Raw genomic sequence first — 57,671 nt, forward strand, 5'->3', positions numbered from 1 at the left:
TTACTTTCTCTTCTTTTGCCACTGTTTTCTCTGGTGTTCCTGAACATGCTACAAGTGATGTAGATAGAACCGCTACAGATAATAAAGTGGTAATGCCCCTCTTCATCTTCATATGTATCCTCCTTGATGTTAGAAAATCATTTTATATTATATATTAAAATATAATATTTTTATATGAACATTTGCATATTGTCTTTTGTATATGTAGTAGTATGTCCTATATTAGAAAGATGAGCAAAATAATAATAGTTGTTTTGACAAGTTTTATTGTCGTAATGACAATTATAATTGACAAAAAGAACTTTTTTATTTACAATTTTAACTAAATAGAGCAAATGATGGATTAATGACGGTGTTTACATATAAGAGGATGAAGTGTAGTGCTATATTTTTTCTTGAATAAACATAGTCTTTGAAAGAGAGTACGAATGATACTAAAGGGGAGGCTTTATACTTTGAGTTTACAAATTCAAAACTTAACGAAACAATTTGGGGAATCAAAAGCAGTTAACGGTTTGCAAATTTCGTTACCAAAAGGTGAAGTACTAGGATTACTTGGACGAAATGGTGCAGGGAAAACAACAACAATCAAAATGCTTCTCGGATTATTAACGCCTAATGAAGGTACGATTACGTGGGATGGAAAAGTATTTGGGGATAGTGGCGTAACAATTGGGTATTTACCAGAAGAAAGAGGTTTATATACAAAAAGTAGAGTAATAGATCAGTTGCGATATTTTGGTAGATTAGAAGGAATGTCGAAGAAAGAAGTAGATCAAGCTATTGATCATTGGTTAGAGCGTTTAGCGATACCAGAATATAAATTTAAAACGGCTGGAGAGCTTTCAAAAGGGAATCAGCAAAAAATCCAATTAATTGCTGCTCTTCTTCATAATCCGGAACTTCTCATTTTAGATGAACCATTCAGCGGCCTTGATCCAGTTAACGCCGGGATGTTAGCTAGTATTATTGAAGAACAAGTACAGAGCGGAAAGACGATTATTTTATCAAGTCATCGTATGGAACAAGTAGAGGCTTTTTGCCAACATGTATGTATTTTGAAAAAAGGTGAAGCAGTCGTAAAAGGACAGCTAAGTGATATTAAGAAAGAATACGGTTTCCGTAATTTAACGATTGAAGATACAGTAGAGAATGAAAAGGGATTAGAAGCTATACATGTATCGTATGAAAAACAACAAGGCCTTCTTTATGTGAAAGTACAAGATGATGCGGAAGCTCTCAAGATTTTGCAACAGTTGCAAGAGCAAGGTGTTAGCTTACGACAATTTAAAATGTTAGAGCCGACGTTAAATGAAATCTTTGTAGAGAGGGCGAAATAACGATGCGTAAATTTTCTCACGTATTTTCATTTTATTTTAGGGAAGCATTTTTATCTAAAAAATCATTAATTACGAGCGCGATTTTATTTTTAGTTGTGTTTGGGATTTTTGCATTTAATCATTTTACTTCAGGCGATGATAAAAATAAGGATAAAGATAAAATTGCAGTTGTAGTAGAGAGTTCCACATATAAAGTACAAAAAGATGAGCTAAATAAGCTATTGCCATCAGCAAAAATAACACTTGGTTCAAAGGATGATTTTGATAAACTGCATAAGCAAGTAGAAGAAGGCGATTTAGATGGTCTATTCCATGTGACGGAAAAAGGGGGGGCTCCATCGATTACATATATGTATAATGGATTTCCAAGCCAAGCAACTTCTGCAATTATGGCAGGATATTTAAAGCAACAATATACGATGGTGACAATTGCCAAAAATAATGTTTCACCAGAAATTGCACAGCAATTACAAACAGAAATTCAAGTAAAGCAAGAAGCGATAAAAGATCGTACATCTTCTTTCGGAATTGCCTATTTCTTTACATTTGCTTTATATATGTTTATTGTAGCGTTCGGAAATACAATCGCAATGAATATTGCATCTGAGAAGGCGTCACGTGTAATGGAAGTAATGCTTCCGAAAGTGAAACCTCTTACGATGATGTATGCGAAAATTTTAGCGGTTGTTTCAACGGCTTTATTGCAACTTGTCATATTGGCGTGTGGTTATCTTATTCCATATTTGTTAGGTTGGGTCGATTTAGAAAGTGCCTCACTATTTGGTATTCCAATTGACTTTACGAAATTAGATGCAAAGGTTGTAAGCATGTTTCTTGTTTATTTCATTACGGGATATTTACTTTATGCAATGATGTATGCTGCTGCTGGAGCTGTCGTGTCTAAGACGGAGGATTTACAAGCTGTATCTTTCCCGGTAATGATTTTAATTATGGCTGCATTCTTCATTAGTATTAAATCATTAAGTGATCCGAATAGTACTATCGTTGTTGTAAGTTCTTACGTTCCATTTTTTACACCGATGGTTACCTTCTCACGTATTGTAGCTGGTGAAGCAGGTATGCTAGAAATTACGATAACATTAGCAGTCTTATTGGCGACAATTGCGATATTAAATGCTGTTACAAGCCGCATTTACGTAAATGGCGTAATGAATTACTCAGATAAAGTGAAATTTAAAGATTTAGCGAAATTTATAAAGCGTCAATAATGAGAGAAAAGCATGATTTCCTATTGAAATCATGCTTTTTCTTTATGTATAAATTAAAAATAGTATATAATAATAAGAGTCGTCTTTTAATAGAATGAATAAAAAGGAGGGTGTGCAGATGGGGATTAGTAGTCGTTTTACAGTAGGTGTTCATATGCTGACATTACTTGCGATAGATCGAAACTCTCGCTGTACCTCTGAATGGATTGCCGGTAGTGTGAATACAAATCCAGTTGTGATTCGTCGCATTACAGGAATGTTGAAGAGAGCAGGACTTGTTGATGTACAAGCTGGTAAAGGTGGTACGACACTTGCTCGAGATTTAGAAGAAATTACATTACTTGATGTATATAAAGCAGTGGAAGTTGTAGAAGAAGGACAGCTATTTTCCTTCCATGAAAATCCCAACATTGAATGTCCAGTAGGAGCTAATATTCAATCAGTATTAGAAATTATTTTAATGCAAGCGCAAGAAGCGATGGAAAACGTGCTTGCAAATGTAACGGTAGATCAATTAGTTACAAATTTAAAGTCTAAAATGAAAGAATAAAAAAGCGAGCTTCCTCATAATGAGGGCTCGCTTTTTTTTATTCAGAAATATTGAAAATTCTATTTTTCAGTATTTAAAATGAATTTACCTACGATAGCTGCGAAGATACCACCAAGAATTGGTGCTACGATGAATACCCATAGTTGAGAAAGTGCTTCTCCACCAACAAATAAAGCTGGTGCGATACTACGAGCTGGGTTAACAGATGTTCCAGTTAACGGAATTCCTAATAAGTGGATTAAAACTAATGTGAAACCAATTACTAGTCCAGCTAAAGAAGAACTTCCTTTTTTACCTGTTACAGCGACGATAACTAAAATAAATACGAAAGTTAAAATGAACTCAACTAAAAATGCTCCAGATAAACCAAGAGTTCCGAAACCATTTTGTCCTAAATTATCTAAAGGTGTTTTAGCAGATTTTAAAATTGTTACTAACGTTGCAGTTCCTAATAAACCACCTAAAATTTGAGCTAATACATAATAACAAAGTTCCATAGCGTTCATGCGTTTGTTGATGAACATAGCTACTGATACTGCTGGGTTAATGTGACATCCAGAAATTGTTCCGATGCTATATGCCATAGCTACAATAGATAAGCCGAAAGCCATAGCGATTCCTAATGTTCCAATTCCTTCGATTCCGCCGCCAGTGACAGCTACTCCAGTTCCGAATAATACAAGTACAAAGGTACCAATAAATTCAGCGATTGCTTTTTTTAACATAATTTACCTCCTATTAATGCGCATGAAACGTATTATAACATACGTTTTAGTATAAACAGCCAATGAAATACTATTCTGATAAGGCAAAATAGGGGGACAATAAAAAAGAGTATGGTTCATCTCTATAGAACCATACTCTTTTTTTATGCTGATTTTTTCTGTTTAACGGCTGGAATAGATCGGTTTAAAATACTATTTGCAACCATTCCTAACATAATAATAATCATTCCAAGTAGGGAAAGCCCGCCAGGAAACGAACCATTCAAGAAAACAATTTCTCCAAGTACGGTAAAGACCATCGTTCCAGCTTGTGTTGCTTCAACAGCTCCAAGTAAAGCCAGGTTATCTTTTGCTAAGTCAGTAGCAAAGAAAAATGTCATCGTTGCAATAACGCCGGAACATAATGCTAACAAAAATCCTTGAAGCATTTGGCTAGATGTTGGAATACCCGTAGTAGAAAATCCGTATACACCAAGCAAAATTGTTATAGGAAGACTTCCAATTGCCATTCCTAATACACGTTGGAACGTATCAAGGCGTCCGCCAACAAGCTCCATCATTTTTCGGTTACCGAACGGATATAAGAAAGCGGCTAATACGACAGGTAAAAAACCTGAAATGAACTGAGTCATTGTAATATGGCCTGCGGCAGTTGCTTGCATACAAATTACACCAAGCAAAATAAATAAAGCAACATATAAGCTACGAAGTGGAATTTTTCCACGTACAAGTTTCGTACCTGATTTTGTTTCTATTTTCACAAAAAATAGTGGTGATAGTAGTAAACCAGCTAAAATCGTAACTTGCCAAGTTCCAGCAACGAGCCAAGCTGGAGAAAAGACAGCTGCGAAACTTAATAAAGAATAAAAACCAATACCGGCAACAGAACCCCATCCGATCCACGCCAATGGATGTTTTTTTAACTCTTTCCATAATCCCCTAAAGTTTTTGCGAAATAAAACGATAAGGAATAAAATAGGGAGAGCAAATAAAAAACGGAAGGAAGCTGTCCAAGCCCAGCTCGTTCCAGATACATTCATTGCTCTATTAATAATAAAGGTTGCAGAAAAAAAGGCCGATGATAAAAGACCTAATAAAATTGCGCGCATGAAGTATAGCACTCCTTTCGAAAATAAATAATTATGTATAGTATGATATACTTTAATTTAATAAAAGTAAACTATTTTATACTTTGAGGTGGTTTTATATATGAAAGAAAATGAAGATATGCAAACGAAAGAAGTCATTCAACAAGTTGGACAATTATTGAGACAAATTCGAAATGAACAGAAATTAAGTTTAGAAGAATTAGCTCATAAAACAGGAGTTAGTAAATTAACATTAGGAAAGATCGAAAGAGGGGAAACAAATCCGACGCTAGCTGTCATTTGGAAAATAACGAAAGGGTTATCAATTCCTTTATCTAGATTAATGGTTTTTGGAGAACCAGTAGCCGTTGCGCGCTGTGGAGAAGGATTTGCAGTAGATGTAGGACAAGCATGGCATTTAGAAACGATGTTCCGTTATACGAAAGAAACAGGGATGGAAATGCACCGTGCTTGTTTACGATCAAATAGTATATATGAACCAGAAGCTCATCATGAAGGTGCGATTGAGCTTGTAACGGTAATGAAAGGGAAAGTGTCTATTCAAGTGGAGAATGATGTATATGAATTAAATGAGTTTGATTCCATTCAATTTGAAGCGAATAAGAAGCATATTTATAAAAATGAAGAAGAAGAAGTGGCGGTATTACATTTAACGATGAAATATTCTTCATGAAAAAATCCCCTATAGAAAAATCTATAGGGGATTTTGTATACACTATGCTCAAATATATGAAAGAATGTTATTAGTAAGAGCGTGGCATAAGTAATAAACAAATAAAATAAACTAAAAACCCCGTCCCAAAACATAAAACTGTAATGACCCAAAGTATGCGAATGAGAGTAGAGCTAATATCAAAATATTCTCCTAAACCACCGCATATACCAAATAGCATTTTATCAGTTTCGGATTTACATAATCTTTTTGACATCTTCCAATACACTCCTTTTTATAGCAAACTCTATACTTCTATTCTATATGGAAATCTATGAGGAGACTATGAGGTTGTATGACATTTTTTTAGGGAACAGTCATATTAATTGTCTTAATTTTCAGTTGATATTAAAATTATAGTAAGAGGTACTTTTAATAAAGGGTGGGGAAATAGAGATGACGGTATATTGGTTGACTAATGTAACGCTTGAATCGGGGTATACATATGAAGAGGGGAGAATTTCAAAAACAGAAACAGAGTTATGTAGTTTACTTATTGAAGAGGGACGAATTAAAAAAATTATAGCAGGGACTGTTCAAGAGGAAGGGGTACTCATTCTTGATGCTAATCGTTTATTAATTTTGCCCGCTTTCGAAGAGATGCATATTCACATTGATAAGACATATTATAGTGGTCCTTGGAAAGCTTGTATGCCAGCAGAAAGTATTTTTACACGTTTTAATGAAGAAGAAAAAATTTTACCAAAGCAATTAGCGACTGCCCAAAATAGAGCGGAAAATATGCTAGAGTTACTACTGCAAAATGGTGCAACGAATATTAGAACGCATTGTAATGTTGATCCAATTATTGGGCTTGGTAATTTGGAGGCGACGTTAGCGGCATTAGAAACATATAAAAATCGAGTGTCTAGTAGAATTGTTGCGTTTCCGCAACATGGATTATTGCGCAGTGATTCTGTGCAACTCGTGAAAGATGCGATGCGTATGGGTGCTCATCTAGTCGGAGGCGTAGATCCAGCTACAGTGGATAATGACATTGAAAAATCATTACATACAATTATGGATATCGCAGTAGAATTTAATGCGGATGTTGATATTCATTTGCATGATGCGAATAATCTTGGAACATTTACGATGAAGAGATTGGCAAGTTTAACAGAAGAAGCAGGATGGCAAGGTCGTGTAACAATTAGTCATGCACTTGGACTTGGTGGTGTTACTGATAAAGAGGCTGAAGAAGTGGCAGAAAGACTCGCAAATGTAAATATTGATATTACTTCAACGGTACCAATTGGTAAACAAGTAATCCCAATTCCGTTATTAGATAAAAAAGGTGTTAAGGTTTCATTAGGAAATGATAGTATTACAGATCATTGGTCACCGTTTGGAACAGGTGATATGCTTCAAAAGGCGAATCGATTAGCAGAGCGTTTTGGGTGGAGTGACGAAAGGTCTTTAGGAAAAGCACTTCGCTTTATTACAGGAGGAAAAGAAACGTTAAATAATGAAGGGAAGCGAGTATGGCCGAATGTAGGGGATGAAGCGAGTTTTGTTTTGACAAATGCGACATGCGCTGCTGAAGCAGTAGCGCGTCAAACAGAAAAACGTTTAGTCGTGTATAAAGGAAATATTGTTGTTGGAAGTTTAAATGAGGTGGAATTAAATAATCTTGTGTAGAAGAATCGTTTAAATATTTTGAGGGGGGTTCTAATGGTAAGTCTAGAACTCTTCTTTTTTATTCTTACAGTATATTTTTTATAGGAAAGCTAGAAGGGATGAAAATTTTGGACAATCAACATAACCAAAATCATATTATGGGAACTTTGCAATGGTTTATATTTTTATTAGCAAATTCAATCGCACTACCAATTGTCGTTGGCGGATTATTTCATCTTACGACGGAAGAAATATTTTATTTAATGCAGCGTACGTTTTTTGTAGTTGGTATATCTTCTTTTTTACAAGGCTGGCTTGGGCATAGACTGCCAATTGCGGATGGGCCGGCTGGATCTTGGGTTGGTGTATTTACCGTACTTGCTTATGCAACGGCCGGACAGGATCAATTACATAGTACACTGCAAATTTTAGAATTAGGAATGATAATCTCCGGTGTTATTTTAATAGGATTAGGAGTAACTGGTTTTATAGGACGTATTTTATTTTTATTTACGCCGCTTGTGACAGGGACGTTTTTACTTTTATTATGTTTACAATTAAGTGGTGTATTTTTAAAAGGAATGTTAGGGATTACAGCTACTATTTCTCAAATTGACGGATTTACAGCAATGATCGCGTTTAGTATATTTTTGTTCGTTATTATACTATCTAATTTCGGAAAAGGCTTTGTCAAAAGTTATGCAGTTTTAATAGGATTAATTAGTGGGTGGATTATTTTTCTCATTGCAGGAAAAGTGACAATCCCATCTCAAGTAACTCATTTTGTGCAACTTCCACATATATTTGCTTGGGGACTTCCAAAATGGAATACAGGTATGGCTGTATCAAGTTTCGTTATGGTATGTATTTTAGTTTCGAATACGGTGGCAGCTATTATAGCAATTAATCAAGCAACTATTCATAAAGCGACTATTGAACAAAAACAGTTGAAAGATGGAACATGGGTTGGGGGGATTTCACATATCATCTCTTCTGTATTTTCAACTGTAGGTGTCGTTCCGTTACCAGCAACGGCAGGATTTATACGTTTAACAAAACAAAAGTATATACGATCGTTCTTAATGGCATGTGCGTTACTAGTCGTAATGTCTCTTTTTCCAAGTATTATTCGTTACTTAGCATCTTTACCATCTGCTGTCGCATCGGCTGTTTTAATGGCTTCGTTCGTACAGTTAATTGGAATTGGATTTAATAATATAAAACAAGTGCCGATGAGTGAAAGGAATGTAACGATTTTAGGCGTTGCAGTATTATTTGGCAGCGGCGTTATGTTTTTACCGTCTGGAGCACTCCAATCCTTACCGTCTGTTATGCAATATATATTCGGTAATGGTTTATTTGTAGGTACGGTTGTAAGTATATTGCTAGAACAAATATGGCGCGTTGGAAAGTAAGTGGATAAAAAGAGTGTACGCACTGTATAAAAGTCTAAAATAACATAGGAAATAAAGCCCATTTTCATTCACCACCTGCACATTTCGTTCATACAATATCTTGACTAAATAAACACCCAACTTACACATACACAGCTCTGGCTTAAGCAAGGAGGGTTATACCAGTTGAAGGAAAAAGCGTATCAATCTAAACCTTTACTCACAAAGAGAGAAAGAGAAGTATTTGAATTACTGGTTCAAGATAAAACAACGAAGGAAATTGCAGGTGAACTTTTTATAAGTGAAAAGACAGTTCGCAACCACATCTCAAACGCAATGCAAAAGCTAGGGGTTAAAGGACGTTCACAAGCAGTTGTGGAGCTTCTTCGTATGGGAGAGCTCGAACTATAAGAAAGCAGCCGACTTTTATACAAAGAGTCGGCTATTTTTTTGTTTGCTTCACTTGCTATATGAATGATAAGAACACTCCATACATAAATAGGTAATAAGGAGGGGATAAGTTGAAAAGGATACTGTTAGTTTCAACAAGTGCTCATGATATGAATGGACACCCGACTGGTTTGTGGCTTGAAGAGCTCGCAGCTCCTTATCATTTATTTAAAAAGGCTAAGTTTGATGTTGATATTGTGTCAATAAAAGGCGGGAGAGTACCTATAGATAGAGTGTCTATTCCGAATGGTATACCTCGTGAATTCAAGCACGTAGCTTCTTTATTGCAAAATACGAGGCCGATTTCAAATGTTCATTTTTCGGATTATGATGCGGTTTTATTTGGTGGTGGGCACGGGGCGATTGTAGATTTTCCAGGTAATCCATATGTAGCAAATTTGATTGAGAATATGTATAAGAATAACCGGATTGTAGCGGCTGTTTGTCACGGAGTAAGCTCCTTAGTCGGTGTGAAAAATAAGGATAGCTCGTTTTTTGTTGCCGGTAAGCGTATAACAGGTTATACAAACGATGAAGAAAAAGCTGTACATTTAGAAAAGCGCGTTCCGTTTTTGTTAGAAAGTAAGTTGAAAGAAGAAGGAGCTTTGTTTTATGTAGCGCCTAATTTTACGCCGCATGTGGTAGTAGATGGGCATTTAATTACAGGGCAAAATCCACAGTCTAGCGTGGAAATAGGTAAGGCTATAAAAAGGGCTGTAAATAAATTATAGAAAAAGTACCCGCTACTAACAAAGGTAGTGGGTATTTTCATCCTAAAATTCCCCCCTCAAAATTGGTTTGTAACTGTCCAGTTGGTGATAATGGATTCTAGTTCTTTATGTATAGTATATGAAAATGTAATAAACTAAAAAGGCGTAATAAGTATAATAACTTCATTTATAATCATTCGTGAATTTGCTATACTATTTTGTATGGACAAAAGGGGAGGCTCTTTTAAATGAGAAAAGTCGCATGTGCAAATACTTATATTAATAAAATAAAGCCCGTTATTAGAAAGACGAGTTTTAGCCAATTGAAAATAGATGAAATTGCGAAATATATGGATATTAGTAAAGCTACTTTATATAAACGTTTTTCTTCGAAAGATGAAATTATTGAGGCGGTAGTAGAGGATTTCATGAATTATCTACTCGAAGGTGATGTGGATAATCAAGATGAAAGCATGTCTTTTGCAGAACGTTTCCAAAAGACGTTTATCCACTCTTTAAAATGTGTGACATATATTTCGGATGTTTTTTTGCAAGATTTGAAAGAAGCATATCCGCATTTGTCAGATCAATTAGTCGCTGCACAACAAAATCGTAATCATAATTTGCAAATGTTTTTTGAAGCGGGTATGGAACAAGGTTATTTTAATAAAATGAATGCACAATTATTTATGGTACAAGATGATGTGATGTTACGACGTATTATAGATCATTCTTTTTGTATTCAGTACGATATTACTTTAAAGAAAGCGATACTTGATTTTTATCAATTAAAGAAGTATCAACTTTTTAAACCAGAGTATATAGAAGCAATTGATGATTCTGAAATTGAAAAAGAAGTTATTGCTATTTTGCAAATGATTTCGTAAAAAAGCAGATCTCCCTTAATAGAGGGAAATCTGCTTTTTTTAGTACATATTATTTTTGCAACTGTTTTAATACTAATTCGACTACTGGACCACCTGAAGCTGGGTTTTGACCAGTGATAACACGATTATCTTCTAGAGCAAAAGCTTCCCAAGGCTGTGCAGCTTTTTCGTAAAGTCCTCCATTTTTAATGAGTTCATCTTCTGTTAAAAATGGAACGAATTGATCTAATTCAGCTAATTTTTCTTCTTCATTTGAAAAGCCTGTTACCTTCTTACCGCTAATTAAACGATCCCCATTACTTAATGTAATATGAAATAAACCAGCAGCTCCATGACAAACGGAAGAAACAATACCGCCGTTTTCATAAATATTGCGGCTAATATTTTGAAGTTCTTTATTTTCTGGGAAGTCCCAAATAACCCCGTGACCACCTGCGTAATAAATAACAGCGTAGTCTTCTGGATTTACTTCACTTGGTTTCATTGTAGAACCGAGGCGATTCATAAACTCTTTCTTTTGATACCATTCCCAATCGATGCTCTCCGCCATTGCTAAACTATGTGGATCAATTGGTGTATAACCGCCTTGTGGACTGACGTAATCAACTTCGTAACCCGCTTCTTCTACTTTTTTTACGAAATGTACAGCTTCACCGAGCCAAAGTCCGGTAGCCCTATTTAAATTTGGGTATTTTTCTACGCTTGTTAATACAACTAACATTTTTTTCTTCATCATAATCCTCCTATAATGTCTCTTCTATATAAAAGTTCTGTATTCGTTTCATTTTATTAAGTTAAAAAATGCAAATTTGAATAATCATGCCAGTCCTCCTTATATCAGCTTCGAAATTAGTGTATAATAACTTTTGAACAAAGTAAACTAAAAATACTAAATTAGTTTACTTTGTATGTTTTTCGTTGACAAACTGTAATTCTGAAACTATGATAGTTCCATGAATATCGAACAATATACGTGTTTCGTTTCGAATTCAATTTATCGCACGATAAATTAGCACCATTTATACATTTAATGAAGTTGTTTAGTGGTGATACAACATTTAAATGACTTCATTTTTTTATCAATAGTTTGACAGTTTTAAAATTGTAATCAGGAGAGTGTTACACATGGGGAAAGATATAAGTAACCATTCGAAATGGTTTGTTTTTACATTATGTTTTATTGTTTTGTTAGGACCGATGAACGCTGTGTTATTTAATGTAGCGTTAGAGGATATTGCCAATGATTTATCAATTAGTCAATCGAAAGTAAGTTGGGTTGTAGTAGGGTATTCTTTAGTCGTCGGTATCGGTTCGATGATATATGGAAAACTGGCTGATCGTTACAGTGTAAAAAGGCTATTAATTATTTCTATTATCATATTTGTAGCTGGTTCTATTGTTGGGTTTGTGAATCAATCTTATGAGATTATCATTTTCGCAAGGTTAGTGCAGGCGAGCGGAGGAGCAGCGTTTATTGCGCTTAGTATGATTGCGGTGGCAAAATTAGTTGCTCCAGCTAAAAAACCGGGTGCGTTAGCAATGATTAGTTCTTCTATTGCATTAGCGGTTGGTATTGGACCTTTAGTTGGTGGGGCAATTACAAATACGTTAGGGTGGCCGTATTTATTTTTATTTATGGTTATTTCAATGGTTGGTATTTTCTTGCTCGTAAAATTTATGCCAGAAGAGGTGCAACATACCGATGAAGTGTTCCACTTTGATTTCATTGGAGCAGTTTTATTATTTGTATTGATTACGACCGTTTTATTAGGAGTGAATATTAATAGTTGGCTTTTTGTGTTATCTGTTGCTTTCCTATTTTTATTCAAGGCTCATATGAAGAGAACAGAGTCGCCGTTTATTGATATTGAGTTGTTTACAAATAAACCATTACTGCGTTTAATAGCGGTCGGATTTATCATTAATGTGGCGTTATGTGCTAGTTTATTATTATTACCATTACTGTTAGGAAGAGGGCACGGATTGTCTCCGTTCGTTATTGGAATTGTATTGTTTGTTGCATCTCTCTTTGGTATTGTATCTAGTTTTATTACCGGAAAGATTATTCCTGCGTTTGGGAATGTGAGGATGATGTATGTAGCGTCTGTAGTTATGATCATTGGCTTTTTAATTTTAGGGATTATTCCAGACGGGAACTTACTCTTTATTTTATTTGCGGTTATTTTAACATTTATGAGTTATTCGGCAATTCAAGTATCATTAAACACATTTATTCCGAAAACATTAAATCCAGCTAAAGTTGGAGTCGGCCTTGGTTTATATAATTTAATTAACTTTTTCGGTATGGCATTCGGGCCAGCTGTAGCGAGCAAAATTATGGAATCTACAAATAGTTATCGATTGAATTTTATTTTGATCGTCATTTTAATTTCTGTTCATTTCGTCTTATTAATGGGAATGTCTTCTTTTCAAAAAAAGATGGAGCAATGAATATGCACTTTATATAGAAGAAACCGACTTTCTTATAGAAGGTCGGTTATTTTTCTATCTTGCAAATTATGAAAAAAAGGAGCAAAATAAAAAAGGTCCTAGTCTATACATGGGCAAATGAAAATTTTCATACAGAAGCATTTGAAGTGAGCGAACTTAAAGTGTGTAAAATATAATGATAAACATAAAAGATGATGAATGAGAAAACGGGTGATGAAGTTGAATAGAGCAATCGGTGTTATCGATTCAGGAGTTGGCGGTTTAACAGTAGCGAAGGAATTAATTCGTCAGTTGCCGAAAGAACGTATCATATATTTAGGAGATACAGCACGTTGTCCTTATGGTCCGCGTTCTCGAGAAGAAGTGCGTCAATTTACGTGGGAAATGACGGAGCATTTACTAGATTTAAATATCAAAATGTTAGTTATTGCGTGTAATACAGCAACTGCGGTTGTATTAGAAGAGATGCAAAAACAATTACCAATTCCAGTAGTGGGAGTTATTCACCCAGGATCACGTACAGCTTTAAAAGTGACAAACACGTATCATGTTGGGATTATTGGAACGATTGGAACTGTGAAAAGTGGTGCATACGAAGAGGCGTTAAAGTCTATTAATAACCGTGTTATGGTAGAAAGTTTAGCTTGTCCACCTTTCGTTGAACTTGTAGAGAGTGGGAATTTCGAAAGTGAAATGGCGTATGAAGTTGTAAGAGAAACGCTGCAACCACTGAAAAGTACCGATATTGATACACTTATATTAGGGTGTACACACTATCCAATTTTAGGACCTGTTATTAAAAAAGTAATGGGAGATAAAGTACAACTAATTAGTTCTGGTGATGAAACAGCACGTGAAGTAAGTACAATCTTATATCATAGTAAAATGTTGAATGAAGGAGAAGAACAAAGCGATCATCTCTTCTTAACAACAGGAAAAATAGGCTTGTTTAAAGAAATTGCATCAAAATGGTTCGGTCAACCGATTGAAAATGTGAAGCATATTCATTTAGAAAAAGAATAATAGTAGAATTCATATAAGTGAGCTCCTGAGAAATCAGGAGTTTTTTTTGTTTTATCTTGCTATTTGCTGGGCAGTTAGAACCTCCACTGATTAAAGTTTCACTTTATAAGAGGCACAGCTTGTTCTAAAATGTGAAACGGCTCGTATACATAATAGTACAAACTTAGATTTTAGGGGGGAATGGCATGCCTAAATCCACTTTTAAATGGGTTGTTGGTGCTACTGTGAGCGCTGTTTTACTAACAGGGTGTGGCTTTATAAATCAGGAGAAAGCAACTGAACAAATTGATCCGCCAAAACAAGTTACGTATACAGAGGGTGGGAAGAAAGAAGTAGCTAAAAAAGATAAGCAAGGGCAAATGGTAAATAGAGAACTATACCTTGTTGATAAAAATGGTTATGTTGTACCACAAACGTTAGCTATACCTACTCCGAAAGCAAATGAGACTGTGAAGCAAACGTTAGAATACCTTGTGAAAGATGGACCGGTAACGAATTTATTACCGAATGGGTTTCGTGCAGTCATTCCGGCGAATACAACGATGACTTTAGATTTGAAAAAGGACGGGACGGCAGTTATTGATTTCTCTAAAGAAATGAAAAACTATGCGAAAGAAGAAGAGCGTCAAATCATTGAATCTATAGCGTGGACGTTGACGCAATTTACAGAGATAAAACAAGTGCAGTTCCAAATAAATGGTGAGAAATTGGCGAAGATGCCGGTTGCTGGTGCACCGCTTGGTGAAGGAGTGAGCCGTGCAAATGGTATTAACTTCGATGATGAACAAGTAGCAGATGTAACGAATACAAAACCAGTCACACTATATTTCATGGCGCAAAATAATAATAAACAGCAATACTACGTACCAGTCACACGCCGCGTTGCGGAAGGAAAAGAAAATGATTATGCAGCAATTATAGATGAACTTGTAAAAGGTCCGATTCATCAATCACTCCTGAATGATTTTAATCCAGGCGTTAAGCTTATTACGAATCCGAAATTACAAGACGGAAATCTTACATTAAACTTTAATGAAAATATATTTGTAAACCCAGATAAAAATATGATCTCAAATTACGTATTGAAGTCGTTAGTTTTATCTTTAACAGAAAAGAAAGGTGTGAAAAATATTTCTATTGAAGTGAATGGAAAAGCAAATCTTATAGATGAAAAGGGCGGAAAGTTAATAAAACCTGTAGATCGTCCAGAAAACGTGAATACAGGTAGTTTTTAATCTTGAATAATTTGATATACTTAAGTAAGAAAGGAGAATTGCTTTTTGGGTTCTCCTTCTTTTATTGTATACATATCATACATTTAAATTTGGCTATACTAACGAGTAGTAATTAAGAGGAGGTTATTTTTATGCGAGTAGATGGTAGAGAGAAAACAGAATTACGCCATATACATATTCACACGAATTATTTAAAACATCCAGAGGGATCTGTATTAATTGAAGTTGGGGATACAAAGGTGATTTGCTCAGCAACAATTGAAGAGCGTGTACCACCGTTTATGCGTGGAGAAGGAAAAGGATGGGTAACAGCTGAATACGCGATGATTCCGCGTGCAACAGAACAACGTACAATTAGGGAGTCAAGCAAAGGGAAAGTAACAGGACGTACAATGGAAATTCAACGTCTAATTGGACGAGCATTACGTGCGGTAGTTGATTTAGAAGCGCTTGGCGAGAGAACAGTTTGGATTGACTGTGATGTTATCCAAGCAGATGGTGGAACGAGAACAGCTTCTATTACAGGTGCATATGTAGCGATGGTATTAGCTTTCGAGAAATTATTACAAGCAGAAAAAGTATCTAAAATTCCAGTAAAAGATTATTTAGCAGCAACGTCAGTAGGAATTGTTGAAGAGCAAGGTGTTGTTTTAGATTTAAACTATGCAGAAGATTCTAAAGCAGACGTTGATATGAACGTAATTATGACTGGAAAAGGCCAATTTGTTGAAGTGCAAGGAACTGGAGAAGAAGCGACGTTTAGTAGAGCGCAGTTAAATGAACTACTTGATGCTGCGGAAAAAGGTATTTTCCAACTGATTGATATACAAAAAGAAGCTTTAGGTGACATCGTATCTCATATAGAGTAGAGGTGGAAAGTATGAAACAAGTTGTTGTAGCGACAAAAAATATGGGAAAAGTACGTGAGTTTGCTGAGTTATTTGAGCGATTTGATTTAGAAGTGAAATCATTACACGATTTTCCTCATATTGAAGAAGTCGAAGAAACTGGTGAAACATTTGAAGAAAATGCGATCTTAAAAGCGGATAGTTTGAGTAGACAGTTGAATTCTATCGTAATTGCGGATGATTCGGGTCTTATTGTAGATGCTTTAAATGGAAAACCAGGAGTGTATTCAGCGCGTTTTGCTGGTGAACCGAAAAATGACCAAGCAAATATCGATAAAGTGTTACAAGAATTAAATGGCGTTGACTTTGAAAAGCGTAAAGCTCGTTTCTATTGTGCATTAGCAGTTGCTTTCCCTGAAGGTGATAAAAAGCCTGTCATTGTAAATGGGACATGTGAAGGATTTATCTTAGAACAACGTCGCGGAGAAAATGGCTTTGGATACGATCCGATTTTTTATGTGGAAGAATACAAAAAAGCAATGGCGGAATTAAGTTCAGATGAAAAAAATGCTATTAGCCATCGTGGCCGTGCTCTTCGTAAGTTAGAAGAAAAAATCCCGGAATGGTTTTTAGGAGAATAAGGGAGAGAGAATGATGAAAGCTTTAATCGTAAGCGATAGTCATAGCTCTGTGAAGGAATTACAGCAGTTGAAAGAGAAATATGAAGGGAAAGTAGATATCATGATTCATTGCGGTGATTCAGAGCTAACGCCTGCTCATGAAGAACTGCAAGGTTTCCATGTTGTAAAAGGAAACTGTGATTATGCTAACTTTCAAGATGAAATTGTAACTGATGTAGATGGAATTCGCTTCTTAGTAGTGCATGGACATCGCCATAATGTGAAAATGACATTACAAACGCTAGCGTACCATGCTGAAGAAGTGGGAGCGCAAGTTGCATGCTTCGGACATTCTCACGTATTAGGTGCGGAATTAATCGAGGGCGTTTTATTTATTAATCCAGGCAGTATTTTATTACCACGTCAGCGTGTAGAAAAGACATTTGCTTTATTAGAAATGGATGAAAATCAAATGGAAGTTCGTTTTGAAACGTTAGACGGACAACTAGTTGAACAAGCAGTTTTTAAAAGAGGATAAGAAAATTTATCCTCTTTTAAAAAAGGTGTTGACTTTATGTGTGGTTATACATATAATAAATATTGTCGATAGGGCAACGGCGCTAACGAAGAAAAGAAAATAAAATATGCGGGTGTAGTTTAGTGGTAAAACAAGAGCCTTCCAAGCTCTGGTCGAGAGTTCGATTCTCTTCACCCGCTCCATGTCCCAGTAGCTCAGCCGGATAGAGCATACGCCTTCTAAGCGTACGGTCGGGAGTTCGAATCTCTCCTGGGACGCTAAAAAAACCTTGTTATCTTTTGATAACAAGGTTTTTTGTTTGTCTATAAATTGATGTATGTGCAAGAAGTGTAAAATATAACGCAATATATGATAATTATTATTTATTATGGATTGAAGTACATTAAGAAAAGAGCGCCATTTATGCGCCCTATTCCTCTTATTTAATTTAAAGAATCAATAGGTTTATGATGGAACTCAAATCCATATCCAGATTCTCCTAATTGTTCACTTACCATATTATAAAACTTTTTCCCGTAAAAACTAGGTTCATTCTGCGAATACACTTGTATAATGAAATGTGTTCTTCCTATTGTACTTGGAACTTTTTCGTAGATTTCATCACTTTCAATGAATCCTAAATATGTATTGATTTTGTCTTGTAAAAGTAAAATGTGTTCATCGTCAAGTTCCTCGCTTTTATTCCACTCTAAAGCATCAAAGATTGTTAAGTATACATTATCTTTATTATCCTCATCTATTAAAACTAAATCGACTTGATCCGTATCATGTAATGCCATATAAAAGCCTCCTTATTCTTCTTTTCTTATTACATTTATTTTCGTTGGTGGAATCTCTTCTAAATGTTCAAATGGTGGTTTGTTCCTACTTTTAACTATTGCACCTGATTCCGCAATTTCAGGGAAGGCTTTTTTCTGATTTTTAGTAAGAGGTGCAGTAGGTGAAGATTTTAACTCTACTAAGTCAATCTTGCCATTTGCGTCCTTGCCTCCTATATCTATACGAGTGCGTACGCCCGATTTTGTTTGTACGGTTATTTGTTCATTCAATTCAGATTTAGGTTTTTGTTGTTTTATAACTTCGAACATTTTTGTTTCGTATTCTTTACCTGCTAAGCTATTAGCTTTTAAAGTTTTCCGTTGTTTTTCTAGTGTGGCTGCTGCATCTATTGCATTGGAAACTTTTTTTGCGCCTTTGACTACTTTTATTCCCTTACCAACAGGCGTAAGCCCCGCAAAAACCATGATACCAGCACCAGTGCGTTCCCACCATGAAAGTTTTTCGCCAGTATCGGGATCAACACCTTCTATAACACGTCGTACATCGTATTCTCCCGATAACTCGCCCACTAGGTCTCTAGTAACTTTCTCTAAACTTTCACCATCTTTTTTCGAAGAAGATGCACCAGGTGATGTGTTGTTATTTTCTGAAGAAGGGGTATTAGCTATAATCTCACTTTCAACTAGATTGCCGTCGTACTCAGCATCTGCCGTGCGGAACTTTTCCGCAACTCTTTCTAATTCGGTAGCTATTTTATCGAATTCCGTTAAAACTGTGAACATTTTTGGTTTAGCTTCGTTAAACATTTGATAGAAATGTTGGCTAGTTGCTCCTGCCCAGTTTGCGGCAATATGTTCTGTTTGATTGTATAAACCATTATGTATTTGTTCTAAGGTGTACCGTACGTTCTTTACCGTCTTGGCTACTTGCTCTAGACGTTCAGGTGTTACTTTTATTTGTACCATACCATCCCTGCTTCTCCTATAATATTTTCACAAGAAGTGATTACTTATAAGTTTCGCGTCTAGTTTGGGTTATAATTGTAGCTCATTCTTAATATCTGTAACCGTTCCTTCGATATTAAGCAGTTATATGTAATTCTTTTTCTTAAATAAAAGGAGCGCCGTTTATGCGCCCTGTTCCTCATAGTATTTAATTTAAAGAATCAATAGGCTTATGATGGAACTCAAATCCATATCCGTATTATCCTAATTTTTTACTTAGAATGTTCTAAAACTCTTTACCATTCTAGTACGATTGAGCAGCAGTTATCGGAACTTATCCCCGGCAGTGTGTTACAATTAATAGAAGCGGAAAACGAGAATCTCCAATTGACTGGACCTGTGATTGGTTAGAGGGTTTAAGAAGGTCGTATAAAAAAGGGAGATGGCGCAAAGATGGCGAGATCAAACGAGAATAATTTAACGGAGAAATTGGCAGAAGGTCACCGAAAATATGGTGACGGCAACTTTACAGTACAGAACATCGGTGATGAAACTAACCCGAATTGGACTGTTGTAAAAAATGTGAGGAAGGGATCAGCAGGCATTCGCGAGGGCGAAGATATATTAAGACTGCGATCAAAATATATAAAATAGTACGGAAATGGCCGGAGTGGGAGTTCTCATCTCTCCTAGGACGCTAAAAAAACCTTGTTATCTTTTGATAACAAGGTTTTTTGTTTAATTATTAATAAACTTTTCAAATACAAAACCATAATCTTTCACATTATATTGTTTCTTCGTATCAACAAGCCAGTTAAAGGCAATCTCGTTCATTTCTTTAAATTGCTCTGCTAAATTTACTTGTGCGTTTGAAATACGGCTAAAGGCATTAGATGCCATATCTAAACTTTTATGTGCATATTGTAATGTAATATCGTTGTCGTATGAAATTTCTTCGATTTTAAGTAAAGCCTTATATAAATCTTTTAATTCTTCAATATGTTTTTTATGAACATCAATTGAGTAATGTTCATCGCCCATTTGAAACTTAATTTCTACATCTAAATCAATCGTTCCTGCAGTTTCAAGTGCTACGTTTTTAATTTGATATTTGCTATAACTAAAGCGGCGTAGTGTACGTTTTTTACTTGTTGCGCTTGTACCGTCTAAGTGAATTAAACCTTTGTTTGTGAAGCAATATTCATCTGATTTGGATTTAATTAGAAAGTAAATTTTCTCCCCATCTTCATGCATCACATAATCATCAGCATCGACCTTATCATAGTCTTTAGGTGTAATGACAGAACCTACATCGCTTAGTCCTAATACATCTGCCGCCATTTTTTTAAACATATATAATCCCCCTTGTAAATTAAATTCTTAATTGTACAAAAATATATTAACACGATTTTCACCAGTTGTTTTCTTGTAATACGAAAATATCTGAAAGTAAGTTAAGAAAAGTAACGAATAATTATTTTGATTCTAAATTATTTAGTAAATCTATTAGCTTAAGAGTCGATTCGTTCAAAAATAACTAAAAGAAAAAAGTTGATTTTACAAGTAATTATAGAGAAATTCCGTGAAAGCACCTCAAGCGATATGAGGTGTTTTTCAATCTCTCTTTGAAATCTTACAATTCTGTAAGGTAACTGTAAGGTAGTTCGATGGTAAGAAATTGCTAATCTTTTATAATGAAGATAACAACGATAAAACGAGGAGGAAGAAATGATGAAAGGATTAGTTGTAACGGGCTTAACGGTTGCTTTTGGATTTGTAGCGTATGAGAAATTAACGTATGTAGTTGATGTTGTGAAACATTTGATCGCTTAGAGAAAACAGCCATGAGAGGGAAAGGGAATGAGTGAATGAATGGAATGGTTATTTGGAATTATAGGTACTTGTAGTGTAGTGTTATTGTTCTTTGTCCCAAGTGGTATACTTAGTTCGACAACAAGTTTGTTCTTCTTAAGTTTGTTTGCTTGTACGATGCTTATTATTATGTTTTTAATGAAGCGAAGTAAACCAATCTTCTATTTTAGCATGATTGTTATGGCAATTATTGTTCTCCAAATTATTACCCTTGTAATATACCCCACAATTATAAAAGCTTTCCATTAATGATGAATCCTCTGCGCTTGTTGCTGGGGATTTTTATTTGTACAATTTTAATTTTTAGTAGAAATTTATTCGTATTGGAATGTAAAAATTAAATATTTTTATATTTCAAACAAATAGTTTAGGGATGTTGTGTTCTCATTACGCATTTGATATATTTACTTTGAACATAATTAAAATCAAGAAAAAGAGGCGGACGTATGGATAAAAAAGAAAATACGGTCGTATTGTTTCCACAACTATCAGAGCGCTATATTGATGAAGGTTTTTTAGCGCTGAAAGAGCGGGAATTCGAAGATGCATTGCGTTGCTTTGAAATATTACGTCAGTATAATGCGGAAACGGAACAAACGGAATTAGCTTCAGTTATTTGTTTACTCGAATTAAAACGTATGGAAGAAGCGAAAGACAAATGTGAACAGTTGCTTAAAACAGGAGTTGTCTTATTTGGTGATATTCTTGAAACGTACGTAACTATTTTAGTTCAAACAAATGATTATGAAGGTGTTATTGAAACTGTTGAAAAGGTTTTACAAACGAAAGATATAATGCCTGATCAAAAGGAAAAATTAGCGCAGCTTGCTTTATTTGCAGAAGGTATGCTAAATGAGGGAGACGCATCGCTAGTGGATTCAAATTTTGAATTGGATGAGTTTACTAATGAAATTTTTGGAGAAAACTTTGGACAGAAGCTAAGAGCGATTCAGCGACTTTCGTTAAAAGACTTAGATCTTGCATTACCTGTTTTAAAGAAATTTTTAATAGACGAAGAGCAGCACCCCTATTTGAAAACTTCTATTTTGTATAAAATGATAGAAAGTCAGGTAGAAGAAGAAATAGAGGTAGAAAAGTTTGGAAATACGATTAAGGTGATTCCAGCATTTACAGGTCATAATGAGGAGCAATCCAATAACATTATACATAAATTATCAAGCCGATTAGAGCAAAATTATCCCGATATATTTGAAGCAATGGTTACATATTGGAAAGAGTTGCAAATTAGCGTTTTCCCATTCGCTCTATTAATGGATAAAGAAGAGATTTGGTCAGCTGTTTTAGAGAGAATTGGAAGAAAGCGTTTCGGATTGGCTATAGATGAAGAAGAGCTTATGGCAGCATATAATATCGAATTGGAAGAGTTTCATATTGCCTATCAATGGTTATTACGTGTTGAAAGAGAAGGATATTTGCCCGTATAATTATGAAAAAGAATCGTTCAGTTCTTGAAACGAGCATATTCTATGTTATAATGTAAGGGTTGCAAAAGGCAGAAATCTGCCTGTTTGTAAGAGAAGAGAAGTGTAATTCTCTTACTTAATATGTTTCATATTATTCTCGAACAAAATATACCGTAGTTGTCTTCTGGGCAATTAGTAGATTGGAACATTATATCTGAAAGCTTTTGCTAGAGGATTATTTGTGTATTTGTTATTTCAAAAAAGAGATAATGAAGATCTTAATCTATAGAGGTATGTGCATACATTATTATAGTTGGAGGGAAAGAATAAATGTCTACAAAATGGGAAAAATTAGAAGGTAACGTTGGCGTTTTAACAATCGAAGTTGATGCTAAAGAAGTAAACAACTCTATCGACGCTGCGTTCAAAAAAGTAGTAAAAACAATTAACGTACCAGGTTTCCGTAAAGGAAAAATGCCTCGTCCATTATTCGAACAACGCTTTGGTATTGAATCTTTATACCAAGATGCTTTAGATATCATTTTACCAAAAGCATACGGTGAAGCGATCGAAGAAGCTGGTATCTTCCCAGTTGATCATCCTGAAATCGACATCGAGAAGTTCGAAAAAAATGCTAACCTTATCTTCACTGCAAAAGTTACAGTGAAACCTGAAGTTAAATTAGGTGAGTACAAAGGTTTAGCAGTAGAAAAAGTTGAAACAACTGTAACTGACGAAGATGTAGAGAACGAATTAAAATCTTTACAAGAGCGTCAAGCTGAACTAGTTGTTAAAGAAGAAGGAACTGTTGAAAACGGTGATACAGCTGTAATCGACTTCGAAGGTTTCGTTGATGGCGAAGCATTTGAAGGCGGAAAAGGCGAAAACTACTCTCTAGCAATCGGTTCTGGTACATTCATCCCAGGTTTCGAAGAGCAAGTAATCGGTCTTAAATCTGGTGAGTCTAAAGACGTTGAAGTATCATTCCCAGAAGAGTACCATGCTGCTGAATTAGCTGGCAAACCAGCAACATTCAAAGTAACAATTCACGAAATCAAAACAAAAGAACTTCCTGAGTTAAACGACGAGTTCGCTAAAGAAGCAGACGAAGCGGTTGCAACTCTTGATGAATTAAAAGCAAAACTTCGCACAAACTTAGAAGAAGGCAAAAAGCACGAAGCTGAGCACAAAGTACGTGACGAAGTAGTAGAATTAGCTGCTGCTAACGCTGAAATCGAAATTCCAGAAGCTATGATCAACACTGAGTTAGATCGTATGGTTCGTGAATTCGAGCAACGTTTAAGCCAACAAGGTATGAACCTTGAGCTTTACTACCAATTCACAGGTACTGACGCTGACAAATTAAAAGAGCAAATGAAAGAAGATGCACAAAAACGTGTAAGAATCAATCTTGTTCTTGAAGCTATCATTGAAGCTGAAAACATCGAAGTTACTGAAGAAGAAGTAACTGCAGAAGTTGAAAAAATGGCTGAAATGTACGGTATGCCAGTAGACGCTATCAAGCAAGCTCTTGGAAGCGTAGACGCTTTAGCTGAAGATCTTAAAGTGCGTAAAGCTGTAGACTTCTTAGTAGAAAACGCTGCATAATAAAATAACAAGGCACGATTTTAATCGTGCCTTGTTTTATAAATATAGAAATATATTTATAAAACTTTTCGATGGAGAAGGAAAAGTTCCTTTACAAGTCGAATATACATATTTCAAAAGTTTTAAAATTTTTTTATTTGTACATAACTAGTCATATTATTTGTATTTCTCGCCACGTAGTGACATAATATGTATTTACATACGATACATTTATCGTGTACATACGAAGGCAAGAGGTTAGCACTTTGTAAGGGGTGTGAAAATATGTTTAAATTTAATGATGAAAAAGGGCAATTAAAATGTTCTTTCTGTGGTAAAACACAAACGCAAGTTCGAAAGTTAGTGGCAGGTCCAGGTGTTTACATTTGTGACGAGTGTATCGAACTTTGTACTGAAATTGTACAAGAGGAGCTTGCGAAGGACGAAGAAGTAGAATTCAAAGATGTACCGAAACCGGTAGAAATTCGTGAAATCTTAGATGAGTATGTCATCGGGCAAGATAGCGCGAAAAAAGCACTAGCGGTAGCGGTATATAACCATTACAAACGCATTAATTCTAACAGCAAAATTGATGATGTAGAATTAGCGAAGAGTAATATCGCACTTATCGGGCCAACAGGTAGTGGTAAAACATTACTTGCACAAACGTTAGCGCGTATTCTAAATGTTCCATTTGCAATCGCGGACGCAACATCTTTAACAGAAGCTGGATATGTTGGGGAAGATGTAGAAAATATCTTACTAAAATTAATTCAAGCAGCTGATTATGATGTAGAGAAAGCGGAAAAAGGAATCATTTATATTGATGAGATTGATAAAGTGGCACGTAAGTCCGAAAATCCATCAATTACACGTGATGTATCTGGTGAAGGTGTGCAGCAGGCACTTCTGAAAATTTTAGAAGGTACTGTAGCAAGCGTTCCACCTCAAGGTGGTCGTAAGCATCCGCACCAAGAGTTTATTCAAATTGATACAACGAACATCTTATTCATTTGTGGTGGAGCGTTTGATGGCATTGAGCCGATTATTAAACGTCGCCTTGGTGAGAAAGTAATTGGATTTGGTTCTGAGAAGAAAAATGCTGATGTAAATGAGAAGCATGTTTTATCTCACGTATTACCAGAGGATCTTTTAAGATTTGGTTTAATTCCAGAGTTTATCGGTCGTCTTCCAGTTATTGCGAACCTAGAGCCACTTGATGAAGATGCTCTTGTTGATATTTTAACGAAACCGAAAAATGCACTTGTTAAGCAATTCCAAAAACTATTGGAGCTTGACGATGTTGAGTTAGAGTTTGAAGAAGGTGCACTAATCGAAATTGCGAAAAAAGCAATTGAACGTAAAACGGGTGCTCGTGGACTTCGTTCTATTATTGAAGGCTTAATGCTTGATGTAATGTTCGAACTTCCATCTCGTAAAGATATCGAGAAGTGTATTCTTACAAAAGAAACAGTAGCTGATAATGAACCGCCAAAATTGGTGTTACAAGACGGTACTGTACTTGATACAAAAACATCTGCATAATGCGAAAGGGAAACAGCAATTTTTATAATTGCTGTTTTTCTTTATGTTTAGCTACGTTCCTCCGCGGAAATACTAAGAGATAAAATATTGCGGGAGGAAATAAATAATGAGCTGGACAAATATATTTTTAGTTGTTCAACTTGTTTTTGGTGTAATTGTCGGATTATATTTCTGGCATTTACTTCGAAATCAACGAACACAAAAAGTTTCAATTGATCGAGAATCGAAAAAAGAATTAGAACAGCTTCGTAAAATGCGTGAGATTTCTTTAACAGAGCCGCTAGCAGAAAAGGTGCGTCCTACAACCTTTTTAGATATTGTAGGGCAAGAGGACGGGATTAAGTCCTTAAAAGCGGCTCTTTGTGGTCCGAATCCGCAACATGTAATCATATATGGCCCGCCAGGTGTTGGGAAAACAGCGGCAGCACGTCTTGTATTAGAAGAAGCGAAACGAAATCCTAAATCTCCATTTCGTACGAATGCAACATTTATTGAACTTGATGCGACGACAGCTCGGTTTGATGAACGTGGTATCGCAGACCCTTTAATTGGTTCGGTGCATGATCCGATTTATCAAGGTGCTGGGGCGATGGGGCAAGCAGGTATTCCGCAACCGAAAAAAGGTGCTGTAACAGATGCGCATGGTGGTATTTTGTTTATTGATGAGATTGGCGAACTCCATCCGATTCAAATGAACAAAATGTTAAAGGTGTTAGAAGATCGAAAAGTATTTTTAGAAAGTGCGTACTATAGTGAAGAAAATACGATGATCCCAACATATATACATGATATTTTCCAAAAAGGCTTACCGGCAGATTTTCGCTTAGTTGGAGCAACGACACGTTCGCCAGAGGAAATTCCTCCTGCTATTCGGTCACGTTGCTTAGAAGTATTTTTCCGTGAATTAGATACGGAAGAGATTCAAAAAGTAGCGAAAAACGCCGCGGAAAAAGTGGAAATGCAAATAGGTGAAAATGGTATTGAAATGATTGGGATGTATGCAAGAAATGGACGAGAGGCGATTAATCTCGTACAAATTTCTGCTGGTATGGCGATAAATGAAGAACGTTCTTTCATTAAAGATGAAGATATAGAGTGGGTTGTTCACTCAAGTCAGCTTACGCCGAAATACGAAAAGCACATTTATCCGATTCCAAGGATTGGTCTTGTAAATGGTCTTGCTGTATACGGACCAAATACAGGTGCGTTATTAGAAATTGAAGTAACAGCAATTCCGGCGAAAGATAAAGGATCGGTAAATGTTACCGGAATTGTAGAAGAAGAAAGTATTGGTAGTCAAACGAAATCGATTCGCCGTAAAAGTATGGCAAAAGGCTCTGTTGATAATGTATTAACAGTACTTCGTTCTTTAGATGTGTTGCCAGAAGGATACGATATACATATTAATTTTCCAGGTGGTATCCCAATTGATGGACCTTCTGCAGGAATCGCTATGGCAACAGGTGTATATTCTGCGGTGCATCGTACATATGTAAATAATGAAGTAGCGATGACAGGTGAAATAAGTATACACGGAGAAGTAAAGCCTATTGGTGGCGTGTACGCAAAAATAAAAGCTGCGAAAAAAGCGGGAGCTAAGAAAGTCATTATTCCTGCTGAAAATATGCAACCATTTTTGTATACGATAAAGGGAATCGAAATTATTCCTGTCCGTAAATTAAAAGAAGTATTTGAGTTAACGTTTATGCAAGAAAATATGCATAGAGAGCTAGATGTACATACTAACGTAGACGAAACAGATGCACAATCTATGTAAAAATAAACAATAATAAAATTTGCCAGACTTCGTTTAAGTTTGTATGCTTAATCGGAGTCTTTTTTCTTTTCGTGAGGTAGAAAAACAAGCTATTTACAATTGCGAGGAATCTCAGCAATTGCATCTAGGTGTATTGTAATATAAAATAGTTGAACAGGAGTTTAATTTATTATGGAGGTGCTATGTCTAGTATGAATACGAACGAAAGAATCGTGCCCCTCCTACCATTAAGAGGCGTTCTCGTATATCCAACGATGGTTTTGCATCTTGATGTAGGACGTGATAAATCGATACAAGCACTAGAGCAGGCGGCAATGGATGAAAATATCATCTTTTTAGCAATGCAAAAAGAAATGAATATCGATGATCCGAAAGAAGATGACATATATAGTGTAGGTACAGTGGCGAAAGTAAAGCAAATGCTAAAATTGCCGAACGGTACGCTTCGTGTCCTTGTGGAAGGTTTACATAGAGCAGAAGTAATAGAGTTTATCGAAGAAGAAAATGTAGTACAAGTGTCTATTAAAACGGTAACTGAAGAAGTAGAAGATGATTTAGAAGAGAAAGCTCTTATGCGTACGTTACTGGAGCATTTCGAACAATATATTAAAGTTTCGAAAAAAGTTTCAAATGAAACATTTGCAACGGTAGCTGATGTAGAGGAACCAGGGAGATTAGCTGATTTAATTGCTTCTCACTTGCCGATTAAAACGAAGCAGAAACAAGAGATTCTAGAGATTGTATCTGTAAAAGAACGATTACATACACTTATTTCAATTATTCAAGATGAACAAGAGTTACTTAGCCTAGAAAAGAAAATTGGGCAACAAGTGAAACGTTCAATGGAGCGCACGCAAAAAGAATATTTCTTACGTGAGCAAATGAAGGCGATTCAAACTGAACTTGGCGACAAAGAAGGTAAGGGCGGAGAAGTAGAAGAACTTCGTGAAAAAATTGAACAGTCAGGAATGCCTGAAGAAACAATGAAGGCTGCGCTGAAAGAATTAGATCGTTATGAAAAGTTACCAGCAAGTTCTGCGGAGAGTGGTGTTATTCGCAATTATATTGATTGGTTATTAGCGCTTCCGTGGACAGAGGCAACAGAAGATATAATTGATCTTGCTCATTCGGAAGAGATTTTAAATAACGATCATTACGGTCTTGAAAAAGTGAAAGAGCGTGTACTTGAATATTTAGCTGTACAGAAGTTAACGAATTCATTAAAAGGACCTATCCTTTGTTTAGTAGGCCCTCCTGGGGTCGGAAAAACTTCGTTAGCGCGTTCAATTGCAACATCATTGAATCGTAACTTTGTCCGTGTATCTCTTGGTGGTGTGCGTGATGAATCTGAAATTCGTGGTCACCGCCGTACATATGTTGGAGCAATGCCAGGACGCATTATTCAAGGTATGAAAAAGGCGAAAACAGTTAATCCAGTCTTCTTATTAGATGAGATTGATAAAATGTCTAACGATTTCCGTGGAGATCCATCAGCAGCATTACTTGAAGTATTAGATCCAGAACAAAACCATAACTTCAGTGATCATTACATTGAAGAACCATATGATCTATCGAAAGTTATGTTTGTAGCAACTGCTAATACACTTTCAAGTATTCCAGGTCCGTTACTTGACCGTATGGAAATCATTTCGATTGCTGGCTATACAGAACTTGAAAAAGTACACATTGCTCGTGAGCATTTATTGCCGAAACAATTAAAAGAGCATGGCTTACGAAAAGGTAATTTACAAGTACGTGATGAAGCGCTTCTTGAAATTATTCGTTATTATACACGTGAGGCTGGTGTTCGTACGCTAGAACGCCAAATTGCAAAAGTTTGCCGTAAAGTAGCGAAAATTATCGTTACAGCAGAACGTAAACGTATCGTTGTGACAGAGAAAAAGATTGTTGATTTACTTGGTAAACACATATTCCGTTATGGGCAAGCTGAAAAAACAGACCAAGTTGGTATGGCAACAGGTCTAGCTTACACAGCAGCAGGCGGCGATACACTTGCAATTGAAGTTTCTGTAGCGCCAGGAAAAGGGAAACTAATTTTAACAGGGAAACTTGGGGATGTTATGAAAGAATCCGCACAAGCTGCGTTTAGTTATATACGTTCTCGTGCAGAAGAGCTTCAGATTGATCCGAATTTCCATGAGAAAAATGATATTCATATTCATGTTCCAGAAGGAGCAGTTCCGAAAGATGGACCGTCAGCAGGTATTACGATGGCAACGGCACTTATTTCTGCACTAACAGGTATTCCTGTAAGTAAAGAAGTAGGTATGACAGGTGAAATTACACTTCGTGGTCGTGTATTACCAATTGGTGGCTTAAAAGAAAAAACATTAAGTGCTCACCGCGCAGGCTTAACAAAAATTATTTTGCCAGCAGAAAACGAGAAAGATTTAGATGATATTCCAGAGAGCGTAAAAGAAAACCTTACGTTTGTGCTTGCATCTCATTTAGATGAAGTATTGGAGCACGCATTAGTAGGAGTGAAACAATGAAAGTAACAAAAGCAGATATTGTAATTAGTGCTGTTAAACCAGAACAATATCCAGACAGTGATTTACCAGAAATTGCATTAGCAGGTCGTTCAAATGTCGGGAAGTCTTCCTTTATTAATAAAATTTTAAATCGTAAAAAGTTAGTGCGTATTTCTTCTAAACCAGGAAAAACGCAAACGCTGAACTTTTTCTTGATCAATGAGATGATGCATTTTGTTGACGTTCCAGGTTATGGATATGCGAAAGTGTCTAAATCGGAGCGCGCGGCATGGGGGAAAATGATTGAAACGTACTTTACAACGCGTAAGCAATTAGACGCAGCTGTATTAGTAGTTGATTTACGTCACCAACCGACAAGTGATGACGTGATGATGTATGATTTCTTAAAGCATTATGAAATCCCAACAATTATTATTGCGACGAAAGCTGATAAAATCCCGAAAGGGAAATGGCAAAAGCATTTAAAAGTTGTAAAAGAAACGCTTGCTGTTGAAATTGGCGATGAAATCGTTCTATTCTCTTCTGAAACAGGACTTGGAAAAGAAGAAGCGTGGAAGGCAATTCATAAAATGACAAAAACAAAAAACGCGTGACGAATGTCGCGCGTTTTTTTCTTTATATAAGCTGTTAACGTACGTTTAATGTAACTTCAATATTACCTCGTGTTGCTTTAGAGTAAGGACATACACCGTGAGCCGCTTCTACAAGTTCTTGTGCTTCGCTATGTGAAACGCCAGCGACATGTACATCAAGCACGGCAGATAGGCCAAAACCACCATCTGTATCTTTTCCGATAGAAACGTGAGCGGTTACTTCTGTACTTTCTACTTTCATACGTTTTGTACGAATGACAAGTTGTAATGCACTATCGAAACAAGCTGCATAACCAGCTGCAAATAGTTGTTCTGGATTTGTTGCTTCTCCACCTGCACCACCTAGTGCTTTCGGCATTTTCACATCAAGATTTAATATGCCATCATCTGAAACTACTTTCCCATTTCTTCCACCTGTTGCTGTTACTGAAGCAGTATATAATTTATCCATATTTATTCCCCTTTTCCATCATTAATTGTTTTCATTGTTTCAATTAGTTTATTTAGTTGAATTAATAAAGAGCGATATTCTTGCTCTGTAATTCCTAAGTTTGTAGCCATTGTTGTCGGTAATGAACAAGCCTTTTCCTTTAAATTTTTACCTTGTTCTGTTAATTCAATACAAACTTTTCGCTCGTCTTCTTTGGAACGAACACGTTTTACAAGTGTTAATGATTCCATTCGTTTTAACATAGGTGTTAACGTACCGGAATCTAAAAATAGACGTTCTCCAATTTCTTTTACTGTTAGTCCATCTTGCTCCCATAGTACGAGTAAAGTAATGTACTGGGGATACGTAATACCCATCTCTTCTAAATAAGGTCGATAAAAACGAGTAACCTCTCTAGAACAGGCATAAATAGAAAAACAAAGTTGGTTATCTAGATGCAAAGAGTCCTCTGTCATACATAACTCCCTTCTCATTAAGTTGTGCACAATTTAATTTTGTAAAATCAATATAACGAAAAAGAAATAAAATGTCAAATACATTGTATTGAGAAAGTGTTTGCTACATTTTGGAACAATCATACATATTTTCCTTCATGATGAAAGAAGATAGGAAAGATGATGTTATAATTTATATGGAATAGTTTCCATCACTTGATTATGAGGACTTTTTTTGGTAACGTACAAATAGAGTTATTAATTTATAATCATTATAAAGTAGAAGTTTTTTTATTAGTTTGCTGAATCTCCTTTATTACATACGGAGAATAATTAAAAAATAATCGGTTGTTCACACGATTGTCAGATTCATAAGAGGAAAGTTGTATTATGATAGTAGATAAAGTGATAAAACGGGTGAAGGGGGACATGCTGCGTGCATATTCTTGTTGTTAGTGTAAATTATCGAACAGCCCCTGTAGAATTTCGTGAGAAACTCACATTTCAGGCAGCAGAGCTAGAGCGAGCGATGACTACATTACAAAATCAAAAGAGCGTGTTAGAGAATGTCATTGTATCAACTTGTAATCGCACTGAGATTTATGCTGTTGTCGATCAATTACACACGGGACGGTATTATATTAAGAAATTTTTAGCTGATTGGTTTCAGCTTGAAATAGAAGAAGTCGCACCATATTTAACTATTTTTGAACAAGATGGTGCAATAGACCATTTATTCCGCGTAACGTGCGGTTTAGATTCTATGGTAGTGGGAGAAACACAGATTTTAGGCCAAATAAAAGATAGCTTTTTAGAAGCACAACAAGTTAAAGCAACAGGCACAATTTTTAATGAATTGTTTAAGCAAGTCATTACATTAGCAAAACGTGCCCACTCAGAAACAACAATTGGTGAAAGTGCGATGTCTGTTAGTTATGCTGCTGTTGAGCTTGGAAAGAAAATATTTGGCGAGTTAACGGATTGTCACGTGCTTATTCTTGGTGCTGGTAAAATGGGCGAACTTGCATTGCAAAACTTATATGGAAGTGGTGCTCGTAAAGTAACAGTTATGAATAGGACGCTTTCGAAAGCAGAAGTAATGGCTGAGAAATATATGGGACATGCAAAATCATTAAGCGAATTACAATGTGCATTATTAGAAGCAGATATTTTAATTAGTTCAACTGGTGCATCTGATTATGTCATTACGAAAGAGATGATGACAAAGGTGGAGAAAATGCGCTCTGGTCGTCCTTTGTTTATGGTTGACATTGCAGTGCCACGTGATATTGATCCAGCGATTGATGAGCTAGAAGGTTCTTTCTTGTATGACATTGATGATCTGCAAGGAGTAGTGGAGGCAAACCGTGCTGAGCGTTTGAAAGAAGCAGAGAAAATTCAATTTATGATTGAAGAGGAAATTGTTCTATTTAAAACGTGGTTAAGTACACTTGGTGTTGTTCCGTTAATAGCAGCTCTTCGTGATAAGGCACTTGCAATCCAAAGTGAAACGATGGTAAGCCTAGAGCGAAAAATACCAAACCTTAGTGATCGTGAGAAAAAAGTTATTAGTAAGCATACGAAAAGTATTATTAATCAATTATTAAAAGACCCAATTTTAGTAGCAAAAGAAATAGCTGCTGAAGAGGGAGCGAGCGAAAAACTAGCGTTATTTGCAAAGATTTTTGATTTAGAAACGGAAGAAGTAGAGAGTCGTGCGGAAGAAGTAGAACATAAAAGAGTGTGGACACCATCCGTTCCATCTTTATAATTTGGAAGGATGATCGGATGAGTTTTTTAAATAACAGTATTATTTATCATATTGCAATTATTTTATATGCTTGTAGCATTAGTTTATATTTTATAGATTATTTCCAAAGTAACCGAAAGGCGAACCGATTTGCTTTTTGGTTACTTTCGATTGTATGGGTATTGCAGTCTATTTTTATGTTGCTTAGGGCGACAGATTCAGAAACGAATCCCATTTTAACTTTATTATCAGGGATTTATTTTTATGTTTGGTTATTGATTACGATGTCGTTAGTCATAAATCGATTTATGCGCGTTGACTTTTTAGTCTTCTTTACAAATGTTGTTGCATTTGGCGTAAGCGCTTTTTCTATTTTTACACCGCTCGGAAAGATGTCGCCAGTACTTGCAGAGCAATTAGTTTCAGAACTTGTATACGTGCATGTTGGAATGGCGATTATTTCTTATGCAACGTTTACGGTATCGTTTATTTTTTCTATTATGTATTTACTGCAATATCGCCTATTAAAAAAGAAAAAGTGGAATGCGAGATTAAGAAGGTTAGGGAATTTACCGAAGCTTGAATCTACGTCTTACGGATTAAATTTATTTTCTGTTCCATTTTTCTTACTAGCAATTTTATTGGGGTGTATATGGGGATATACAAAATTGGACAATTTCCATTGGTATGATACGAAAGTAATCGGATCTTTTGTCGTTCTATTTGTGTATTGCACAGGTTTATATTTACGAGCGGCAGATGTGTTGCAAGGTAAGAAAATTGTACAGTGGAATATCGGATCGTTTCTCGTAATGCTAGTAAACATTTTTCTATTAAGCAGTTTATCCAATTTCCACTTTTGGTATTTATAATGAGGAGAGAGAATTATGCGCAAAATTATTGTAGGGTCACGAAAGAGTAAACTAGCATTAACGCAAACAAACTGGTTTATTGATCAGTTAAAAGCGCTAGGTCTACCATATGAATTTGAAGTGAAAGAAATTGTCACAAAAGGTGATGTTATTTTAGATGTTACTCTTTCAAAAGTAGGCGGAAAAGGCTTGTTCGTTAAAGAAATTGAGCATGCGTTACTTACGAAAGAAATCGATATGGCTGTACATAGTATGAAAGATATGCCGGCCGTACTTCCAGAAGGTTTAATGATTGGCTGTACACCAAAGCGTGTTGACCCTCGGGATGCTTTTATCTCAAAAAATGGAGCATCGTTTAAAGAGTTAGCGGAAGGTGCTATTTTAGGTACGAGTAGTTTAAGACGTAGTGCACAGCTACTCGCTGCGAGACCAGATTTACAAGTGAAGTGGATTCGCGGGAATATCGATACACGTTTACGTAAATTAAAAGAAGAAGATTACGATGCGATTATTTTAGCGACAGCTGGATTACAAAGAATGGGCTGGGATGATGAAGTTATTACAGAACATTTAGATGAAACGTTATGTGTACCTGCTGTAGGACAAGGTGCATTAGCGATTGAATGTCGTGAGGATGATAAGGATTTATTGCAATTGTTAGCGCATATTAATGATGCGATAACAGAAAGAACAGTGGCAGCGGAGCGAGTATTTCTTCATAAACTTGAAGGTGGATGCCAAGTTCCAATCGCTGGATATGCAACCCTTACAGAAAACGATGCAATCGAATTAACAGCTCTTGTTGGCTCTATGGATGGCTCTGTTTTATTAAAAGAGACAGTAGTGGGTACTAATCCTGAAGAAGTAGGATTAGAGGCCGCGGACCGTTTAATTAAACAAGGCGCCAAAGAACTCATTCTTGCTGCAAATAAGGAGCAACAATAAATATGAACGCTCTCGCTGGAAAAACGGTATTGATTACACGTGCCCAGCATCAAGCGAAACAAATGAGTGTAGCAGTGAAAGAAAAGAGCGGAATTCCATTGGAAATTCCGCTTTTGCGTATGGAAGGTATGTCTCATAGGCAAATTCAACATATTGAAGAGCAGCTACATTCATACGACTGGGTTATTTTTACGAGCAGAAATGGTGTAGCTTTTTTTCTAGATAGTTTAAAAAAGAACCTACCACTAACCATTAAAATCGCTGCGGTAGGTGTGAAAACAAAATTAGAGTTAGAAAAAAGGGGCTATCAAGTTCATTTTGTCCCGAATTCATTTGTTGCAGAAGCATTTGCCGAAGAGTTTCTAAAAGAATTAAATGGAAACGAACGTATTTTATTTCCAAAAGGCAATTTAGCAAGAGATGTAATACCAGTTAAACTGCGTGAAATTGGTGTTTCTCTAGATGAGTTGATCGTATACGGTACGAAAGTGAATGTAGAAAAAAAGCAAGAGCTTATAGCAGCGTTGAAGTTAGGAGAAGTAGACATTATTACATTTACGAGTCCTTCAACTGTTACTAGTTTTGTTCGTTTACTTGAGGGTGCAAACTGGAGAGAATGGACAAAAAAATGTACAATTGCTTGTATAGGACCTATTACGGAAAAAGAGGCAAGTCGTTATTTTCCGTCTGTTATTGTGCCGAAAGAGTACACTGTAGAAGCATTACTACAATGTGTTTGTGAATCTATAAAATGAAAGAATGGGGATAGAAATCTATGAACTCTTTACAATTTAATCGTCATCGTCGTTTAAGACAAAGCGGGGGCATGCGTGCGCTTGTGCGTGAAACGTTTTTACATACGGAAGATTTTATTTACCCTATTTTTGTATTAGAAGGTGAAAATGTTCGTAATGAAGTTCCTTCTATGCCAGGCGTATATCAAATTTCTTTAGATTTATTGCAAGCTGAAATGCAAGAAGTTGTTGATTTAGGTATTCGTTCTGTTATTGTATTTGGTTTACCTGCTGAAAAGGATGAAGTTGGATCATCAGCATATTGTGATCATGGAATTGTACAACGTGCTATTCAGCAAATTAAAGGTGATTTCCCTGAGCTAGTAGTAGTCGCAGACACATGTTTATGTCAATTTACAAGCCATGGTCATTGCGGTGTAATTGAAGATGGTATTATTTTAAATGACGAGTCTCTTGCAGTTCTTGCGAAAACAGCTGTAAGTCAAGCGAAAGCAGGAGCGGACATTATTGCGCCATCAAACATGATGGACGGCTTCGTAACAGCAATTCGCCATGCATTAGACGAAAGTGGTTTTGGACACGTGCCAGTTATGTCGTACGCTGTGAAATATTCATCAGCATTTTATGGACCATTCCGTGATGCTGCGCACGGTGCACCGCAATTTGGTGACCGTAAAACATATCAAATGGATCCGGCAAACCGTATGGAAGCATTCCGTGAAGCAGAATCAGATGTAATGGAAGGTGCAGATTTCTTAATCGTAAAACCAGCTCTTTCTTACTTAGATATCGTTCGTGATGTGAAAAATAACTTTAATTTACCAGTTGTCGCTTATAATGTAAGTGGTGAATATTCGATGATTAAAGCGGCAGCGCAAAATGGCTGGATTAATGAAAAAGAAGTTGTTCTTGAAAAATTAATTAGTATGAAACGTGCAGGAGCAGACTTAATTATTACGTATCATGCGAAAGATGCAGCAAAATGGTTACAAGAAGGAGGCGCTAAATAATGAAAAAGTTTGATAAATCGATTGCGGCGTTTGAAGAGGCACAAGACTTAATGCCTGGTGGCGTAAATAGCCCGGTTCGTGCTTTTAAATCTGTTGGGATGAATCCGTTGTTTATGGAGCGTGGAAAAGGCTCTAAAGTATATGATATTGATGGGAATGAATACATCGACTACGTATTATCATGGGGGCCTTTAATTCATGGTCATGCAAATGATCGTGTTGTAGAAGCGTTAAAATCTGTTGCTGAAAGAGGTACAAGCTTCGGTGCACCAACAGAAATTGAAAATAAATTAGCAAAACTTGTTATTGAGCGCGTGCCATCAATTGAGATTGTGCGTATGGTTAACTCTGGAACGGAAGCAACAATGAGTGCACTACGTTTAGCTCGTGGTTATACAGGTCGTAATAAAATCTTGAAATTTATTGGTTGTTACCACGGTCATGGTGATTCGCTATTAATTAAAGCTGGTTCTGGTGTGGCGACTTTAGGTTTACCAGATAGTCCTGGTGTACCAGAAGGTGTAGCGAAAAATACGATTACAGTAGCTTATAACGATTTAGAAAGCGTAAAATACGCGTTTGAACAATTCGGTGATGATATTGCTTGTGTAATTGTAGAACCAGTAGCAGGAAATATGGGGGTTGTTCCTCCGCAGCCTGGATTTTTAGAAGGTCTTCGTGAAGTAACAGAACAAAACGGTGCATTGCTTATTTTTGATGAAGTAATGACAGGGTTCCGAGTAGCTTATAATTGTGGCCAAGGTTATTATGGCGTAACACCTGATTTAACATGCTTAGGTAAAGTAATCGGTGGTGGTTTACCAGTAGGAGCATACGGTGGTAAAGCAGAAATTATGCGCCAAGTTGCACCAAGCGGACCGATTTACCAAGCTGGTACTTTATCAGGTAATCCACTTGCAATGGCAGCAGGTTATGAAACGTTAGTACAGTTAACGCCAGAATCATATGTAGAATTTGAGCGTAAAGCTGAAATGTTAGAAGCTGGATTACGTAAAGCAGCTGAAAAACATGGCATTCCACATCATATTAACCGTGCAGGTTCTATGATTGGTATTTTCTTTACAGATGAGCCCGTTATTAATTACGATGCAGCAAAATCTTCAAACTTAGAATTCTTTGCGGCTTACTATCGTGAAATGGTAGAACAAGGTGTATTCTTACCGCCATCTCAATTCGAAGGTTTATTCTTATCGACAGCACATAGTGACGCAGATATTGAGGCGACGATTGCAGCAGCTGAAATTGCAATGTCAAAATTAAAATAATGTATTAGAGAAAAATCGCTCTCCATAAGGGGAGCGATTTTTTTTTATTCATAAAGTAAGCTTTCCCTACATAAATCTGTAATGACATATAGTTTGGGAGGGGGAAAAGAAGTGGCTGCAGATCATTCGTTACGATTTTCATTAAAAGAATCTGTTTGGTTCCAAAAGGGACAGGAAGTCGATGAACTTTTGTCAATTTCGTTAGATCCAGACGTTGAGATAGAAGAGCTTGATCATGAAGTAATCGTGAGAGGGCAATTAGATTTAACGGGAGAGTATGTTGCACGAAAAGATGATTCGGCGTATTCATTAAGAGAACTATCGCCAGCAAAGTCAATTGATTATGTAGAAACAAGGGAAGATGGGGTTAATGAACTTGTTCATTCCTTTCCGCTTGAAATATCAATTCCGAGAAATCGAGTGAAAGTAATTGAAGAGCTATATGTATCGATTGAGGAATTTGATTATGAATTAAAGGAAAATGGTTGCTTACAATTATTAGCGGATATATCTATTACCGGTTTGTGTGATGAAGAGAGAAACGAGGATGAAGCTGAAGAGGAAGAAACGGTGTATGCTGAGTTAGAAGAAGATTCAGCGCAAGAGGATGAAAATAGACCGGCGCCGCATGTAGAAGAACCAGCATATAAGGAATCAGATGAGTGGGAAGATTACGCATTTGAACCGTTCCAATTAGAGGAAAGAAAAGAGCAGGACTTAGAAGAAGAGAAGATAGAGGAACATGAATTTGTGGAGCGTGAAGAGGAGCAAGAAACAACGCCGCAATTTGAATTGTTTGGGCGAAAAGATTTCAAGAAAGAAAAAGCGAAAAAGCAGGAAGAACAAGAAGAAGAGTACTCACAGCGAGATGAAAATGCGCTTTATTTAACAAAACTATTTACGAAAGAACCAGAAGAAGAATTTACAAAGTTAAGAATGTATTTCGTGCAAGAAGGGGATACAATTGAATCTATTGCAGAACGTTATGAAACGTCTGTGCAAAATGTGTGCCGTGTCAATCAAACAGAAGATATATTTTTAAATACGGGGCAAATTATTTATATTCCCGTTTCAAGGGTAAAGGCGAAATAAGGAAGTGAGTGTTTTCACTCGCTTCTTTTCTTAGAGGCTATGTTTTGAATAGAAAGGGTTATTCGTATGGATATTGAATTACGAAATCACTATGAACCTATCGTGAGGCAATATAGATTGGATACGCAGCATATGGAAGAGCACGGAAGCGTAATGAAAATTTATACGAATCAAGGTCCATATGCACTCAAGAAAATAGAAGGCAGAAAGTTAGAGCGGAATAATTTTCTGCATCATATTCAATATTTGAAGGAGAAAGGTTTTTCAAATTATGTACCTATATACCACGCGACGGATGGAAATTATATTTTAAGTGACGGGACGTATAATTATTATTTAATGCCTTGGTTAGAACGTGCAGAAGGAAACGGCGAGGATAATGATCAATACCATAAAATGTTTCAGACACTTGGAACGTTGCATCAAAAAACTGTGAAGGAAGAAACATATACGGAAGAAGATTTAGAAAAACATTATACAACTATATCCGATCGCTGGGAAAATGATGGTGAGATGTTAGAAGAGTTTCTCGTAGAATCTGAATCCAAATGGTATATGTCCCCGTTTGAATTACAATATTGTACGTACTATCATCATGTAATGAGAGCGCGTGAATTTGCAACGAAGCAATTAAATGAGTGGAACGATGCGATGAAAGAAAAAGAGAAAACACGTATTACTTTTGTGCATGGTAACGTGTCACTTAATCATTTTTTATTTGACTATGAGCGAAATGGCTATTTTATTAGTTTGGAAAAATCGAAGTTTGCAACGCCTGTGCAAGATATAGTAGGTTTTTATTCACGGTCTTTAAACACATATCCAATCGCAAGAAGTGATCGGTTTGAATGGTTTCAAATGTATCAAAAAAATTTCCCTTTTACGAAAGAAGAGCAACTACTTATGTTTGCGTATATGACGTATCCATCGCAATTTATTCGGCAAATCCAGTCTTATAAGAAAAGAAGAGATAATCGCAACGAGGAAAATGAACTGCGCGGAGTAAAGAGTTTGCAACAATCGCATTGGCTCGTTAGCAATATAGAATATTTCCTGTCACAATTACAAGCTGCCCAGCAAGGGAACGGGTAAAGTAAAACTTTAATCAGCGGGTGGCTCCAACCTAACTTCTTTGCTTCAGCTGAATTTTGAGGTGGGGTCTTATTGCCCGCAAATAGCGGGATAAAGAAGATAAGTAGAGAATGCTACTTATCTTCTTTATATTCACCCGAAAAGTCATAGTTTTAAATTTATCTTGACGAATAAGGTTTCGTTTTTTACACTATTGTATATAATAATTAACAATCATATAAATGCCTTGAAGGGGAAGAGTATAACATGAAACGTCTTCAGAGAGGAGAATCAGTAGCTGGGAGATTCTCTAGATAGTTATGTTAGAAGGTAGCCCTGGAGCATCTTTTCTGAACAGAATAGTTCTCATTAGGAAAAGACGGATTTGTCCGTTATCAAATTAAGAGTATAAGCAAATTATGAATTTGTTTGTAAATAAAGGTGGTACCGCGATGTCCCTCGTCCTTTTTGGATGAGGGACATTTTTTATTTTAAGGAGGGAAAATAATGTCAAACACGGAAAAGAATTTACCAACTAAATATGATCATATGTCCGTTGAAGAAGGCCTTTATCAATGGTGGCTTGAAGGCAAATATTTTGAAGCAACAGGAGACGAGAAGAAACAACCGTATACAATTGTAATTCCACCTCCGAACGTAACTGGTAAGTTACACTTAGGTCATGCTTGGGATACAACTCTTCAAGATATTTTAACTCGTACGAAGCGTATGCAAGGTTACGATGTGCTATGGCTTCCAGGAATGGACCATGCTGGTATCGCAACACAAGCGAAAGTAGAAGGAAAACTTCGTGAAGAAGGTATTTCACGTTACGATCTTGGCCGTGAGAAATTCCTTGAAAAAGCTTGGGAGTGGAAAGAAGAGTACGCTTCTCACATTCGTCAACAATGGGGGAAAGTCGGTTTAGGACTAGACTATTCTCGCGAACGTTTCACATTAGACGAAGGTTTATCTGATGCGGTTAATAAAGTATTCGTTCAATTATACGAAAAAGGCTTAATTTACCGCGGTGAATATATTATCAACTGGGATCCAGCAACACGCACAGCTCTTTCTGATATTGAAGTAATTCATAAAGAAGTTCAAGGTGCATTCTACCATATGAACTATCCGTTAACAGACGGTTCAGGTCACATTCGCCTTGCTACTACTCGTCCAGAAACGATGCTTGGTGATACAGCGGTAGCAGTTCATCCAGAAGATGATCGTTACAAACATTTAATCGGAAAAACAGTTACACTTCCAATCGTAGGTCGTGAGATTCCGATTATTGCTGATGAGTACGTAGAAAAAGACTTCGGAACAGGCGTTGTAAAAATTACACCAGCTCATGACCCGAACGACTTTGAAGTAGGTAACCGTCATGACTTACCACGCATCTTAGTAATGAACGAAGATGGATCGATGAACGAAAAAGCTGGTAAATATAACGGTATGGATCGTTTCGAATGCCGTAAAGAATTAGTGAAAGACTTACAAGAAGCTGGCGTATTAGTAGAAATCGAGCCACATATGCATTCAGTAGGTCATAGTGAGCGTAGCGGTGCAGTTGTTGAGCCTTACTTATCAACACAATGGTTCGTAAAAATGGCTCCACTTGCTGAAAAAGCAGTAGCGCTTCAACAAAAAGAAGAAGAAAAAGTAACGTTCGTACCAGAGCGTTTTGAAAACACATATTTACGATGGATGGAAAATATTCATGACTGGTGTATTTCTCGTCAATTATGGTGGGGACACCGTATTCCAGCTTGGTACCATAAAGAAACTGGTGAAGTATACGTAGGTACAGAAGCACCAGCAGATATTGAAAACTGGAATCAAGATAACGACGTACTTGATACATGGTTCAGTTCAGCGCTATGGCCATTCTCAACACTTGGTTGGCCAAATGAAGATTCAGCAGACTTCAAACGTTACTATTCAACAGATGCACTAGTAACGGGTTATGACATCATCTTCTTCTGGGTATCTCGTATGATTTTCCAAGGTTTAGAGTTTACAGGCGAGCGTCCATTTAAAGATGTATTAATTCACGGTTTAGTTCGTGATGAGCAAGGTCGTAAGATGAGTAAATCTCTTGGTAACGGTATTGACCCAATGGATGTTATCGAGAAGTACGGTGCAGATGCAATGCGCTATTTCTTATCAACAGGAAGTGCACCAGGTCAAGATTTACGTTTCAGCATGGAAAAAGTAGAATCTACTTGGAACTTCATTAATAAAATTTGGAACGCATCACGTTTCGTATTAATGAACATGGATGATATGAAGTATGAAGAAATCGATTTAACTGGTGAAAAATCAGTTGCAGATAAGTGGATCTTAACTCGCTTAAACGAAACAATCGAGAGTGTAACACGTAACATGGATAAATATGAGTTCGGTGAAGCTGGTCGTTCATTATACAACTTCATTTGGGATGATTTCTGTGACTGGTACATTGAAATGGCGAAACTTCCACTATACGGTGAAGATGAAGCAGCTAAGAAAACGACTCGTTCTATTTTAGCTTACGTATTAGATCAAACAATGCGTCTATTACACCCATTCATGCCATTCGTAACAGAGAAAATTTGGCAACATTTACCGCATGAAGGCGAATCTATTACAGTAGCTGCGTGGCCAACAGTTCGCGAAGATTTACAAGATACGGAAGCTGCGGCAGAAATGCACCTTCTAGTTGATATCATTCGCTCTGTTCGTAATATTCGTGCAGAAGTAAATACGCCAATGAGCAAAAAAGTTCAAATGCAAATTAAAGCAAAAGATGAGGCTGTACTTGCTCAACTTACGAAAAATAGCTCTTACATTGAGCGTTTCTGTAACCCAAGCGAATTAACAATTCAAACGGACTTACAAGCGCCAGAAAAAGCAATGACTGCAATCGTATCAGGTGCAGAGTTATTCTTACCGTTAGCTGATCTTATCAATCTTGATGAAGAGAGAGCTCGTCTTGAGAAAGAACTTGAGAAGTTCGATAAAGAAGTAGAACGTGTACAGAAGAAACTTTCTAACCAAGGTTTCGTAGCGAAAGCTCCTGCAGCGGTTATTGAAGGAGAGCGTGCGAAAGAGCAAGATTACCTAGAAAAACGCGAAGCAGTTCGTCAACGTCTAGCAGATCTTGAAAAGTAAAAATATTTTTAGAGACTCACTATATTGGTGAGTCTCTTTTCTTTGCGTATAATAGAACTATGAAAGTTGTCTTTTGAAAGGGGAAAAGCATACGTGATACATACATACGAAGAAGCGATAGGGTGGATTCATAGCCGATTGAAATTTGGTATTAAACCAGGATTAGAAAGAATGAATTGGATGCTAGAAGAGCTCGGAAATCCAGAGCGTCATATAAAATGTATTCATCTTGCTGGTACAAATGGAAAAGGTTCAACGTTAACATATATGCGTTACATGTTAGAAGGCGCGAAATATAAGGTAGGAACGTTTACCTCTCCTTACATCGAAACATTTAATGAACGCATTAGTGTGAATGGAACACCAATTGCAGATGAAGAGATTACTGAACTCGTAAAGATGGTAAAACCAGTCGTGGAAAAACTAGATGAAACGGATTTAGGGGAAGCGACTGAGTTTGAAATTATTACTGTTATGGCAATTTGCTATTTCGGTAAAGTCAATTTCTGTGATGTTGTTTTATTTGAAACAGGGCTCGGTGGACGTTTTGATTCTACCAATGTTATACACCCTGTTCTCACGATTATTACGAATATCGGTCACGATCATATGCATATTTTAGGGAATACACTAGGAGAAATTGCATATGAAAAGGCGGGGATTATTAAGTCTGGTGTGCCGGTAATTACTGGTGTAAAAGATGAAGAAGCTTTGCAAGTCATTCAAAATGTTGCACAGGAAAACCATGCAAACTTATACGAACTTGGCAAGCATTTTACAGCGTTACATAAACAGTCTAACGAAGATGGGGAACAGTTTGATTTTACTTGTCCTTTTACCGCATTTGAAGATTTGCAAATCTCAATGAAAGGTATCCATCAAGTAGGAAATGCAGCGCTAGCACTTATGGCAGTAATGTATGTAAAAACATATTTATCATTTTTAATTGAGGAAGAGGGAATAAGAACGGGATTACGGGAAGCGTATTGGATTGGGCGCTTTGAAAAGCTACAAAGTAACCCGGATATTATTATAGATGGTGCTCATAATCCAGAAGGTATCGAAAGCCTTGTGAAAACAGTAGAAGCGCATTACAAAGATAAAAATGTAATAGTTTTATTTACTGCCCTTGGTGATAAACAATTGCATAACATGGTAGGCCGATTAGAAACCATTGCAGATGAAATGATTTTTACAACATTCGCCTTTGATCGTGCTATTTCTGCAGACAAGCTTGCATCATATTCACAAAAAGAATCAAAATTAGTTTTTGAAAATTGGAAAGAGGCAATTGATACAAAAGTTGAAATGATAGGGGAAAATGATGTTTTTGTCATAACAGGTTCTCTTTATTTCATTTCTGAAGTTCGAAAATATATTCGAGAGAAAAACTAGATAGTCTTTGCTATCTAGTTTTTTTGTTCTACAAATGAAGTCAAATGCATACATATAAGATAAATATATAGGGTTATTTGGCGAATTCCTCTGACAAATATCTCGTTTTTTTATGAAATGAATATGATATGATGCGGACAACGATAAGAGGTGAGGTGTGAGTGTATGGACAAGCAATCACGAACGATCTCAGTGAAAGTGAATGGAACAGAAGCGAAGTATGAGGAAAAAAAGAAAGATGAATTTGAATGGATGGTAGTAGAAAGTGAACGACCTAAAAATGTTGTTCCGTTTCAAAAAGCGAAATCAGTGTCTGTGGAAAAATACCGAAAGAAGTGGAGTAATACATTAATTGCAATCGTTGCAACCGCAATTATTATCGGTACGACGTTTGGAATGGGGATGCTTCATTTACTTACTGGACAAGGAACAACAGGAGGAAGTGAAGTAACTGCTTCAAGGCCGACTGGAAATGGAGAATCAAAGGTGGGTGGAACGGCAGAACAAACACCAGCACCGAAAGAAGAAAAACAAAAGGCGCAGACAGGAACGTCATTGGATCCGATGAAATTATTCTTTGTTCAAGGGGGGCTTTATTCTTCTGAAGAAAAGGGACAGGCAGCTCTTGAAGAATGGAAAGGCAATGGGGGCATTGGTGCTTTGAGACCGAGCGGGGATAAGTATGCAATAGTTGTTGGTATTGCTAGCGATGAACAGGCTATAAATCAATTAATGACTAAGTATAAAAATGATGGTGTCTCCGTTTTAAAAAAGAACTGGGATATAACAGATAAAGCATTGCTGAAAGATGATAAAGAAGTAGGAACATTTTTAACAAAAGTGCAGCCATTATATACTCATTTAGCCAAATATGCTTCTAGCGTACAAGTTGGTGGGAAAAGCAGCGCAAAAGATATAGAAGTGATTGAAAAAGAATGGAAAGCGATTGAAAAAGAAGGGAAAAGTATGAAGCGAGAAGAAGCAAAGAAACTGTATATGTATACGTCGGTAGCTGTACAAACAGTAAAAGATGGGAAAATGGATAAGGAATCTTTGGCGAAATTAAATCAAGTTATTATTGATGGCTTACTCTCGTATGAAAAAATTGTTTCGTAGAAAGTGAAATGATAGGATAATAAAATGAGTAAGAAAGAAGTACATGTACTTCTTTCTTTTCTTTTGAATTTAGAGCAAAGTGCTTTCTCTATGACAGGAATATAATCGTATGCAATAAAGAAGTGTTATTTTTAGTTAGAGAAATTAATATTTCTTTCATTTGTGGGCAAACTATTCCTTTGATACGATTGATATAAATTGTTCTGCTTCATGTGAGAAAGGAAGGAGAAAATATGAAAAAAATAATTTTAGCTTCAGGGTCACCTCGGAGGAAGGAATTGCTTGAGTTAGCTAGCGTACCATTTGAAATCGTTGTAAGTGAAGTAGAGGAAACAATTGGTGCATATTCATCGCCTTCTGATATTGTAATGTCGCTTGCCTTGCAAAAAGCATCAGCGGTTGCAGAAAATAATAGTGATCACATTGTGTTAGGTGCAGATACAATTGTTACATATGAGTCGCGTATCCTTGGTAAGCCTTCTAATGAGGATGAGGCGAAAGAGATGTTACAATTACTATCTGGGAAAACACATGAAGTGTATACAGGTGTTGCGATTATATCAAAAGAAAAAACGGTTACTTTTTATGAGCGTACAGAAGTTACGTTTTGGGAATTAACAGAAGAGGAAATTGATACATACGTCGCGTCGAAAGAACCTCTTGATAAAGCAGGTAGTTATGGGATTCAAGGTAAAGGGTCTATTTTCGTTCAACATATTCAAGGGGACTACTATAGTGTAGTTGGCTTACCAATTGCACGTCTCGTTCGAGAATTAAAACAATTTGATATTGATGTAACCCATGCGTAAAATTGCATGGGGTTTTCTTTGAGAGAACAAATAAAGGGGTGGAGAGATGAACGGTATTCGTGATGTTGTAAGAGAAGAACAACCACGGGAGCGTTTATTGTTAGAAGGTGCTGGAAGTTTATCAAATCGAGAGCTCCTTGCAGTGTTACTCAGAACAGGTTCTAAAGAAGAAACAGTTTTAAAGTTGTCAGATAAAATTTTACACCAATTTGATGGCTTACGTATGTTGAAAGATGCAACATTAGAAGAGCTAATTAGTATACATGGTATTGGGATTTCAAAGGCATCGCAACTTATGGCAGCCTTTGAGCTAGGCAGAAGAATGGTACGTTTAGAATATCAAAATAGATATAGTATTCGAAGTCCAGAAGATTGTGCGAAATACATGATGGAAGAAATGCGCTTTTTACAACAAGAGCATTTTGTTTGTTTATATTTAAATACAAAAAATCAAGTTATACATAGGCAAACGATCTTTATTGGAAGTTTAAACACGTCAATTGTACACCCAAGGGAAGTTTTTAAAGAAGCCTTCCGTCGTGCAGCAGCCTCTATCATATGTCTTCATAACCATCCCTCAGGAGATCCCTTATCCATAGTACAATAAACTATAGTATTGAAAGTAATTAAAGAAGGAAAACTTGGATATTTTTTTACTTTAAATTATTATTAATTAAAGGTTTAATTTAAAGTTGTTAAAGTATTTAAGGAGGGGAAATTGGTGAAAGTTCAAAAGATAAAAGTGGATAATAAACCCTATCCACTCTATATACTGTTAAATAAAGAATACCAATTAGTGGAACCAGTTATGAGGTTTGTCAAATACTTAGACAATACTGGGAAATCACCAAATACCATTAAGACATATTGTTATCATTTAAAACTCTATTATGAATTTATGGACCAAAGGGAGATTAGTCTTAATGAAACTAGTTTTGAAGAATTAGCTAATTTTGTGGGGTGGTTAAGGTACCCCACTGTAAATAAAGTAATTGAGATTAAGTTAAAGGATGCTGTTAGGGAAGAGACAACAGTAAATGCTATCTTAAATGCGGTGATGAGCTACATTGAGTATTTAAACAGGATGGGGGAATTTAGAGAGCTAAATGTTTTTAAAGAAGCAAAAGGGAGAAATTTTAAGAGTTTTTTACATCATATAAATAAAGGGAAATATCAAAAAAATGTATTAAAGTTAAGAGCAAAAAAGAAACAGATACAAACTTTAGAATTAGATCAAGTCAAACAGATTTTGGATGCTTGTCGTACTACTAGGGATAAATTAATTATAATGCTTATGTACGAAGGTGGGCTTCGAATTGGTGAAGTATTATCATTGAGACTTGAAGATATTGTTACTTGGGATAATCAAATTTGTTTAACTCCTAGAGATGTAAATGAAAATGGAGCTTATATAAAATTGAGGAAAGCAAGAACGATACATGTAAGTAAAGAATTAATGACTTTATATACAGAATATTTAGTATACGAGTATAGCGAAGAGATTGAGCACGATTATGTTTTTATCTCTTTGAAAAAAAATTTTTATGGAATCCCCCTAAAATACCAAAGTGTTCTTGATCTAATTAGAAGAATAACTAAGAGAACTGGGATAAAGTTTACACCACATGTATTGCGTCATACTCATGCGACAGAATTAATTAGAAATGGTTGGGATGTAGCCTATGTTCAAAAGAGATTAGGGCACGCGAACGTTCAAACTACATTAAATACGTATGTTCATCTTTCAAATCAAGATATGAAGAATGAGTTTAAAAAATATCTTGAGAGAAAGGAAGGAAAGTTATGACTGCTTACCATGGAAGGAGAATTGTTAGTAGTAGTGAAATTAGTAAGAAAATAGCAGAAATGAATAATGAATTACAAGGATTTTGGGCGAAGGATAAATGGGATATTCATCAATGTCCTGAACCTTCAGCTATAGAATTAGCAAAGAGTCCTAAATTAAGAAATCGCTATGTCCATTTTGACCGTGTTCAGAATTTATGGCTAAAAACAGAACTGAAATATTTCTATTACTACCACATAATACAGGGGATTTGGGGAGCTAAAACAGTATGGATAAGAAAAGGTACAGTGATAAGTAAAATGCTAGGATTTTTAGATTTTAAATATCCCAACATTAGCTCAATAACTGAGGTGCCAATCGAAAAAGCAATGAATGAATATAGAACATACCTGATTGAACAAGGGGTTAAGGCTACAACTACTAATTATAAGATTAATGCCAATCAAGAGAAAATAGCTGTGGAAGCTAATTCATATTATGTTACTAATCTAAAGCAGTTTATGGAATTTTATGAGGACTATTATTTTGACGGTGAGGAGTGGGATAAAGATGTTTGGGATAGACGTAAATTATCAATCCCAGAGGATAAAGTTAATCCTACTTCGTATGAATATCTAGTTTCCTTTAAGGATTATCGTAATCCGTATTTTAAAAACCTTGCAAAAAGGTATTGTAAATTAAAGTTGAATACAAATAGTTTTTCCCATGTTACTGATATTGCTCAGAAGCTTAAAGAATTTTTTAATTTTTTAGACATAAATTTTAAAAATATCCAGAGAATCCATCAAGTAACAAGAATAGAGATTGAAGCATATTTAAGTAGAATAAACATAATGGGATTAAAACCTAGTACTATAACTGGAAGAGTTTCTACATTGGAGGGGTTATTTAGTACTCTTTTAAGAGTAGAATGGGGCGATGCCCCTTCAAAGGCATTAATTTATCCAGAGGATTATCCTAAAGTGCCAAATGCAAAACCACGATTTATAGATGAATATATACTAGAACAATTAAACGGTCATCTGGATAAACTTCCGCCTTACATCGCAACGATGACAATGATTATTCAAGAATGTGGGATGAGAGTAAGTGAATTATGTACTTTAAAAAAGGGGTGTTTATTAGAGGACAAAGAAGGAGATTATTTTTTAAAGTACTATCAATGGAAAATGAAAAAGGAGCATGTTGTTCCTATTTCAAAAGAAGTGGCTTTATTAATTAAGGTTCAAGAAAATAAAGTTTCAAAGGATTTTTCTAATAGTGAATATCTATTTCCTAGAAAAGATGGATCACCATTAAAACAAAGTACATTTAGAGATGATTTAAACAAATTGGCTTATGAATGTACGATTGTTGACAGAGAGGGAGCTATTTTTAGGTTTCATGCTCATGCTTTTCGTCATACAGTAGGAACAAGAATGATAAATAATGGAGTTCCCCAACACATTGTGCAGAAATTTTTAGGTCATGAAAGCCCTGAAATGACAAGTAGGTACGCACATATTTTTGACGAAACTCTCAAAGTGGAATTTACGAAATTTAAGGAGAAGTTAGTCACTAATCACGGTGATGTATTAGAATTGAATAATGATAATGAAGTTGATGACATTGACCTTCAATGGTTCAAAAAAAATATAAATGCCCAAGTACTTCCTAATGGCTATTGCAGGTTACCGGTAATAGCGGGATCGTGCCCCCATGCTAATGCATGTTTAGATTGTACACATTTTTGTACTAGTAAACAATTCTTACCACAGCACCAGGAACATTTAAGGCATACAAAGGAGCTATTAGCTATTGCTAAGGACAAACAGTGGCAAAGGCAAATAGAAACTAATAGCCGTGTAAAAGAACGCTTAGAGCAAATAATAGGTAGCTTAAAGGAGTAAGTGATTAATATGGGGAAAAAAGTGCGGAATACCGAGAAAATTGTGTGTTTGGCCAAGCTAAAGGCTACTCAAACTAGAGAAAGTGTAGACAAAGCAATCTCTAAGTTATCACTTGAAGGGAGGATTATAAATTTTAATACTGTAGCTAAAGAAGCAAATGTTTCTAAGTCGTGGCTTTACAAGGAAACAGATATTAGAAAAAGAATTGAATTGCTCCGTAAGCAACAATATAATCACTTAAGCGCTAGACCTGTGACCAAAAAAGGTTCCCGATCTGAAGAAGTATTAATTAAAACTTTAAAAATGAGAATTAAGGAAGTAGAAGAAGAAAATACAAAATTAAAGAATCAAATTCAAAAATTATATGGAGAGTTGTACAATAAAGAATAGTTAAATATAAATATTGTTTTTGCTAATGAGAAAGTAAGGGGGAATTGTAATGTTACAGGAAAGAATTAATGAATTGGAAAGTGGCATTTTAAATCTTGATGGAGATAGAGTTCATGTAACAGGTTTTAAAAGTGAAAAGATGTTAATGTCTTTTCTAAATAATAATAAAAAAAATTGGAGCTTTAAGGGGCTGTATGATATTCATGAAATGAATTTTCATAACATTAAAAATAGCGCTTTAATTATTGTTATGAAGGATGGAAAAGAAATAGGGAAATATCAATATATCTCAGTGTATAAAAGTGTAATTAAATATGATAACCAAGATGGGAAAAGTACTTCCATGACATTTACTATTAGAAAAAGTGTATATAGTAAGCATTATCACTTTTTAAGTGAAAAAATGTCACGAGTTTTTGAAAGTAAAGAATTGATTACAAACTTCTTAAAAGAGGAATTTGGAGCAAGTATAATTTTTTGAGTAAGGGGGGATTAAAACATGGAAAATATGATTTTAGTTGATATTGAGACAGGGGGATTTGATGTAGATTCAGGAATTTTGGAAGTTGCCTTACTTGTTGTAGAGAATGGTAAAATTGTTAAGGAAGTGCATCTAGCTGAGATAGAGGATTTATCTTCTATACATTTGGGTATGGGGAAAGGATACTTGGATATTTCTGAAGATTCAACGAAAAAAGAATCCTTTATTAGTGTATTGGCTCAATATAATTATCCAATTATTGCGCATAACGTATCTTTTGACAGGAAATTTCTGGTTTATTATGGGTGGTTGGATGCTGAGTATGAATGTTATGATTCAATAAGAGCTATTAAATATGCAAATCCTAATTTATTTTCTTATTCTTTGGGATACTTAGTCTCGTTTTATGAATTAGATCAACCACTGAATCATATTGCTTTAGATGATGTAAAAGCGCTTTTTGAAGTTATTAAAAGAGCAAACCCTACGACTTGGATACCTCTATATAAAGTGAAACCGAAACAGTTAAATCATTTTGTTGAATCTATTGCAAAAATAGAAGGAGTAAGCACTATTTTTCAAGCGAAAACAATTGTTTTCACAGGTGCCAGCCCATTTCCCAGAGCGCTTATGAAGGAAATTGCATTGAAGTGCGGGGCAAAGGTAACTGGAAGTGTATCTTCAAAAACAGATTTTTTGATTTGTGGTGAAAATCCTGGAAGTAAATTGGAGAAGGCGCGGGAATTAGATATTGAAGTTCGGACAGATGTCTGGTTTCTGGATGCTGTCTCGGAAGAAATTAACTTAAATACCGTTTCAATTGAAAGGAATCAAATTCCATTTCAAAAGAGTTTTATTGAAAGTTCAAATACATCATTTCAGAAGTTGCCAGAGTTTAAAGATACAACTGTTAATATTGCATGTATGCCAACTAGAATTCAATCTCAAGTAGAACAAATTCTTCTGAATGATATGGAAGTTAGGGGAATAAACAAAGGTGCAAATGGATACAAGGTGGATTTAATTGTTTATGCCGATGGAGGCGACTATGTACTTTTAGAAAAAGCAGAGCAGATGAATATTCAAACAATGCCACTTTCTAAATTTAATAAAATGATTTTGTAAGTTTACATAATCATTATAAAGTTAACATTGTTAGTAATTTTGCTAACAATGGAGTGGGGGTAAAAAATTGTGTGCAATAATTGTAGTTTTAGAATAACGGTTGATTAAAACTCACTTAGAATCGTTTTATTGAAAGATGTAAATTATCGCAGGTTTTTTATAAAAAAATTGTTACAAGGAGAGCATAAGCATGTTTAAAAATATCCTATGTAAAGAAAAAAAAAGTCCCAACCTCGAACCGACTTCAGAGCAGCGATTCTTGTACACGATGGAAATTGCTCATATTTGGTTAGAAAAAGAAAATGATTTATCACAAAAAAACATAATATTAAACTATATGATGGATGTTATCCGAAAAGATTTTAAAACTAGTGTAATAACTACTATTTTTTATAGAGAGGAACACTTTAAAGATTATAATCGTCGAATGTTTTTTCCGATGTCCTATTACAATGAGAATGGTGAGGAGTTGAAAATTCATGATCCATTGAATAAAGAATCCATACATATAAACCTTCAAGATGAATGTGTAATACCAATACCATGGAATCGAAAACGTATGAAAGATGCTGTGAAAGAAATATATAAAAGAGATTTCATCTTCGATCCATATAATCATGAATCTACATACTACACTCCTATAGATGTTTGCCATATTGAAAGCGGAAACCATTCTATCGCGGCTGGAATAGGGCATATGAAAGGGGAAATAATGTCTAAAAAAGTAGACGTAAGTAAAGCTTTTCCTCATTTATTTTCCGATGGAGCATATTGGTATAATGTACACACAAAGGAAAAGTTATATCCTGTATTTGATTACCGCGTTGCTATTCTATTTGAATTAGCTAAATTAAAGAATACTATTAAATAGGAGCTATCTTTACTGAATTACAATGAAATATTATTTGTTTTTAATGTTTCACTGAAAAAGGTTTGATAAAAAATGTATTATAAATACGTATTTTACAGCAAAAGAAAAGGGGATTCGTATTAAAATTTGATATTAAATATCGAATTTTAATACATGATTGTATATTATTTCTAATACGTAATAATAGCCTGTATCTAGAGAAAACTAGTAACCTTAGATACAGGCTTAGTATTTTGGAAAAAGGTTTGATAAAATTAAAAAGAGGTATTCTTATAAAACTTTTTTATGTATTTCATAGTTGTCTATATTATCTTTGATATCGTATGCTGACTGAATATTTCCCTCGACATTGTTAATAAAATCCTCCCATTTAACAGAACGAATATAAGATGCTTCTCCTAAATAAACTTTATTGTCGTCGCTGTGATTATCACAATCGTTAAAAGTGGGAGATTTTACATTAAACATATTCTTTTTGAGTATTGTAAATAAAGTATTAGTCTTTAGAGTTCTACAATTGCAACTTTGACAAGAATTATCCTCAATAAAGTAAGTATAGCTATTATTTTGATCTGGTAATACTATAGCCAGCATTGCATTTGTTCCGCTAACTTTACCGTTTCTTGTTTGTGATTTTAAAGAATATGAAATTTCCCAGGGGATCCACTGGTCTTCTTCATTAGTGAAAATTCCCTTCATATTTGGAGAAATCAAGACAATTGTAAGGGTACTATCAAAAATCTTATCTTTTAATTTGGTCCATATCGTTTCATCCTTGAAATCACTTAAATCATCACCATCAGCTTCACCTTTGTTAATATGATCTTCATCTTTTAATTTCCCTTGAAGTTCATCTACGTAATTCCGTACCGTTGTTGTATAATCCAGGCCTTCTAATGGATATACATCGCTATCCGCGTATTTATATGAGACAAATATTTTTCTCCCCATACTTACCCACTCTCCTTTGTATATTTGTGAAAGATATATTATTTTTTTAGATGTTTAATTATTTTTATAGTAATGTTTATCAATTCTTCTGGCGTTTTGTTTGTATCTCCTAATTGTTCGTATAGACCTTTTAAGTCAGTTATTCCTACATAACCATCGAAGTTTTCCATTACTTTGTTCCATATAGTTAATGAGGCGTCTCCTGTAGCTCCTATAGGTATAGGAATTACGCCTTTTGTAATAGCAATTTCAAATTCTTCAATCATACCATTTGCATCTATCTTTTCTCCGGATGCACCTTTTTTATTTCCAAATATAAATATAGCGATACCCACGGAAGAGAGCATATCATTTCTATATTTAGTCCAAAGTTCTCCTAAAGATAAGTCTCCCGTAGTTTGTTGAGGGAAAGGTCGAGCTTTTAGGCGCTCCTCCACTTTTCTATTTGGGGTTTTGTATAATTCTTCAAGCGCTCCAGAAATAATACAACTACCAATTCCTAATCCGAATCCAGAGACAATATTATAATCGGATTGAATTATAGATTTACTTAAATTTGTACTGAATTGAAGTACTTGTTGTTCTTCCCAATTATCAAAGAAAGTAGCACTTCCGGATATAAAAATGCCACCACGTTTAACAATATCGTGTACTTTTTTTAAGATTTCAGTTATTTGCTGATAGGAATCTACTAATAAAACAGTTATTTTATATCTTTTCAAATCATTTATTCTTAATTGTTGTTTAATTTGTGCATAGTGAAATTCTCCCTCAGACTCATAGTCCTCTCTTTCTATTTGTTTCATAAAACAATAATGAGTTCTGGAATTCTCACCTAATAACAGTCTTATTCTACTAAGAATGTAAGTTAAGTTCGGATCATCGAAACTAAAACCAACAAACAAGAAAGTTTTAGATACTAAGTCACCTTGTAACGCCGTACTATATAATTGACGTGTAATATTATAGCCTTCATAATCATCTTTAGTTAAAACTGCTTGATGAGGTAAGGAGCTGTCACCATGCATTTTATATATAACAGCATCAGTTTTAGGAGTTGTATGAGCAAGGTTTTCAGGAACTATCTTAGTATCCACTTTTTTTCCCATGTTTTTTAAAGTGGTTTCAATTAAGGAATCATAGTTGGTGGTCCAGTACGTAGAAATCGGTAAATCTGCAAGTAGTGTATGATTTTCTGTTGTTTGGACTCCTTTGGTAAACTCTTCTATTAGTATTTGATTGATTTTTCCTCTACCATCAAATTCATTAACGTGATATTGGGCTAAAGCTACTAAATCTGTTTCTAAATCTACATTTAACCCTAAATCATCAGCAAGTTCGCGCATTAATTCTTTCCAATTCACATGCCCTGCTGGCTGAGATAAGCCAGCTCCAGCAAATACAGCTGCATTTGAACCTTCAATGGCTTTTACATAAGTTCTTATAAATTCCTTGATTTTTGGTGAATACAATTACTTCATCTCCTTAAATGATATAAATACATCTTTACAAAGGTTAGTCTTAAGAAAGATATTGATCGTTAGCACAGATGCTGTATTCATGGATGTGGCTTTGATTTTTGTAGATAAATAACTTCCTTTTTATAACTTTAAAATAAGTTTTGATTAAAAGGCAACTATTATTAGTCCTAGCATGAAAAACTATTTTCTTTTATCTATAGCAAAACTGTTTTGAATAAAAATCCGGTATATATATAGATGACTTTACCAAAACTTTATTAGAAGTGGATATTTTCGAGGGATTTTAGTGGTTGAATTTTTCGAATAATATTTTTGATGAAAATATAGCTTGCCAATGTATATTTAAATGGAAGTAAGATATATAGGAGAATTTAATGATTGCCCACGTTAAATACATATACTCAACGTAAGGACATTGATTTTAATAATTATTTCGAAATTTACTATTGATAAGACCCAACGCCGAGCCGTGAAGATATTGAAGTAACAAAACGCTTAGTAGAATGCGGTCAGATTATCGGAATTGAAGTGCTTGATCATATTATAATAGGTGACCATAAATTCGTGAGTTTAAAGGAAAAAGGTCATATTTAAGACTATGCTTTTTACTTATTTTGTTTTATAATGTGATTTATGAGTTTTTTGTAGAAATTTATCTACAAAAAGGATAAAGATATAAAAAACGTACTGTTTTTATAATATAAAGTAAGAAAAAATGAGTCCGTGAAAACAAGAAAGGAAGATAAATAATATGTTTGGATTTGGTGGATTTACTCGCGATCTTGGAATAGACTTAGGAACTGCGAACACGCTTGTATATGTAAAAGGAAAAGGTGTAGTTTTACGTGAACCTTCAGTAGTTGCGTTACAAACTGATACGAAACAAATCGTTGCTGTAGGTAGCGATGCAAAACAAATGATTGGTCGTACACCAGGGAACGTTGTGGCACTTCGCCCGATGAAAGACGGTGTAATTGCTGATTATGAAACAACTGCAACAATGATGAAATATTACATTCAACAAGCTCAAAAATCAAACGGTTTCTTCTCACGTAAGCCGTATGTAATGGTATGTGTACCATCTGGTATTACAGCTGTAGAAAGACGTGCAGTAATCGATGCGACTCGTCAAGCGGGTGCTCGTGATGCTTATCCTATCGAAGAGCCATTTGCAGCAGCAATTGGTGCAAACTTACCTGTTTGGGAACCAACTGGTAGTATGGTTGTTGATATCGGTGGTGGTACAACAGAAGTTGCAATTATTTCTTTAGGTGGTATTGTAACAAGCCAGTCAGTTCGTGTTGCTGGTGATGATATGGATGATTCAATCATTCAGTACATTAAGAAAAGCTATAACTTAATGATTGGTGAAAGAACAGCTGAAGCATTAAAATTAGAAATTGGTTCTGCAGGCGAGCCAGAAGGTATCGAGCCTATGGAAATTCGCGGTCGTGATTTAGTAAGTGGTTTACCAAAAACAGTACTAATTCAGCCAGAAGAAATTGCAGATGCATTAAAAGATACAGTAGATGCGATTGTAGAATCAGTTAAAAATACGTTAGAAAAAACGCCACCTGAATTAGCGGCTGATATTATGGACCGCGGTATCGTATTAACAGGCGGCGGGGCATTACTACGTAATTTAGATAAAGTAATTAGTGAAGAAACGAAAATGCCAGTTCTTGTTGCAGAAGATCCATTAGATTGCGTAGCAATTGGAACAGGTAAAGCATTAGACAATATCGATCTTTTCAAAACTGCTGCTCGATAATATTGCAAAATAAAAATCAGTGAAATTAAGAGGGTGTGAACGTGCCACAGTTTTTCTTAAACAAAAGATTAATTGTTTTGTTGGTTAGTATTATTCTTCTCGTGGCATTGATTGGAATCTCATTGAAAGAACGGAACAGTTTAACATGGCCAGAGCAGTTTGTTAAAGACACTGTCGGTGTTGTAGAACGTGTATTCCAAAAGCCAGCGAAATACGTAGCTGGATTCTTCGAAAATGTAGAAGATGTAAAGCGCACGTATGAAGAGAATAAAGAATTAAAAGCAAAATTAGAT

The 57,671-nt window shown here is 35.6% G+C and carries 56 protein-coding genes, 2 tRNA genes, 1 pseudogene and 1 other annotated feature (2 of these 60 only partly in view); of the genes and pseudogenes, 47 read left to right on the forward strand and 12 right to left on the reverse strand.

The features are described from left to right. Positions 1–112, reverse strand: partial view of a 5'-nucleotidase, lipoprotein e(P4) family gene (locus IBT51_RS17425; protein WP_200458505.1) — the beginning only. It extends 716 nt beyond the left edge of the window; 112 of the gene's 828 nt are visible here — the first part of the coding sequence; it begins with the start codon at positions 110–112; the stop codon falls past the left edge of the window. A gap of 343 nt (positions 113–455) precedes the next feature. Between IBT51_RS17425 and IBT51_RS17430 the strand changes: the two genes are divergently transcribed. From IBT51_RS17430 to IBT51_RS17440, 3 genes are all read left to right on the forward strand, one after another. Continuing rightward, on the forward strand, positions 456–1,340 hold the full coding sequence (locus IBT51_RS17430; protein WP_088024427.1) for an ABC transporter ATP-binding protein: 885 nt from the start codon (positions 456–458) through the stop codon (positions 1,338–1,340). Positions 1,341–1,342: 2 nt separating this feature from the next. Beyond that, the gene (locus tag IBT51_RS17435) at positions 1,343–2,569 is read left to right on the forward strand and encodes an ABC transporter permease (protein WP_001224987.1); all 1,227 of its coding nucleotides are present in this window, start codon (positions 1,343–1,345) and stop codon (positions 2,567–2,569) included. A 118-nt stretch (positions 2,570–2,687) separates the two neighbouring features. Beyond that, the gene (locus IBT51_RS17440; protein WP_000512998.1) at positions 2,688–3,119 is read left to right on the forward strand and encodes an Rrf2 family transcriptional regulator; all 432 of its coding nucleotides are present in this window, start codon (positions 2,688–2,690) and stop codon (positions 3,117–3,119) included. 59 nt (positions 3,120–3,178) lie between these two features. Here IBT51_RS17440 and IBT51_RS17445 read toward each other — a convergent pair whose 3' ends face one another. Both IBT51_RS17445 and IBT51_RS17450 read right to left on the reverse strand, forming a co-directional pair. Then, positions 3,179–3,844 (reverse strand): aquaporin, encoded by a 666-nt coding sequence (locus tag IBT51_RS17445; protein WP_000913213.1) that lies wholly within the window; start codon positions 3,842–3,844, stop codon positions 3,179–3,181. Positions 3,845–3,987: 143 nt separating this feature from the next. Continuing rightward, a complete protein-coding gene (locus IBT51_RS17450; RefSeq protein ID WP_001201639.1) occupies positions 3,988–4,953 on the reverse strand; it encodes a DMT family transporter in 966 nt (321 codons plus the stop codon). A 100-nt stretch (positions 4,954–5,053) separates the two neighbouring features. Here IBT51_RS17450 and IBT51_RS17455 point away from each other — a divergent pair, with 100 nt between their 5' ends. Beyond that, on the forward strand, positions 5,054–5,626 hold the full coding sequence (locus IBT51_RS17455; protein WP_000661921.1) for a helix-turn-helix domain-containing protein: 573 nt from the start codon (positions 5,054–5,056) through the stop codon (positions 5,624–5,626). Positions 5,627–5,696: 70 nt separating this feature from the next. Here the strand turns inward: IBT51_RS17455 and IBT51_RS17460 are convergent, their stop codons facing one another. Beyond that, on the reverse strand, positions 5,697–5,882 hold the full coding sequence (locus IBT51_RS17460) for a PspC domain-containing protein (RefSeq protein ID WP_144563427.1): 186 nt from the start codon (positions 5,880–5,882) through the stop codon (positions 5,697–5,699). Positions 5,883–6,061: 179 nt separating this feature from the next. On the opposite strand from IBT51_RS17460, the gene IBT51_RS17465 reads away from it, so the two are divergent. The 5 genes from IBT51_RS17465 (at position 6,062) to IBT51_RS17485 (ending at position 10,723) form a co-directional block, all read left to right on the forward strand. Continuing rightward, a complete protein-coding gene (locus IBT51_RS17465; protein ID WP_200458506.1) occupies positions 6,062–7,303 on the forward strand; it encodes an amidohydrolase family protein in 1,242 nt (413 codons plus the stop codon). Between the two features lie 98 nt (positions 7,304–7,401). Further along, positions 7,402–8,697, forward strand: coding sequence for a purine/pyrimidine permease (locus IBT51_RS17470; protein ID WP_053563595.1), 1,296 nt, complete (start codon positions 7,402–7,404; stop codon positions 8,695–8,697). Positions 8,698–8,862: 165 nt separating this feature from the next. Further along, positions 8,863–9,087, forward strand: a complete 225-nt coding sequence (gene gerE / locus IBT51_RS17475) for a spore germination transcription factor GerE (protein ID WP_000659484.1) — start codon at positions 8,863–8,865, stop codon at positions 9,085–9,087. A gap of 149 nt (positions 9,088–9,236) precedes the next feature. Further along, complete coding sequence (locus IBT51_RS17480; RefSeq protein ID WP_069356658.1) at positions 9,237–9,857, forward strand: type 1 glutamine amidotransferase domain-containing protein; 621 nt, start codon at positions 9,237–9,239, stop codon at positions 9,855–9,857. Positions 9,858–10,084: 227 nt separating this feature from the next. Then, positions 10,085–10,723 carry a TetR/AcrR family transcriptional regulator gene (locus tag IBT51_RS17485; RefSeq protein WP_001233034.1) on the forward strand — a complete coding sequence of 213 codons (639 nt, stop codon included), beginning with the start codon at positions 10,085–10,087 and terminating at the stop codon, positions 10,721–10,723. 49 nt (positions 10,724–10,772) lie between these two features. Here the strand turns inward: IBT51_RS17485 and IBT51_RS17490 are convergent, their stop codons facing one another. Continuing rightward, positions 10,773–11,456, reverse strand: coding sequence for a type 1 glutamine amidotransferase domain-containing protein (locus IBT51_RS17490; protein WP_200458507.1), 684 nt, complete (start codon positions 11,454–11,456; stop codon positions 10,773–10,775). Between the two features lie 392 nt (positions 11,457–11,848). On the opposite strand from IBT51_RS17490, the gene IBT51_RS17495 reads away from it, so the two are divergent. The 8 genes from IBT51_RS17495 (at position 11,849) to IBT51_RS17530 (ending at position 17,695) form a co-directional block, all read left to right on the forward strand. Further along, a complete protein-coding gene (locus IBT51_RS17495) occupies positions 11,849–13,174 on the forward strand; it encodes an MFS transporter (protein WP_078401067.1) in 1,326 nt (441 codons plus the stop codon). Between the two features lie 213 nt (positions 13,175–13,387). Beyond that, the gene (racE, locus tag IBT51_RS17500; protein WP_000774005.1) at positions 13,388–14,197 is read left to right on the forward strand and encodes a glutamate racemase; all 810 of its coding nucleotides are present in this window, start codon (positions 13,388–13,390) and stop codon (positions 14,195–14,197) included. 185 nt (positions 14,198–14,382) lie between these two features. Then, a complete protein-coding gene (gerM, locus tag IBT51_RS17505; RefSeq protein WP_200458508.1) occupies positions 14,383–15,432 on the forward strand; it encodes a spore germination protein GerM in 1,050 nt (349 codons plus the stop codon). A 131-nt stretch (positions 15,433–15,563) separates the two neighbouring features. Continuing rightward, positions 15,564–16,301: a ribonuclease PH gene (rph, locus tag IBT51_RS17510; protein ID WP_001261762.1), complete on the forward strand. Its 738-nt coding sequence runs from the start codon at positions 15,564–15,566 to the stop codon at positions 16,299–16,301. A gap of 11 nt (positions 16,302–16,312) precedes the next feature. After that, positions 16,313–16,921 (forward strand): XTP/dITP diphosphatase, encoded by a 609-nt coding sequence (locus IBT51_RS17515; RefSeq protein ID WP_000815949.1) that lies wholly within the window; start codon positions 16,313–16,315, stop codon positions 16,919–16,921. Between the two features lie 13 nt (positions 16,922–16,934). Further along, positions 16,935–17,438 carry a metallophosphoesterase gene (locus IBT51_RS17520; protein WP_000645488.1) on the forward strand — a complete coding sequence of 168 codons (504 nt, stop codon included), beginning with the start codon at positions 16,935–16,937 and terminating at the stop codon, positions 17,436–17,438. A 108-nt stretch (positions 17,439–17,546) separates the two neighbouring features. Next, positions 17,547–17,620 (forward strand) — tRNA-Gly (locus IBT51_RS17525). Between the two features lies 1 nt (position 17,621). Beyond that, positions 17,622–17,695, forward strand: a tRNA-Arg gene (locus IBT51_RS17530). 165 nt (positions 17,696–17,860) lie between these two features. On the opposite strand, the gene IBT51_RS17535 is transcribed toward IBT51_RS17530, so the two are convergent. Both IBT51_RS17535 and IBT51_RS17540 read right to left on the reverse strand, forming a co-directional pair. Further along, positions 17,861–18,217 carry a DUF6572 domain-containing protein gene (locus tag IBT51_RS17535; RefSeq protein WP_200458509.1) on the reverse strand — a complete coding sequence of 119 codons (357 nt, stop codon included), beginning with the start codon at positions 18,215–18,217 and terminating at the stop codon, positions 17,861–17,863. Between the two features lie 12 nt (positions 18,218–18,229). After that, positions 18,230–19,183, reverse strand: a complete 954-nt coding sequence (locus IBT51_RS17540; RefSeq protein WP_200458510.1) for a WXG100 family type VII secretion target — start codon at positions 19,181–19,183, stop codon at positions 18,230–18,232. Between the two features lie 432 nt (positions 19,184–19,615). Between IBT51_RS17540 and IBT51_RS17545 the strand changes: the two genes are divergently transcribed. After that, positions 19,616–19,816 carry a cytoplasmic protein gene (locus IBT51_RS17545; protein ID WP_088021607.1) on the forward strand — a complete coding sequence of 67 codons (201 nt, stop codon included), beginning with the start codon at positions 19,616–19,618 and terminating at the stop codon, positions 19,814–19,816. Between the two features lie 84 nt (positions 19,817–19,900). Here the strand turns inward: IBT51_RS17545 and IBT51_RS17550 are convergent, their stop codons facing one another. Next, on the reverse strand, positions 19,901–20,515 hold the full coding sequence (locus IBT51_RS17550; RefSeq protein ID WP_000473869.1) for a PH domain-containing protein: 615 nt from the start codon (positions 20,513–20,515) through the stop codon (positions 19,901–19,903). Positions 20,516–21,034: 519 nt separating this feature from the next. Here IBT51_RS17550 and IBT51_RS17555 point away from each other — a divergent pair. The 7 genes from IBT51_RS17555 (at position 21,035) to ysxC (ending at position 30,473) form a co-directional block, all read left to right on the forward strand. Then, positions 21,035–21,283 (forward strand): hypothetical protein, encoded by a 249-nt coding sequence (locus tag IBT51_RS17555; RefSeq protein ID WP_001983650.1) that lies wholly within the window; start codon positions 21,035–21,037, stop codon positions 21,281–21,283. A gap of 197 nt (positions 21,284–21,480) precedes the next feature. Beyond that, on the forward strand, positions 21,481–22,479 hold the full coding sequence (locus IBT51_RS17560; protein WP_000358255.1) for a hypothetical protein: 999 nt from the start codon (positions 21,481–21,483) through the stop codon (positions 22,477–22,479). A gap of 309 nt (positions 22,480–22,788) precedes the next feature. Next, positions 22,789–24,066, forward strand: coding sequence for a trigger factor (gene tig, locus IBT51_RS17565; RefSeq protein ID WP_000105215.1), 1,278 nt, complete (start codon positions 22,789–22,791; stop codon positions 24,064–24,066). 264 nt (positions 24,067–24,330) lie between these two features. Then, positions 24,331–25,590, forward strand: coding sequence for an ATP-dependent protease ATP-binding subunit ClpX (clpX, locus tag IBT51_RS17570; RefSeq protein ID WP_000472289.1), 1,260 nt, complete (start codon positions 24,331–24,333; stop codon positions 25,588–25,590). 106 nt (positions 25,591–25,696) lie between these two features. Continuing rightward, positions 25,697–27,367: an ATP-dependent protease LonB gene (gene lonB, locus IBT51_RS17575; RefSeq protein ID WP_000119173.1), complete on the forward strand. Its 1,671-nt coding sequence runs from the start codon at positions 25,697–25,699 to the stop codon at positions 27,365–27,367. Positions 27,368–27,549: 182 nt separating this feature from the next. Further along, complete coding sequence (lon, locus tag IBT51_RS17580; protein ID WP_000097288.1) at positions 27,550–29,880, forward strand: endopeptidase La; 2,331 nt, start codon at positions 27,550–27,552, stop codon at positions 29,878–29,880. Continuing rightward, positions 29,877–30,473, forward strand: a complete 597-nt coding sequence (ysxC, locus tag IBT51_RS17585; protein ID WP_000869118.1) for a ribosome biogenesis GTP-binding protein YsxC — start codon at positions 29,877–29,879, stop codon at positions 30,471–30,473. Before lon ends, ysxC begins: the two co-directional genes overlap by 4 nt. A 34-nt stretch (positions 30,474–30,507) precedes the next feature. Here ysxC and IBT51_RS17590 read toward each other — a convergent pair whose 3' ends face one another. Both IBT51_RS17590 and IBT51_RS17595 read right to left on the reverse strand, forming a co-directional pair. Then, positions 30,508–30,924, reverse strand: coding sequence for an organic hydroperoxide resistance protein (locus IBT51_RS17590; protein ID WP_000359774.1), 417 nt, complete (start codon positions 30,922–30,924; stop codon positions 30,508–30,510). 2 nt (positions 30,925–30,926) lie between these two features. Further along, positions 30,927–31,379 (reverse strand): MarR family winged helix-turn-helix transcriptional regulator, encoded by a 453-nt coding sequence (locus tag IBT51_RS17595; protein WP_016080166.1) that lies wholly within the window; start codon positions 31,377–31,379, stop codon positions 30,927–30,929. A gap of 415 nt (positions 31,380–31,794) precedes the next feature. Between IBT51_RS17595 and hemA the strand changes: the two genes are divergently transcribed. The 19 genes from hemA (at position 31,795) to IBT51_RS17690 (ending at position 53,175) form a co-directional block, all read left to right on the forward strand. Further along, positions 31,795–33,129: a glutamyl-tRNA reductase gene (gene hemA / locus IBT51_RS17600; protein WP_088024433.1), complete on the forward strand. Its 1,335-nt coding sequence runs from the start codon at positions 31,795–31,797 to the stop codon at positions 33,127–33,129. Positions 33,130–33,146: 17 nt separating this feature from the next. Next, positions 33,147–33,980 (forward strand): cytochrome c biogenesis protein, encoded by an 834-nt coding sequence (locus IBT51_RS17605; RefSeq protein WP_000009005.1) that lies wholly within the window; start codon positions 33,147–33,149, stop codon positions 33,978–33,980. Between the two features lie 15 nt (positions 33,981–33,995). Then, complete coding sequence (gene hemC / locus IBT51_RS17610; RefSeq protein WP_016080168.1) at positions 33,996–34,925, forward strand: hydroxymethylbilane synthase; 930 nt, start codon at positions 33,996–33,998, stop codon at positions 34,923–34,925. A gap of 2 nt (positions 34,926–34,927) precedes the next feature. Beyond that, entirely contained in the window at positions 34,928–35,680 is a 753-nt protein-coding gene (hemD, locus tag IBT51_RS17615) for a uroporphyrinogen-III synthase (RefSeq protein ID WP_200458511.1), read from the forward strand. A gap of 20 nt (positions 35,681–35,700) precedes the next feature. Further along, the gene (hemB, locus tag IBT51_RS17620; RefSeq protein WP_089171803.1) at positions 35,701–36,690 is read left to right on the forward strand and encodes a porphobilinogen synthase; all 990 of its coding nucleotides are present in this window, start codon (positions 35,701–35,703) and stop codon (positions 36,688–36,690) included. Continuing rightward, entirely contained in the window at positions 36,690–37,976 is a 1,287-nt protein-coding gene (gene hemL / locus IBT51_RS17625) for a glutamate-1-semialdehyde 2,1-aminomutase (protein WP_000712942.1), read from the forward strand. Before hemB ends, hemL begins: the two co-directional genes overlap by 1 nt. Before the next feature lie 81 nt (positions 37,977–38,057). Then, the gene (gene spoVID, locus IBT51_RS17630; RefSeq protein WP_157676137.1) at positions 38,058–39,068 is read left to right on the forward strand and encodes a stage VI sporulation protein D; all 1,011 of its coding nucleotides are present in this window, start codon (positions 38,058–38,060) and stop codon (positions 39,066–39,068) included. Between the two features lie 66 nt (positions 39,069–39,134). Continuing rightward, on the forward strand, positions 39,135–40,160 hold the full coding sequence (gene ysxE, locus IBT51_RS17635) for a spore coat protein YsxE (protein ID WP_000350660.1): 1,026 nt from the start codon (positions 39,135–39,137) through the stop codon (positions 40,158–40,160). Positions 40,161–40,377: 217 nt separating this feature from the next. Then, positions 40,378–40,609 (forward strand) — a binding site (T-box leader). Between the two features lie 37 nt (positions 40,610–40,646). Then, a complete protein-coding gene (locus IBT51_RS17640; RefSeq protein ID WP_000072222.1) occupies positions 40,647–43,292 on the forward strand; it encodes a valine--tRNA ligase in 2,646 nt (881 codons plus the stop codon). Between the two features lie 93 nt (positions 43,293–43,385). Beyond that, entirely contained in the window at positions 43,386–44,687 is a 1,302-nt protein-coding gene (locus IBT51_RS17645) for a bifunctional folylpolyglutamate synthase/dihydrofolate synthase (protein ID WP_088024437.1), read from the forward strand. A gap of 165 nt (positions 44,688–44,852) precedes the next feature. Beyond that, complete coding sequence (locus IBT51_RS17650; RefSeq protein ID WP_023523114.1) at positions 44,853–45,803, forward strand: hypothetical protein; 951 nt, start codon at positions 44,853–44,855, stop codon at positions 45,801–45,803. Positions 45,804–46,036: 233 nt separating this feature from the next. Then, complete coding sequence (locus IBT51_RS17655) at positions 46,037–46,612, forward strand: Maf family protein (RefSeq protein WP_029443367.1); 576 nt, start codon at positions 46,037–46,039, stop codon at positions 46,610–46,612. A 46-nt stretch (positions 46,613–46,658) separates the two neighbouring features. Next, positions 46,659–47,219 (forward strand): RadC family protein, encoded by a 561-nt coding sequence (gene radC, locus IBT51_RS17660; RefSeq protein WP_200458512.1) that lies wholly within the window; start codon positions 46,659–46,661, stop codon positions 47,217–47,219. 114 nt (positions 47,220–47,333) lie between these two features. Next, on the forward strand, positions 47,334–48,419 hold the full coding sequence (locus IBT51_RS17665; RefSeq protein WP_200458513.1) for a tyrosine-type recombinase/integrase: 1,086 nt from the start codon (positions 47,334–47,336) through the stop codon (positions 48,417–48,419). Then, entirely contained in the window at positions 48,416–50,308 is a 1,893-nt protein-coding gene (locus tag IBT51_RS17670; RefSeq protein ID WP_200458514.1) for a tyrosine-type recombinase/integrase, read from the forward strand. The genes IBT51_RS17665 and IBT51_RS17670 overlap by 4 nt, the downstream gene beginning before the upstream one ends. 9 nt (positions 50,309–50,317) lie before the next feature. Continuing rightward, entirely contained in the window at positions 50,318–50,698 is a 381-nt protein-coding gene (locus IBT51_RS17675) for a DUF6262 family protein (RefSeq protein WP_200458515.1), read from the forward strand. A gap of 49 nt (positions 50,699–50,747) precedes the next feature. After that, positions 50,748–51,179, forward strand: a complete 432-nt coding sequence (locus IBT51_RS17680; protein ID WP_200458516.1) for a hypothetical protein — start codon at positions 50,748–50,750, stop codon at positions 51,177–51,179. Between the two features lie 18 nt (positions 51,180–51,197). Then, positions 51,198–52,304, forward strand: a complete 1,107-nt coding sequence (locus IBT51_RS17685; protein WP_200458517.1) for a 3'-5' exonuclease — start codon at positions 51,198–51,200, stop codon at positions 52,302–52,304. Positions 52,305–52,494: 190 nt separating this feature from the next. Next, positions 52,495–53,175, forward strand: a complete 681-nt coding sequence (locus tag IBT51_RS17690) for a DUF6710 family protein (protein ID WP_200458518.1) — start codon at positions 52,495–52,497, stop codon at positions 53,173–53,175. Positions 53,176–53,445: 270 nt separating this feature from the next. Here the strand turns inward: IBT51_RS17690 and IBT51_RS17695 are convergent, their stop codons facing one another. Both IBT51_RS17695 and IBT51_RS17700 read right to left on the reverse strand, forming a co-directional pair. Further along, entirely contained in the window at positions 53,446–54,126 is a 681-nt protein-coding gene (locus IBT51_RS17695) for a TIR domain-containing protein (protein WP_200458519.1), read from the reverse strand. Between the two features lie 38 nt (positions 54,127–54,164). Beyond that, positions 54,165–55,598 carry an SIR2 family protein gene (locus IBT51_RS17700; RefSeq protein WP_200458520.1) on the reverse strand — a complete coding sequence of 478 codons (1,434 nt, stop codon included), beginning with the start codon at positions 55,596–55,598 and terminating at the stop codon, positions 54,165–54,167. Positions 55,599–56,060: 462 nt separating this feature from the next. Here IBT51_RS17700 and IBT51_RS17705 point away from each other — a divergent pair. From IBT51_RS17705 to mreC, 3 genes and pseudogenes are all read left to right on the forward strand, one after another. Next, a pseudogene (locus tag IBT51_RS17705) lies at positions 56,061–56,201 on the forward strand (JAB domain-containing protein); the annotation flags it as partial. 157 nt (positions 56,202–56,358) lie between these two features. Further along, the gene (gene mreB, locus IBT51_RS17710; RefSeq protein ID WP_000466736.1) at positions 56,359–57,378 is read left to right on the forward strand and encodes a cell shape-determining protein MreB; all 1,020 of its coding nucleotides are present in this window, start codon (positions 56,359–56,361) and stop codon (positions 57,376–57,378) included. 41 nt (positions 57,379–57,419) lie between these two features. Continuing rightward, positions 57,420–57,671, forward strand: partial view of a rod shape-determining protein MreC gene (gene mreC / locus IBT51_RS17715; RefSeq protein ID WP_001135487.1) — the start only. Its footprint extends 600 nt past the window's final position; only the first 252 of its 852 coding nucleotides appear in the window; the start codon lies at positions 57,420–57,422; the stop codon falls past the right edge of the window.

It is taken from the genome of Bacillus sp. S71 (genome assembly GCF_016625265.1).
Taxonomy (GTDB): Bacteria; Bacillota; Bacilli; order Bacillales; family Bacillaceae_G; genus Bacillus_A; species Bacillus_A cereus.

Coding starts and splice junctions, on each gene's coding strand:
- IBT51_RS17690 (WP_200458518.1), top strand. CDS start 52,495: ATGTTTAAAAATATCCTATGTAAAGAAAAAAAAAGTCCCAACCTCGAA.
- IBT51_RS17450 (WP_001201639.1), bottom strand. CDS start 4,953: ATGCGCGCAATTTTATTAGGTCTTTTATCATCGGCCTTTTTTTCTGCA.
- IBT51_RS17465 (WP_200458506.1), top strand. CDS start 6,062: ATGACGGTATATTGGTTGACTAATGTAACGCTTGAATCGGGGTATACA.
- mreB (WP_000466736.1), top strand. CDS start 56,359: ATGTTTGGATTTGGTGGATTTACTCGCGATCTTGGAATAGACTTAGGA.
- IBT51_RS17455 (WP_000661921.1), top strand. CDS start 5,054: ATGAAAGAAAATGAAGATATGCAAACGAAAGAAGTCATTCAACAAGTT.
- IBT51_RS17490 (WP_200458507.1), bottom strand. CDS start 11,456: ATGAAGAAAAAAATGTTAGTTGTATTAACAAGCGTAGAAAAATACCCA.
- IBT51_RS17440 (WP_000512998.1), top strand. CDS start 2,688: ATGGGGATTAGTAGTCGTTTTACAGTAGGTGTTCATATGCTGACATTA.
- ysxE (WP_000350660.1), top strand. CDS start 39,135: ATGGATATTGAATTACGAAATCACTATGAACCTATCGTGAGGCAATAT.
- IBT51_RS17445 (WP_000913213.1), bottom strand. CDS start 3,844: ATGTTAAAAAAAGCAATCGCTGAATTTATTGGTACCTTTGTACTTGTA.
- hemB (WP_089171803.1), top strand. CDS start 35,701: ATGAACTCTTTACAATTTAATCGTCATCGTCGTTTAAGACAAAGCGGG.
- IBT51_RS17605 (WP_000009005.1), top strand. CDS start 33,147: ATGAGTTTTTTAAATAACAGTATTATTTATCATATTGCAATTATTTTA.
- IBT51_RS17540 (WP_200458510.1), bottom strand. CDS start 19,183: ATGGTACAAATAAAAGTAACACCTGAACGTCTAGAGCAAGTAGCCAAG.
- IBT51_RS17595 (WP_016080166.1), bottom strand. CDS start 31,379: ATGACAGAGGACTCTTTGCATCTAGATAACCAACTTTGTTTTTCTATT.
- IBT51_RS17675 (WP_200458515.1), top strand. CDS start 50,318: ATGGGGAAAAAAGTGCGGAATACCGAGAAAATTGTGTGTTTGGCCAAG.
- rph (WP_001261762.1), top strand. CDS start 15,564: ATGCGAGTAGATGGTAGAGAGAAAACAGAATTACGCCATATACATATT.
- IBT51_RS17670 (WP_200458514.1), top strand. CDS start 48,416: ATGACTGCTTACCATGGAAGGAGAATTGTTAGTAGTAGTGAAATTAGT.
- hemC (WP_016080168.1), top strand. CDS start 33,996: ATGCGCAAAATTATTGTAGGGTCACGAAAGAGTAAACTAGCATTAACG.
- IBT51_RS17695 (WP_200458519.1), bottom strand. CDS start 54,126: ATGGGGAGAAAAATATTTGTCTCATATAAATACGCGGATAGCGATGTA.
- IBT51_RS17515 (WP_000815949.1), top strand. CDS start 16,313: ATGAAACAAGTTGTTGTAGCGACAAAAAATATGGGAAAAGTACGTGAG.
- IBT51_RS17555 (WP_001983650.1), top strand. CDS start 21,035: ATGGAATGGTTATTTGGAATTATAGGTACTTGTAGTGTAGTGTTATTG.
- tig (WP_000105215.1), top strand. CDS start 22,789: ATGTCTACAAAATGGGAAAAATTAGAAGGTAACGTTGGCGTTTTAACA.
- IBT51_RS17435 (WP_001224987.1), top strand. CDS start 1,343: ATGCGTAAATTTTCTCACGTATTTTCATTTTATTTTAGGGAAGCATTT.
- IBT51_RS17480 (WP_069356658.1), top strand. CDS start 9,237: ATGAATGGACACCCGACTGGTTTGTGGCTTGAAGAGCTCGCAGCTCCT.
- IBT51_RS17640 (WP_000072222.1), top strand. CDS start 40,647: ATGTCAAACACGGAAAAGAATTTACCAACTAAATATGATCATATGTCC.
- IBT51_RS17520 (WP_000645488.1), top strand. CDS start 16,935: ATGAAAGCTTTAATCGTAAGCGATAGTCATAGCTCTGTGAAGGAATTA.
- IBT51_RS17650 (WP_023523114.1), top strand. CDS start 44,853: ATGGACAAGCAATCACGAACGATCTCAGTGAAAGTGAATGGAACAGAA.
- IBT51_RS17590 (WP_000359774.1), bottom strand. CDS start 30,924: ATGGATAAATTATATACTGCTTCAGTAACAGCAACAGGTGGAAGAAAT.
- IBT51_RS17545 (WP_088021607.1), top strand. CDS start 19,616: ATGGCGAGATCAAACGAGAATAATTTAACGGAGAAATTGGCAGAAGGT.
- IBT51_RS17560 (WP_000358255.1), top strand. CDS start 21,481: ATGGATAAAAAAGAAAATACGGTCGTATTGTTTCCACAACTATCAGAG.
- IBT51_RS17685 (WP_200458517.1), top strand. CDS start 51,198: ATGGAAAATATGATTTTAGTTGATATTGAGACAGGGGGATTTGATGTA.
- ysxC (WP_000869118.1), top strand. CDS start 29,877: ATGAAAGTAACAAAAGCAGATATTGTAATTAGTGCTGTTAAACCAGAA.
- hemD (WP_200458511.1), top strand. CDS start 34,928: ATGAACGCTCTCGCTGGAAAAACGGTATTGATTACACGTGCCCAGCAT.
- clpX (WP_000472289.1), top strand. CDS start 24,331: ATGTTTAAATTTAATGATGAAAAAGGGCAATTAAAATGTTCTTTCTGT.
- gerM (WP_200458508.1), top strand. CDS start 14,383: ATGCCTAAATCCACTTTTAAATGGGTTGTTGGTGCTACTGTGAGCGCT.
- IBT51_RS17470 (WP_053563595.1), top strand. CDS start 7,402: ATGAAAATTTTGGACAATCAACATAACCAAAATCATATTATGGGAACT.
- spoVID (WP_157676137.1), top strand. CDS start 38,058: ATGACATATAGTTTGGGAGGGGGAAAAGAAGTGGCTGCAGATCATTCG.
- lon (WP_000097288.1), top strand. CDS start 27,550: ATGTCTAGTATGAATACGAACGAAAGAATCGTGCCCCTCCTACCATTA.
- lonB (WP_000119173.1), top strand. CDS start 25,697: ATGAGCTGGACAAATATATTTTTAGTTGTTCAACTTGTTTTTGGTGTA.
- IBT51_RS17495 (WP_078401067.1), top strand. CDS start 11,849: ATGGGGAAAGATATAAGTAACCATTCGAAATGGTTTGTTTTTACATTA.
- IBT51_RS17680 (WP_200458516.1), top strand. CDS start 50,748: ATGTTACAGGAAAGAATTAATGAATTGGAAAGTGGCATTTTAAATCTT.
- racE (WP_000774005.1), top strand. CDS start 13,388: ATGAAGTTGAATAGAGCAATCGGTGTTATCGATTCAGGAGTTGGCGGT.
- radC (WP_200458512.1), top strand. CDS start 46,659: ATGAACGGTATTCGTGATGTTGTAAGAGAAGAACAACCACGGGAGCGT.
- IBT51_RS17550 (WP_000473869.1), bottom strand. CDS start 20,515: ATGTTTAAAAAAATGGCGGCAGATGTATTAGGACTAAGCGATGTAGGT.
- IBT51_RS17655 (WP_029443367.1), top strand. CDS start 46,037: ATGAAAAAAATAATTTTAGCTTCAGGGTCACCTCGGAGGAAGGAATTG.
- IBT51_RS17535 (WP_200458509.1), bottom strand. CDS start 18,217: ATGGCATTACATGATACGGATCAAGTCGATTTAGTTTTAATAGATGAG.
- IBT51_RS17460 (WP_144563427.1), bottom strand. CDS start 5,882: ATGTCAAAAAGATTATGTAAATCCGAAACTGATAAAATGCTATTTGGT.
- IBT51_RS17485 (WP_001233034.1), top strand. CDS start 10,085: ATGAGAAAAGTCGCATGTGCAAATACTTATATTAATAAAATAAAGCCC.
- hemL (WP_000712942.1), top strand. CDS start 36,690: ATGAAAAAGTTTGATAAATCGATTGCGGCGTTTGAAGAGGCACAAGAC.